Annotated in this window: 61 protein-coding genes, 1 tRNA gene and 1 pseudogene (2 of these 63 running past the window's edge); 37 read left to right on the top strand and 26 right to left on the bottom strand. The window is 60.3% G+C overall.

All coding sequences use genetic code 11. From position 1 onward, the window contains the following. The 13 genes from HQL44_12215 to HQL44_12155 form a co-directional block, all read left to right on the top strand. Positions 1-529, top strand: the 3' portion of a protein-coding gene (locus tag HQL44_12215; protein ID MBF0269344.1) for a hypothetical protein. The gene continues 41 nt to the left of window position 1, outside the view; the window shows 529 of its 570 coding nt (coding positions 42-570); the start codon falls outside the window, past its left edge; its stop codon occupies positions 527-529. A gap of 1 nt (position 530) precedes the next feature. After that, a complete protein-coding gene (locus HQL44_12210) occupies positions 531-2,414 on the top strand; it encodes a hypothetical protein (protein MBF0269343.1) in 1,884 nt (627 codons plus the stop codon). After that, on the top strand, positions 2,414-2,932 hold the full coding sequence (locus HQL44_12205) for a hypothetical protein (GenBank protein ID MBF0269342.1): 519 nt from the start codon (positions 2,414-2,416) through the stop codon (positions 2,930-2,932). The genes HQL44_12210 and HQL44_12205 overlap by 1 nt, the downstream gene beginning before the upstream one ends. Positions 2,933-2,944: 12 nt before the next feature. Beyond that, positions 2,945-4,558, top strand: a complete 1,614-nt coding sequence (locus HQL44_12200; protein MBF0269341.1) for a hypothetical protein — start codon at positions 2,945-2,947, stop codon at positions 4,556-4,558. Positions 4,559-4,563: 5 nt separating this feature from the next. After that, positions 4,564-4,776 (top strand): hypothetical protein, encoded by a 213-nt coding sequence (locus HQL44_12195; protein ID MBF0269340.1) that lies wholly within the window; start codon positions 4,564-4,566, stop codon positions 4,774-4,776. Beyond that, positions 4,776-5,003, top strand: coding sequence for a hypothetical protein (locus HQL44_12190; GenBank protein ID MBF0269339.1), 228 nt, complete (start codon positions 4,776-4,778; stop codon positions 5,001-5,003). The genes HQL44_12195 and HQL44_12190 overlap by 1 nt, the downstream gene beginning before the upstream one ends. Before the next feature lie 77 nt (positions 5,004-5,080). Continuing rightward, on the top strand, positions 5,081-5,251 hold the full coding sequence (locus tag HQL44_12185; GenBank protein ID MBF0269338.1) for a hypothetical protein: 171 nt from the start codon (positions 5,081-5,083) through the stop codon (positions 5,249-5,251). After that, positions 5,248-5,466: a hypothetical protein gene (locus HQL44_12180; protein ID MBF0269337.1), complete on the top strand. Its 219-nt coding sequence runs from the start codon at positions 5,248-5,250 to the stop codon at positions 5,464-5,466. Before HQL44_12185 ends, HQL44_12180 begins: the two co-directional genes overlap by 4 nt. Before the next feature lie 174 nt (positions 5,467-5,640). Beyond that, positions 5,641-5,952, top strand: a complete 312-nt coding sequence (locus HQL44_12175; GenBank protein MBF0269336.1) for a hypothetical protein — start codon at positions 5,641-5,643, stop codon at positions 5,950-5,952. Next, positions 5,949-7,439, top strand: coding sequence for a phage terminase large subunit (terL, locus tag HQL44_12170; GenBank protein ID MBF0269335.1), 1,491 nt, complete (start codon positions 5,949-5,951; stop codon positions 7,437-7,439). Before HQL44_12175 ends, terL begins: the two co-directional genes overlap by 4 nt. Positions 7,440-7,448: 9 nt before the next feature. Next, positions 7,449-7,739, top strand: coding sequence for a hypothetical protein (locus tag HQL44_12165; protein ID MBF0269334.1), 291 nt, complete (start codon positions 7,449-7,451; stop codon positions 7,737-7,739). Next, on the top strand, positions 7,736-8,161 hold the full coding sequence (locus HQL44_12160) for a cell wall hydrolase (GenBank protein ID MBF0269333.1): 426 nt from the start codon (positions 7,736-7,738) through the stop codon (positions 8,159-8,161). Before HQL44_12165 ends, HQL44_12160 begins: the two co-directional genes overlap by 4 nt. A gap of 11 nt (positions 8,162-8,172) precedes the next feature. After that, on the top strand, positions 8,173-8,919 hold the full coding sequence (locus HQL44_12155; protein ID MBF0269332.1) for a M23 family metallopeptidase: 747 nt from the start codon (positions 8,173-8,175) through the stop codon (positions 8,917-8,919). Positions 8,920-8,935: 16 nt separating this feature from the next. On the opposite strand, the gene HQL44_12150 is transcribed toward HQL44_12155, so the two are convergent. From HQL44_12150 to HQL44_12140, 3 genes are all read right to left on the bottom strand, one after another. Continuing rightward, positions 8,936-9,424 (bottom strand): hypothetical protein, encoded by a 489-nt coding sequence (locus tag HQL44_12150; protein MBF0269331.1) that lies wholly within the window; start codon positions 9,422-9,424, stop codon positions 8,936-8,938. 178 nt (positions 9,425-9,602) lie between these two features. After that, on the bottom strand, positions 9,603-9,764 hold the full coding sequence (locus HQL44_12145) for a hypothetical protein (protein ID MBF0269330.1): 162 nt from the start codon (positions 9,762-9,764) through the stop codon (positions 9,603-9,605). Positions 9,765-9,934: 170 nt separating this feature from the next. Further along, complete coding sequence (locus HQL44_12140) at positions 9,935-10,423, bottom strand: hypothetical protein (protein ID MBF0269329.1); 489 nt, start codon at positions 10,421-10,423, stop codon at positions 9,935-9,937. A gap of 167 nt (positions 10,424-10,590) precedes the next feature. Between HQL44_12140 and HQL44_12135 the strand changes: the two genes are divergently transcribed. Then, positions 10,591-10,665, top strand: a tRNA-Val gene (locus tag HQL44_12135). A 170-nt stretch (positions 10,666-10,835) separates the two neighbouring features. Further along, positions 10,836-13,301, top strand: a complete 2,466-nt coding sequence (locus tag HQL44_12130) for an EAL domain-containing protein (GenBank protein MBF0269328.1) — start codon at positions 10,836-10,838, stop codon at positions 13,299-13,301. On the opposite strand, the gene HQL44_12125 is transcribed toward HQL44_12130, so the two are convergent. Together HQL44_12125 and HQL44_12120 are read right to left on the bottom strand one after the other, a co-directional pair. Then, positions 13,298-13,996 (bottom strand): RNA methyltransferase, encoded by a 699-nt coding sequence (locus HQL44_12125; GenBank protein ID MBF0269327.1) that lies wholly within the window; start codon positions 13,994-13,996, stop codon positions 13,298-13,300. The two genes, HQL44_12130 and HQL44_12125, sit on opposite strands and share 4 nt — an antisense overlap. Before the next feature lie 86 nt (positions 13,997-14,082). Next, the gene (locus tag HQL44_12120) at positions 14,083-15,687 is read right to left on the bottom strand and encodes a citramalate synthase (GenBank protein MBF0269326.1); all 1,605 of its coding nucleotides are present in this window, start codon (positions 15,685-15,687) and stop codon (positions 14,083-14,085) included. Between the two features lie 180 nt (positions 15,688-15,867). On the opposite strand from HQL44_12120, the gene HQL44_12115 reads away from it, so the two are divergent. Both HQL44_12115 and HQL44_12110 read left to right on the top strand, forming a co-directional pair. Next, complete coding sequence (locus tag HQL44_12115; GenBank protein MBF0269325.1) at positions 15,868-16,236, top strand: STAS/SEC14 domain-containing protein; 369 nt, start codon at positions 15,868-15,870, stop codon at positions 16,234-16,236. A 47-nt stretch (positions 16,237-16,283) separates the two neighbouring features. Beyond that, positions 16,284-16,820, top strand: a complete 537-nt coding sequence (locus HQL44_12110) for a hypothetical protein (GenBank protein ID MBF0269324.1) — start codon at positions 16,284-16,286, stop codon at positions 16,818-16,820. A 157-nt stretch (positions 16,821-16,977) separates the two neighbouring features. On the opposite strand, the gene HQL44_12105 is transcribed toward HQL44_12110, so the two are convergent. The 5 genes from HQL44_12105 to HQL44_12085 all read right to left on the bottom strand — a co-directional run bounded on the left by HQL44_12105 (position 16,978) and on the right by HQL44_12085 (position 20,504). Then, positions 16,978-17,823 carry a hypothetical protein gene (locus tag HQL44_12105; GenBank protein ID MBF0269323.1) on the bottom strand — a complete coding sequence of 282 codons (846 nt, stop codon included), beginning with the start codon at positions 17,821-17,823 and terminating at the stop codon, positions 16,978-16,980. Between the two features lie 197 nt (positions 17,824-18,020). Continuing rightward, entirely contained in the window at positions 18,021-18,323 is a 303-nt protein-coding gene (locus tag HQL44_12100) for a type II toxin-antitoxin system RelE/ParE family toxin (protein MBF0269322.1), read from the bottom strand. Further along, entirely contained in the window at positions 18,316-18,549 is a 234-nt protein-coding gene (locus HQL44_12095) for a type II toxin-antitoxin system ParD family antitoxin (GenBank protein ID MBF0269321.1), read from the bottom strand. Before HQL44_12095 ends, HQL44_12100 begins: the two co-directional genes overlap by 8 nt. Positions 18,550-18,677: 128 nt before the next feature. Then, positions 18,678-20,084, bottom strand: a complete 1,407-nt coding sequence (gene glnA / locus HQL44_12090) for a type I glutamate--ammonia ligase (GenBank protein MBF0269320.1) — start codon at positions 20,082-20,084, stop codon at positions 18,678-18,680. Positions 20,085-20,165: 81 nt separating this feature from the next. Next, a complete protein-coding gene (locus tag HQL44_12085; GenBank protein MBF0269319.1) occupies positions 20,166-20,504 on the bottom strand; it encodes a P-II family nitrogen regulator in 339 nt (112 codons plus the stop codon). 223 nt (positions 20,505-20,727) lie between these two features. Here HQL44_12085 and HQL44_12080 point away from each other — a divergent pair, with 223 nt between their 5' ends. Next, positions 20,728-21,897, top strand: a complete 1,170-nt coding sequence (locus HQL44_12080; protein ID MBF0269318.1) for an aminotransferase — start codon at positions 20,728-20,730, stop codon at positions 21,895-21,897. Further along, positions 21,891-22,175: a peptidoglycan-binding protein gene (locus tag HQL44_12075; protein ID MBF0269317.1), complete on the top strand. Its 285-nt coding sequence runs from the start codon at positions 21,891-21,893 to the stop codon at positions 22,173-22,175. Before HQL44_12080 ends, HQL44_12075 begins: the two co-directional genes overlap by 7 nt. Positions 22,176-22,228: 53 nt before the next feature. On the opposite strand, the gene HQL44_12070 is transcribed toward HQL44_12075, so the two are convergent. Together HQL44_12070 and HQL44_12065 are read right to left on the bottom strand one after the other, a co-directional pair. Next, the gene (locus HQL44_12070; GenBank protein ID MBF0269316.1) at positions 22,229-23,602 is read right to left on the bottom strand and encodes a CZB domain-containing protein; all 1,374 of its coding nucleotides are present in this window, start codon (positions 23,600-23,602) and stop codon (positions 22,229-22,231) included. Positions 23,603-23,634: 32 nt separating this feature from the next. Next, on the bottom strand, positions 23,635-23,937 hold the full coding sequence (locus HQL44_12065) for an STAS domain-containing protein (GenBank protein ID MBF0269315.1): 303 nt from the start codon (positions 23,935-23,937) through the stop codon (positions 23,635-23,637). Between the two features lie 196 nt (positions 23,938-24,133). On the opposite strand from HQL44_12065, the gene HQL44_12060 reads away from it, so the two are divergent. Together HQL44_12060 and HQL44_12055 are read left to right on the top strand one after the other, a co-directional pair. After that, entirely contained in the window at positions 24,134-24,538 is a 405-nt protein-coding gene (locus HQL44_12060) for a hemerythrin family protein (GenBank protein ID MBF0269314.1), read from the top strand. Between the two features lie 129 nt (positions 24,539-24,667). Then, positions 24,668-25,537 (top strand): MaoC family dehydratase N-terminal domain-containing protein, encoded by an 870-nt coding sequence (locus tag HQL44_12055; protein MBF0269313.1) that lies wholly within the window; start codon positions 24,668-24,670, stop codon positions 25,535-25,537. A gap of 6 nt (positions 25,538-25,543) precedes the next feature. Here HQL44_12055 and folD read toward each other — a convergent pair whose 3' ends face one another. Beyond that, on the bottom strand, positions 25,544-26,416 hold the full coding sequence (gene folD / locus HQL44_12050; protein MBF0269312.1) for a bifunctional methylenetetrahydrofolate dehydrogenase/methenyltetrahydrofolate cyclohydrolase FolD: 873 nt from the start codon (positions 26,414-26,416) through the stop codon (positions 25,544-25,546). A gap of 148 nt (positions 26,417-26,564) precedes the next feature. Here folD and HQL44_12045 point away from each other — a divergent pair, with 148 nt between their 5' ends. The 8 genes from HQL44_12045 to HQL44_12010 all read left to right on the top strand — a co-directional run bounded on the left by HQL44_12045 (position 26,565) and on the right by HQL44_12010 (position 34,569). Beyond that, a complete protein-coding gene (locus HQL44_12045; GenBank protein MBF0269311.1) occupies positions 26,565-27,554 on the top strand; it encodes a flippase-like domain-containing protein in 990 nt (329 codons plus the stop codon). Positions 27,555-27,558: 4 nt separating this feature from the next. Next, positions 27,559-29,052: a leucyl aminopeptidase gene (locus HQL44_12040; protein ID MBF0269310.1), complete on the top strand. Its 1,494-nt coding sequence runs from the start codon at positions 27,559-27,561 to the stop codon at positions 29,050-29,052. A gap of 2 nt (positions 29,053-29,054) precedes the next feature. Further along, entirely contained in the window at positions 29,055-29,504 is a 450-nt protein-coding gene (locus HQL44_12035; protein ID MBF0269309.1) for a DNA polymerase III subunit chi, read from the top strand. A 56-nt stretch (positions 29,505-29,560) separates the two neighbouring features. Further along, the gene (locus HQL44_12030) at positions 29,561-31,285 is read left to right on the top strand and encodes a hypothetical protein (GenBank protein ID MBF0269308.1); all 1,725 of its coding nucleotides are present in this window, start codon (positions 29,561-29,563) and stop codon (positions 31,283-31,285) included. Beyond that, entirely contained in the window at positions 31,285-32,214 is a 930-nt protein-coding gene (locus HQL44_12025; GenBank protein ID MBF0269307.1) for a hypothetical protein, read from the top strand. The genes HQL44_12030 and HQL44_12025 overlap by 1 nt, the downstream gene beginning before the upstream one ends. A gap of 36 nt (positions 32,215-32,250) precedes the next feature. Continuing rightward, complete coding sequence (locus HQL44_12020; GenBank protein ID MBF0269306.1) at positions 32,251-33,171, top strand: 4-hydroxybenzoate octaprenyltransferase; 921 nt, start codon at positions 32,251-32,253, stop codon at positions 33,169-33,171. Positions 33,172-33,233: 62 nt separating this feature from the next. Then, a complete protein-coding gene (locus HQL44_12015; protein MBF0269305.1) occupies positions 33,234-33,821 on the top strand; it encodes a methyltransferase in 588 nt (195 codons plus the stop codon). 43 nt (positions 33,822-33,864) lie between these two features. Then, the gene (locus HQL44_12010; GenBank protein ID MBF0269304.1) at positions 33,865-34,569 is read left to right on the top strand and encodes a DUF3800 domain-containing protein; all 705 of its coding nucleotides are present in this window, start codon (positions 33,865-33,867) and stop codon (positions 34,567-34,569) included. A 209-nt stretch (positions 34,570-34,778) separates the two neighbouring features. On the opposite strand, the gene HQL44_12005 is transcribed toward HQL44_12010, so the two are convergent. Beyond that, on the bottom strand, positions 34,779-35,837 hold the full coding sequence (locus tag HQL44_12005; protein MBF0269303.1) for a GGDEF domain-containing protein: 1,059 nt from the start codon (positions 35,835-35,837) through the stop codon (positions 34,779-34,781). 275 nt (positions 35,838-36,112) lie between these two features. On the opposite strand from HQL44_12005, the gene HQL44_12000 reads away from it, so the two are divergent. After that, complete coding sequence (locus HQL44_12000) at positions 36,113-37,318, top strand: GGDEF domain-containing protein (GenBank protein MBF0269302.1); 1,206 nt, start codon at positions 36,113-36,115, stop codon at positions 37,316-37,318. Positions 37,319-37,522: 204 nt separating this feature from the next. Here the strand turns inward: HQL44_12000 and HQL44_11995 are convergent, their stop codons facing one another. The 8 genes and pseudogenes from HQL44_11995 to HQL44_11960 form a co-directional block, all read right to left on the bottom strand. Beyond that, the gene (locus HQL44_11995) at positions 37,523-38,641 is read right to left on the bottom strand and encodes a glutamate 5-kinase (protein MBF0269301.1); all 1,119 of its coding nucleotides are present in this window, start codon (positions 38,639-38,641) and stop codon (positions 37,523-37,525) included. Next, positions 38,638-39,648, bottom strand: coding sequence for a GTPase ObgE (gene obgE, locus HQL44_11990; GenBank protein ID MBF0269300.1), 1,011 nt, complete (start codon positions 39,646-39,648; stop codon positions 38,638-38,640). The genes HQL44_11995 and obgE overlap by 4 nt, the downstream gene beginning before the upstream one ends. A gap of 76 nt (positions 39,649-39,724) precedes the next feature. Further along, entirely contained in the window at positions 39,725-39,982 is a 258-nt protein-coding gene (rpmA, locus tag HQL44_11985; protein MBF0269299.1) for a 50S ribosomal protein L27, read from the bottom strand. Between the two features lie 22 nt (positions 39,983-40,004). After that, complete coding sequence (rplU, locus tag HQL44_11980; GenBank protein MBF0269298.1) at positions 40,005-40,304, bottom strand: 50S ribosomal protein L21; 300 nt, start codon at positions 40,302-40,304, stop codon at positions 40,005-40,007. A gap of 81 nt (positions 40,305-40,385) precedes the next feature. Further along, complete coding sequence (locus HQL44_11975) at positions 40,386-40,907, bottom strand: metal-dependent hydrolase (GenBank protein MBF0269297.1); 522 nt, start codon at positions 40,905-40,907, stop codon at positions 40,386-40,388. Then, the gene (locus tag HQL44_11970) at positions 40,904-41,206 is read right to left on the bottom strand and encodes a type II toxin-antitoxin system RelE/ParE family toxin (protein ID MBF0269296.1); all 303 of its coding nucleotides are present in this window, start codon (positions 41,204-41,206) and stop codon (positions 40,904-40,906) included. The genes HQL44_11975 and HQL44_11970 overlap by 4 nt, the downstream gene beginning before the upstream one ends. After that, positions 41,203-41,472, bottom strand: a complete 270-nt coding sequence (locus tag HQL44_11965; protein ID MBF0269295.1) for a CopG family ribbon-helix-helix protein — start codon at positions 41,470-41,472, stop codon at positions 41,203-41,205. Before HQL44_11965 ends, HQL44_11970 begins: the two co-directional genes overlap by 4 nt. 120 nt (positions 41,473-41,592) lie before the next feature. Beyond that, positions 41,593-41,879: pseudogene (locus HQL44_11960) on the bottom strand (GIY-YIG nuclease family protein). Between the two features lie 86 nt (positions 41,880-41,965). Between HQL44_11960 and HQL44_11955 the strand changes: the two are divergent. Then, complete coding sequence (locus HQL44_11955; GenBank protein MBF0269294.1) at positions 41,966-42,709, top strand: hypothetical protein; 744 nt, start codon at positions 41,966-41,968, stop codon at positions 42,707-42,709. A gap of 49 nt (positions 42,710-42,758) precedes the next feature. On the opposite strand, the gene HQL44_11950 is transcribed toward HQL44_11955, so the two are convergent. Together HQL44_11950 and acnA are read right to left on the bottom strand one after the other, a co-directional pair. Further along, complete coding sequence (locus HQL44_11950; GenBank protein MBF0269293.1) at positions 42,759-42,959, bottom strand: toxin-antitoxin system, antitoxin component, Xre family protein; 201 nt, start codon at positions 42,957-42,959, stop codon at positions 42,759-42,761. Positions 42,960-43,092: 133 nt separating this feature from the next. Further along, the gene (gene acnA, locus HQL44_11945; GenBank protein MBF0269292.1) at positions 43,093-45,774 is read right to left on the bottom strand and encodes an aconitate hydratase AcnA; all 2,682 of its coding nucleotides are present in this window, start codon (positions 45,772-45,774) and stop codon (positions 43,093-43,095) included. Between the two features lie 251 nt (positions 45,775-46,025). On the opposite strand from acnA, the gene HQL44_11940 reads away from it, so the two are divergent. Continuing rightward, positions 46,026-46,328, top strand: a complete 303-nt coding sequence (locus tag HQL44_11940; GenBank protein ID MBF0269291.1) for an STAS domain-containing protein — start codon at positions 46,026-46,028, stop codon at positions 46,326-46,328. Positions 46,329-46,337: 9 nt separating this feature from the next. Continuing rightward, entirely contained in the window at positions 46,338-47,705 is a 1,368-nt protein-coding gene (locus HQL44_11935; GenBank protein ID MBF0269290.1) for a CZB domain-containing protein, read from the top strand. A 43-nt stretch (positions 47,706-47,748) separates the two neighbouring features. Here HQL44_11935 and HQL44_11930 read toward each other — a convergent pair whose 3' ends face one another. Next, positions 47,749-48,732 (bottom strand): GDP-mannose 4,6-dehydratase, encoded by a 984-nt coding sequence (locus tag HQL44_11930; GenBank protein ID MBF0269289.1) that lies wholly within the window; start codon positions 48,730-48,732, stop codon positions 47,749-47,751. Positions 48,733-48,867: 135 nt separating this feature from the next. On the opposite strand from HQL44_11930, the gene HQL44_11925 reads away from it, so the two are divergent. Next, positions 48,868-49,194 carry a putative addiction module antidote protein gene (locus tag HQL44_11925; protein ID MBF0269288.1) on the top strand — a complete coding sequence of 109 codons (327 nt, stop codon included), beginning with the start codon at positions 48,868-48,870 and terminating at the stop codon, positions 49,192-49,194. A gap of 4 nt (positions 49,195-49,198) precedes the next feature. Here HQL44_11925 and HQL44_11920 read toward each other — a convergent pair whose 3' ends face one another. Further along, positions 49,199-50,617, bottom strand: coding sequence for a hypothetical protein (locus HQL44_11920; GenBank protein ID MBF0269287.1), 1,419 nt, complete (start codon positions 50,615-50,617; stop codon positions 49,199-49,201). Positions 50,618-50,713: 96 nt separating this feature from the next. Between HQL44_11920 and HQL44_11915 the strand changes: the two genes are divergently transcribed. The 3 genes from HQL44_11915 to HQL44_11905 form a co-directional block, all read left to right on the top strand. Further along, a complete protein-coding gene (locus HQL44_11915; GenBank protein MBF0269286.1) occupies positions 50,714-50,911 on the top strand; it encodes a hypothetical protein in 198 nt (65 codons plus the stop codon). Between the two features lie 233 nt (positions 50,912-51,144). Next, a complete protein-coding gene (locus HQL44_11910) occupies positions 51,145-54,606 on the top strand; it encodes an indolepyruvate ferredoxin oxidoreductase family protein (protein MBF0269285.1) in 3,462 nt (1,153 codons plus the stop codon). Positions 54,607-54,663: 57 nt separating this feature from the next. Beyond that, positions 54,664-55,045, top strand: the 5' portion of a protein-coding gene (locus HQL44_11905; GenBank protein MBF0269284.1) for a hypothetical protein. Its footprint extends 71 nt past the window's final position; the window shows 382 of its 453 coding nt (coding positions 1-382); it begins with the start codon at positions 54,664-54,666; its stop codon lies beyond the right edge, outside the window.

The raw sequence follows: 55,045 nt of genomic DNA, 5'->3' as shown, positions 1-55,045 counted from the left end.
GAAAATCGGGGCTTCGGCCATCGCCTCGTTCGACGAGGGAACGGCGGAAGCCGAGGTGGCGGCCAATCTCTATCCATCCATCCGCGACGCGCTGTTGTCGTCGCATCCTTGGAACTTCGCGACGGGACAAACCTCGCTGGCCCGCTTGACGGCGACGCCGGTGGCTGACTACGACCACGCGTTCCAATTGCCGGGCGATTTCCTGCGCGCCCTGTCGGCAGGCGTTACCGGGCGCGGGCGCGGCCTTGATTACCGCATCGCCGAGAACCGGCTGCACAGCAACGCGCAAACCGTGGTTCTGACCTATGTCTTCAGGCCGCTCGAGGCGGATTTTCCGCCCTTCTTCGACGCGGCGCTGATCGCAAGGTTGTCAGCGGAATTCTGCGCGCCGATCACCGAAAGCACGGCCCGTGCCGAACTGTTGTTTCGATTGGCGGAAGATGAATTCAGGCGAGCCAAGCTGATCGATGGGCAACAAGACACGCCGTCATCGATCGATTCCTTTCCTCTGGTCGATGTGAGGTCGTGACATGCCCAACCTGAAAACGATCAAGACGAACTTCACTTCGGGCGAGATATCGCCGGGCCTTTTAGGGCGTGGCGATCTGCGCGCCTATGAAAACGGCGCCATGCGCCTGCGCAATGTGGTGGTGGCGCCGACCGGCGGGGCGTCGCGCCGCCCCGGCCTTGCCTATATCGACACGGCAGACGGCAAAGGACGGTTGGTGGGATTCGAATTCAACACCGAACAGGTCTATCTGCTGGTCTTCACGGATGGGCGGATGGATGTCTATCAGGACGGCGCTTGGGTGGCGGGGAAGGATGTGCCCTGGACCGAGGCGCAGTTGGCGCAACTGTCCTGGACGCAAAGCGCCGACACGCTTCTGGTGACCCATCCCGACGTGCAACCCAGGAAAATCACGCGCAGCTCGCACGTCGATTGGTCGGTCGCGGTCTGGAGCTTTACGGAAGAATCGAACCTGCTCCGCCAGCCCTATCATAAGTTCACGGCGCCCGAAGTGACGCTGACGCCTTCGGCGACCTCGGGGTCTATCACTCTAACGGCGTCGGCCAACTTGTTCGATGCCGCCCATGTAGGCCAGCGCTTTCGCATCAAAAGCAAGCAGGTGGCGATCACGGCGGTCTCGTCGCCCACTTCGGCCAGCGCCGAGACGAAGGAGGATCTTGAAGATACGAGTGCGACCGAGGATTGGGACGAAGCGGCCTTTTCCAGCCTGCGCGGCTGGCCTGTCTGTTGCTGCTTTCACCAAGACAGGCTGGTCATTGGCGGCTCGCGCGATTTGCCCAACCGCATGTGGCTGTCGAAAAGCTCGGAACTGTGGAACTTCGATCTGGGTGAGGGACTGGACGACGAAAGCATCGAATTCACCTTGCTGTCCGACCAGGTGAACGCCGTGCGGGCGGTGTTCTCGGGCCGCCATCTTCAGGTGCTGACCTCGGGCGCCGAATGGATGGTGACCGGATCGCCCCTAACTCCTGGCAAGATTCAGGTCAATCGCCAGACCCGCAACGGATCGATGGTTGATCGCCAGGTACCGCCGCGCGACGTCGATGGCGCCACCATTTTCGCGGGGCGCACCGGCAACGACCTGCGCGAGTTTCTGTATACGGATATCGAGCAGGCCTACACCTCGCACGATCTGGCCATGCTGGCCGGACATCTGTGCAACGGGCCGGTCGACATGGATTACGATCCGGCGATGCGACTTTTGTACGTCGTGATGAGCGACGGCTCGATAGCGGCGATCACCAACTACCGCGCCGAGCAGGTAACCGCCTGGTCGCTGCTGACCACGGATGGATTGTTCCATTCCGTCGCCGTGGTCGGCGACAGCGCCTATGTGCTGGTCGAGCGCCAAGGAGACTATCTGATCGAATGTTTCGATCCAACGCTCAACACCGACAGCGCGCTGCTGGGCGAGGGCGAGGAGCCGGGAGATATCTGGAGCGGTCTTGACCATCTTGAAGGGCGCACGGTCAGCGTGGTGGGCGACGGCCTGCCTGTGGGCAGCGCCGTGATCGAAGGCGGTTCGCTGCTGCTCGATCATCCTGCGACCACGGTCGAAGCGGGCCTGGCCTTCATGCATGAAATACAGCCCTTGCCGCCGGCGGGCCAGGTCAAGCCGGTGCGCCTGATCTCGGCCGCCTTTCGCCTGCAAGACACGCAAGCGCTGCGGGTGGATGTCGGCAAGGGCGCCCAGCCCATTCCCTTCAAGCATCTGGGCGTCGAAAGCGCCTTGGACGCGCCAGCGCAACCTTTCTCGGGCGAAGTGAAACTACGCGCCCTGGGCTGGCGGCGCAATTTAGCCGAACCATTGTGGGTCGTGCGTCAATCCGACCCGCTGCCCTCGACGGTTCTTTCCGTAACCACAGAAACGAAAGTGAGCGACTGATGTCTGGATTTGAACCCATCATGGCCGCCTTTGGCGGCAAGGCTGCATTTGCAAGCGCAATGACCGGCCTGGCGACTTCCGTCATCGGCGGCGTGGCCAGCAATGCCCAAGCCAAAAGCCAAGCCAGCTACCAGCAAGCGCTGCAAGCGCAGCAGCAAGCGCAGGCGCAAGCCCAGGCGCAAGCGCAACTGGCTGGCCTGCAAGCCTCGTATGACAACGAGGCGGACAGGCGACGACGCCAGTTAAAGGTTGAACTGGCCAGCCGCAAGGCCGCCTTCGGGGCATCCGGCCTGGAAACGGCTTCCAGCGGCTCGGCCAATGCCGTTTTGAAAGGCTTGGTGACGCAATCGGCCAGCGAGCAGGAGCAAGACGACAAGATGTACAAATTGAAGGCCGACGCCATTGGCCAGAATCTCAGCTTCGCCAACCAACGCAATCTGCTGGAGCAAAGCCGTCAGTTTTCCGGCTCTTCCAGCGGGCTGGGGCTGGCGGGCAATCTTCTCAAATCCATGCTGTGAAAGGAGCAGACCATGACCGAACATATCCAAATCAGCGCAGTTCAGCCGCGCGTCCAATATACGGCCGACGGTTCGCAGACCAGCTTTCCCTATCCCTTCCCCATCTTCGAAGCCTCCGACCTTGAAGTGTATCTTGATGGCGAACTGCAAGGGTCGGGCTTTGGCGTCAGCGGGGCGGGCGAAAGCGCCGGTGGGTCCGTCACTTTCGCAAGCGCGCCTGCGCAAGATGCGCAAGTAACCTTGCGGCGCAATGTCGCCATCGCCCGCGTTTCCGACTTTCAGGAAGGCGGCGCCTTGCGCGCTAAGGTATTGAACGACGAGTTGGATCGTTTGACGGCGGCGCTGCAGCAGGTGGCCAACTCGCTCGACCGCTCGCTGGTTCTGTCGCCGGTCGATCCGAGCGGAAGTTTGACCTTGCCGTCGCTGGCTGAACGGGCCGGCGCCTTTCTGGGTTTCGACCAAGATGGATTGCCGACGGCGCTCTCGGCTGCGGGTTTCAAAGGCGACAAGGGCGACAAAGGCGATCAGGGCGATCCCGGCACCGGAACGGGCGACATGCTGGCCGCCAACAATCTGTCGGACGTGGCGGATGCGCAGGCGGCCAGAGCCAATTTGGGTCTGGAGATCGGCGTGGATGTGCTGGCTCCGGACGGGGATGGTTCGGCCTTGACCGGCATTTCCACGGCGGATCAGACGGCGCGCGACCAGATTGCTCTAACCAATCTTCGCTTACTTTTGAACTCCAGCATTGCCTCGGGCGCTTTGGTTCAGGGCTATATGTGGGAATTTGCCAGCGATGAGTGGGGCGCCAGCAGCAGCGGCGAAACCTACATCGCGGTGGCGGGCGGGAATGTTGCGAATATCAGCGGCGGAACAGGCTCGACGATTGGCGACATGACCAACAATGGTGGCCTGGCGGCGCTGTTCGATGGAACAACTGTGTCTGGCCATGGTGCGGGAGCCATGTCGGCTGGCGTCGGAACCGGCAATGCTGGAAAGAATTGGGGAACGCCCAAGCTGGTGTCGAAAGCCACCATTTACGGCCCCAACAACTTGTATGTCGGCAACAACGACACGACGCTTGTAAAACTGCAAGGCTCGAACGATGGATCGACTTGGATCGATCTGGCGTCGGGAACCTGCCCCGCCTCGAATTCATCGGTCACCGACATAATCTATACGGGGGCGGGCAGTTATTCATACCATAGGTGCCTGTTCACGCCGACGAATGGCGGGGCCAGTGTTTACGTTGCCGAGATCGTCTTTTCCGAGATCATCTCCATCAGCAACGGCTATTACACAGGAGCGGCGATGACGCTGATTCCCGGCTCAAGCGTTTCCGCATCCAGCGCCCCCACTTACATGGACGCCTATTTCCTGTGGAAGGACGATAGCGGATCGGCGGTGCTGGGCACGGACCTGACGGTGGACCTGTCCAGGGACGGCGGCACGACCTGGACCGCGGCGACGCTTGCAAACCTTGCCAGCTTTGACGGCACCTATTCCATCGTCAAAGCCAGGGCCAATGTCGGGGCGCAGCCGTCTGGAACATCCATGAAATGCCGAATCTCAACCCTTAACGGAAAATCGCAGCGGGTTGGACCCACTGCCCTTTATGCGGAGTGACGACAATGAATCAATGGCTGATTGACCTGCTGGCGAAACATCCAGACGACGGAAATTGGGCGAAGCGGCGGCGCATGATGTATCTCGACCGCTGGTCGTCTTATGCCGTGGCGGCTGCGATGTACGACCGCGATGTGAAGGGCGACGCAACCGCCTTCAACGCCTATGTCGCCGATATCGAAGCGATCAAGGCGGCGGTGCCCAAGGAGGTGGGGTGATGGCCAGGCCAAGATCGTGGGCGCGCATTCGCACTCAGCGCGACAAACGCCTTAAGAAGGCGTTGGCCGTGCTTGAGCGCCATCGCACGCAGAAAGACTTCATGCTGGACACCACGATTTGCGACGCCAAGGCCAAGGAATGGGCCGACTATGCCCAGGATTTGCGCGACGTCACGCTGCAAACGGCGTCCAGCGCCATCATTTGGCCGGACGAGCCGGGCGAATAGCGCCTTACGCGTCCTGCCGATGTCCAGCCGGGATTCTCCCGGCTTTTTTTATTGTCTCGATGAAAGGAGATCGTCTCATGTTTACTTGGTTTCTCGAACGACTGAAGGAGCCTTCAAGCTGGGCCGGATTGTCCGCTCTGGCCTTGGCCCTGGGGGTCAGCGAGCTTGAATGGGCCGCCATCGGCAACGCGGGCGCCGCCGTCGCCGCAGCCGTCGCCGTGGTTCTCAAAGAGCGGGCGCGCGGATGATGGCGGGCATTTGGCAAGCCGTCTTGTCGCTGGCCGGTCATTTGCTGCATCTGCTGCCGCTGGCGGCGGCATGGCGGGCGGGCCAACTGTCGGCCAACGCCGAGCGGCTTGCCCAGGCGCTTGACCATGCAAAAGCAGCCCAGGCCATCGACGAAGAGGTGGCTCGCCTTGACGATCGCGCTCTTGGGCGCGAGTTGCTCCGGCGCGGGGAGTGAATGCGCGTGGGTCCAAAGGATCGCAGCCGATCCCAAGGACAGTCTCAGCCGCTCCTTGATGGAACAGATCGTCTCGCATAACCGCAAGGTCGAGACCTTCTGCCGCTAAGTATGATCCGCCTGCCCCTGACCGGGCGGGCGGATTTTCTTTTTGTCTTTGCAAAGGATGATCCGATGACTGACGAGCTGGACGGTTTGAAACGTTCGCTGACCAAGATGCTGCCCCAGCGCATCTCGCATGCCGCCGAACGCTACGGCGATTTCTCGGCCCTGGTTCCAGGCGACACCGCCAAGGATTTCGCCGCCCATCACGCCGCCTGCAAGGCGGCCCTTTCCCACATCGATCTCTTGGTCAAGCTGCTGCGCTGGGCCGCCGGAGAGGGCAAGGATGACGAAGCCGGGGATTTGGGCGAAGACGGATTGCTGGCCAGGGCCAGGGCGGCGCTTGGCCATGACGAAGACGACGATGGGGAGGACGCGCCATGACCAAGGCCAGCTTCCTCGAATTTGTTTGGATATGGAACGAGCATCAGGCGCAAGGAACGCCCGACCTTCACAAGCGCATCGCTGGTTGGCTGGAAGCCAGGCTGAAAAGCCGCGAGCGCGAATTGCTGCTGATGGCCTTTCGCGGCTCGGGCAAATCGACGCTGGTCGGCTTGTTCTGCGCTTGGCGTCTGGCCAGAAAGCCCGACACGCGCATCCTGGTGCTGGCCGCCGACTTGGCCCTGGCCCGCAAGATGGTGCGCAACGTCAAGCGCATCGTCGAGCGCCATCCGCTGACCAAGGGATTGAAGCCCAAGAACCGCGACCAATGGGCGGCCGATCAATTCACGGTCGCCAGAAAAAGCGAGCTGCGCGATCCCTCGATGCTGGCCAAGGGCATCGGCGCCAACGTGACCGGCTCTCGCGCCGATATCGTGATCTGCGACGACGTCGAAGTGCCCAACACATCGGACTCGGCGCCCAAACGGGCCGACCTGCGCCAGCGTCTGCTTGAGCTGGATTTCGTGCTGGTGCCCGGCGGGCTGCATGTCTATGTCGGCACGCCGCACAGCTATTACACCATCTATGCCGCCCAGCCGCGCATGGAGGCGGGCGAGACGCAGGCCTTTCTGCAGGGCTTCGTCCGCCTGGAATTGGCGGTGCTGGATCAGAAGGGCCGCTCGCGCTGGCCTGAGCGCTTTCCCTTGGATCGCATCGCCAGCTTGAAGCGGCGCACGGGGGCCAACAAGTTCGAAAGCCAGATGATGCTGCGCCCCGTCAACATCGCCGAGGGCAGACTCGATCCCGACCGGCTGCGTCTGTACGAAGACGAGTTGGTCTATAGCGAGGGCAATGGCGAGGCGTTGCTGAAGCTGGCGGGCAAGCGTCTGGTCTCGGCCTCTTGTTGGTGGGACCCGTCTTTCGGCGCACCCGACAAGGGCGACAGTTCCGTCATCGCCGCCTTGTTCACCGATGAGGACGGCGGCTACTGGCTGCATCGCATCGCCTATCTCAAGCACGATCCGGCTATGGCCAGCGAGACGGACGAAGCCACGCAACTGTGCCGCCAGGCCCTGGAATTCGCCGACGCCGCCTATCTGCCCGCCATTCATCTGGAAGGCAACGGCATCGGCAAATTCCTGCCCGGCCTGTTGCGCCGCGAGATCAAGCGAGCGGGCAGAAAGATCGCCGTGGTCGAGATGCAAAGCAAGAAGGCCAAGGACAGCCGCATCATCGACGCGTTCGACGCCGTGTTGGCCGCCGGGGCCTTGAACGCGCATCGACAAGTCTGGGCAACGCCCTTCGTCGCCGAAATGCGCGAATGGCGGGCGGGCGGCAAAAGCCGCGACGACGGGCTGGACGCGGTGGCCGGATGCCTGTTGTGCGAACCGGTGCGCCTGAACGGCGCATCTTTGGCGACACAAGAGAAGCAACGCGCCGATTGGCGCCAAGGCCTGCCTTTCAAGGCGGGCGACGATTTCGATTTATAGGAGGACAAGATGACGATGGATTTTCTGTGGTGGATCGGCGCGGTCGAATTGCCTGTTCTGGCTGGGCTGTTCTGGCTGATCTGGAAGACAAGGCGCGACCTGGAAGAAGCGATGGACCGCGAGCGCGAAACCGCGCACGAGGCATTCGCCAATCTGCGCGAGGCCCTAAGCGCTTACAAGTTGGAAGTGGCGAAGTCTTACGCTTCGATCGGCTATATCAAGGACATCGAGCGCAGGCTGACCGAGCATCTGGTGCGCATCGAAGCCAAGCTGGACGGCGTGAACGGCGGCCGCCCATGAGCGCGCCTTTCGATCCCATCGACATTCTGGCCCGCACCCTGTGGGGCGAAGCCAGGGGCGAGACGAAGGCGGGGCGCGAAGCGGTGGCTTCGGTGGTGTTGAACCGCATCGCCTACGCCAGACAGAAGGGCGGGCGCTACTGGTGGGGCAATGATGTCGTGTCGGTATGCCTGAAGCCCTGGCAATTCAGTTGCTGGAACGCCAACGATCCCAACCGCGCCAAGCTGGAGGCGGTCGGGGTCGGCAACAAAATCTTCGATCAGTGCCTGCGCATCGCCCGCCAGGCGGTGGACGGAGAGCTGGAGGATTCTGTCTCGGGGGCCACCCATTACCATGTCGACGGATTGTCGCCGCCCTGGGCCAAGAGCCGCGAGCCGGTGGCGAAAGTGGGACGGCATGTTTTCTACAAGGATATCGGATAAGGAGAATGAGAATGTCGAGATCAAGAGAAGAGCTTCAGGCACTGGTGGCCGACAAGCGCTATTGGACGGACAAGGCCTATTACGATTACGTCACGGACGAATTTCGCAAGTCTTATGATGGCGGCGGCGAAATGGCTGGCGGCCCAGGCCTTGTTCACGTGCAGGCCTATCAGCAGGTCAGGAACGGCCAAGTGGTCGATGTCGCCGAGCATCAGCGCGGCGCTGGCGGGTCGGGGCAGAACGCGCCGTCCGTCTCGAAAGCGGAATTGCCCAAAATGCAGCCACCCGTGGCCTATCCGAAGATTCGAGGAGATGATGGGATGGGTGACGGAGTATTTGGCGCCAACCGAGACGAAGGAGAAAAGAAACGGTCGCATAAAGGTGTCGATATCGTCGCCAAGCCGGGGGAACCCGTCTTCAGCCCAGTGGATGGCAAGGTGGAAGTGCGCAAGCCCGATCCGACCGGGCGGGTGAATAACGGCGAATGGATCGAACCCTACCCCGACGATGCTAAAAAGCGAGGCAAGCTAAAGGGTGTCGGCATCATCACCGAGGAAGGTCATCGTGTGCGGCTTTTGTATGTCGATCCCGATGCCGTCGATTTGAAACCGGGGCAAAAGGTTCGGGCCGGGCAGGCCATCGGCGAGGCGCAGGACTTGTCAACGGTCTATATAAAAAAGATGACCAATCACGTCCATGTCGATGTCCAAAAGGGTGGCGTCTTTATCGATCCAACCGGGAAAGTATCAAAATGGTAGTAGGATTGGCACGTTGTCAGTCTACATACCAAGCAGCCCAATCGACGACGCGCCAATCGATGCCATCCGGCTTTACCCAGTAACTTGTTGGGCAACCGCTTTTGGGGCAGAAAGAGGAGTAATGAGCGTCAAGATTCTGGACAACAACTTTCACGTCGTCCGGGCGGAGGCCGTCCGGCTTTTCCCAGTCTTCCTTGAGGATGTCCTTCCTGGTCAGGATTTTCACCGACAGAATCCGGTAGCGGAATTTTTCCTCCGGCTGGTCCTGGTAATGAAAATCGGGGTGCCCCGCCCTGGCGCACATCGCCTTGTCGATCCGGCTGGTGCAGGCCAGGAAGGTTTCGACCGCGCAGACGGGGCTTTTGGGGCGGTCGATGCAGTCGGAGGTGGCTGTCGTCGGCGTGATGACGCGGATTTGTTTGGGATTGACGTCTTCCCAGGCCGATGCCGACTTGGCAAGGGCGAGGCACAGCAAAGCGATCAGCGTCAGAGCGGTTAAGCGCATGTCCTTTACCCCAGGGACTTGGATGGTCGCTGGGGCAGCCTAGCACAGGCGGGGCAGGATTTCGACCCGGTGTCGAAAGTGGGACGGCATGATATTTACAAGGCGCTGGAGTGTGGAGAGATGGACAGTATGCGCCCCTGCCAAATCTCTGCTCGGACTGCTGGAAAAAGGGACTTCGTTAGCCGGCCTTTGCCGCGCGGGTATGGCGAAGAAACGCTTGGATGTCGTCTTCGCTGTAGCCGAGCAACCGACCGAGTGCGATGTCATCGTCCTCGGTCGGCTTGCGTTGATCTTGGAACAGCGCCTTTTTGAAGTCATGCGCGACCGCAATCCGCCACACTTCATTTGGAAGCGCATAGTAAAGGCAGCGGAAGGCAAGATTGTCGTCCGGAATGTCGAAGGTCTATCCCAATGGGATGACCAGCCATGTCCATATCGACGTCAAGAAAGATGGCGTTTTTATCGATCCAACCGGGAAAGTATCAAAATGGTAGTAGGATTGGCGCGCTGTCAGTCTACGTCCCAGGCAAACCAACTTACGACGCGCCAATCGATGCCATCTGGTTTGACATAGTATGTATACTTGCAGCCGCTTTTGGGGCAGAAAGAGGAGTAATGCTCGTCCAGATTCTGGACGACCACTTCCACATCGTCCGGGCGGAGGCCGTCCGGCTTTTCCCAATGCCATTTGGGGATGTCCTTCTTGGTCAGGACCTTGACCGACAAGATCCGGTAGCGGAATTTTTCCTCCGGCTGGTCCTGGTAATGAAAATCGGGGTGCCCCGCCCTGGCGCACATCGCCTTGTCGATCCGGCTGGTGCAGGCCAGGAAGGTTTCGACCGCGCAGACGGGGCTTTTGGGGCGGTCGATGCAGTCGGAGGTGGCTGTCGTCGGCGTGATGACGCGGATTTGTTTGGGATTGACGTCTTCCCAGGCCGATGCCGACTTGGCAAGGGCGAGGCACAGCAAAGCGATCAGCGTCAGAACGGTTAAGCGCATGTCCTTTACCCCAGGGACTTGGATGGTCGCCGGGACAGCCTAGCACAGGCGGGGCAGGGGCGCTTCCCTCCTCCTGCTGCAGCCGGTCAGAAACCCCTTGCCAAGCGGCCATCATGCGGTTAAAAGGCCCCTTCGCGGGACCGCCAGCCGGTTCCTTTTGCGAATCAGGGCGCTTAGCTCAGCGGTAGAGCACTTCCTTGACATGGAAGGGGTCACAAGTTCGATCCTTGTAGCGCCCACCATTTTACACTTTGGCCAAGGTTATAATACCTAGCCAATTTGTAGACCTGTACGGTCAGAAAACGGTCAACAAAATCCACAGAGTCAGTTAGGGTAGGTCCAAACCTGTAACTTTTCCAGCTCCTAGCAGGCATGCATGGGGCAGAACCTGTGCTGTTTTGGGCGACAACCGATGAGCCAGTCCCGCAACGACGCGAACGCCGCAGGCACTTGGGGTCTTCGCTTGGTCGAATTGGTCAGCGATCTGATTGCCATCGTGCAGGATGGCAGGCTGGTTTACGCCAACGTCTCGGGCGCTCGTTTGCTGGGTTTCGACGGCCCTGCCCCCCTGATCGGCAGGCAGGTCGCAGAGCTGGCCCATCCCGATTATGCCGAACTGATGACCGAGGAAGGGTTGGGCCTGTTGGCCGACGAACAGGGGTCGGTCACCATCAAGCTGATGCGCCCGGGCGGCGGCGAACTGGATGTCGATCTGACCGTGCGCAAGCTGGGCGACGTAACCGGCGGCTTCATGATGGAAGCCAGGGACATCACGCAAAGCAAGCGCTCGGCCGAGGCGCTGCGCGAGCGCGAGGCCAAGCTGGCGGGCATTCTGGATGCGGTGATCGAAGCCATCATCACCATTTCCACCGACGGGCGCATCCAATCCTTCAACACCGCGGCCTGCCGCATCTTCGGCTACATGCCCGAGGAAATCATCGGCCAGCCGGTGTCGCGTCTGATGCCGGAACCCTACGCCACCGAACATGCCGCCTACATGCAGCGTTACGCCAAGGGCGGCAAGACCTGGATCATGAATGTCAGCCGCGAACTGCCGGGGCGCCGACGCGACGGCACGGTCTTTCCCATTGAAATTCACGTCACCGAACTGCGCCAGAGCAAGGAACAGCTGTTCATCGGCGTCATCCGCGACATTTCGGACCGCGTGAAGGCCGAAGAACGCTTGCGCCTGTCGGCCGCTGTGTTCGAAACGGCCGCCGAAGGCATCATGGTGACCGACGACGATTTCAATGTGACGGTCGTCAACAGCGCCGTCAGTTCGATCACCGGCTTTTCGGCCGACGAGATCGTGGGCCAGAAGCCGCCTTTCCTAAGCTCGCCCTTCCAAGACGAACGTTTCTACCTGCTCTTGTGGGAATCCCTGATGCGCAGCGGCGTCTGGGAAGGCGAACTGTGGGACAAGAAGAAATCGGGCGAACGCTACGCCCAGCGCCTGTCGATCTCGTCGATCAAGGACGAGCAGGGCATGGCCTTGCAATATGTGATGGTGTTCAGCGACATCACGCGTAGGCGCTTGGACGAGGAACGCATTCTCTACCAAGCCACGCACGACATGCTGACCGAACTGCCCAATCGCATGCTGTTCCTGGAGCGCCTGAGCCTGGCGGTCGAAAGCGCGCACGACCGCAGCCGCCGGGGCGCCTTGCTCTTCTTGGATCTCGACGGATTCAAGCTGGTCAACGACACGCTGGGCCATGACATCGGCGATTTTCTGCTGCGCGAAGCCAGCCGGCGGCTGGTGCATGTCTCGCGCGACACCGACACGCTGGCCCGCCTGGGCGGCGACGAATTCGCCGTGCTGATGCCCGACATCGCGTCCGAGCAGGAAGTGATCAGCCAGGCCGAAACCATCATCGAGGCGATGCGCGTTCCCTTCGATCTGGAAGGCTACGAGGCCTTCGTCACCTCGAACATCGGCATCACCTTGTTTCCCGACGCTTCCGACAGTCCGCAAGCGCTGCTGAAGAACGCCACGGCGGCCAAGACCAAGGCCAAGGAACAGGCCAAGGCCAATTACGCCTTCTTCACGCCTGACATCACCGACGCCTTCAACGAGCGCCTAGCCATCAAGACCAATCTGGTCAAGGCGCTGGATCGCGGCGAATTCCACCTGCTTTATCAGCCCAAGCTGGACATGTCGTCTGGCATGATCCATGGCGTCGAAGCCTTGCTGCGCTGGCGCAATCCCTGGCTGGGCTTCGTCTCGCCGGTGCGTTTCGTCCCCGTGCTGGAAGAGACCGGCCTGATCGTCGAAGTGGGCGAATGGGTCATCGAAACCGCCTGCCGCCAGCAGCGCGCCTGGGCCGATGCGGGCTTTAAGGACATGAAGATCGCGGTCAATCTGTCGGCCAGACAAATTCGCCCCGGCCTGGCCGAAATGGTGGAAGGCATCTTGAAGAAGACCGGCGCTTGCCCGACCTGTATCGAGATCGAGATCACCGAAAGCCTGATCATGGGCGATGCCGATCTGGCTTCGCAGTTGCTGAAGGATCTGGCCGCCATGGGCATCCCGCTGGCCATGGACGATTTCGGAACCGGCTATTCCTCGCTCAGCTATCTTAAGCGCTTCCCGCTCGACACCATCAAGATCGATCGCTCCTTCGTCAAAGACCTGATCGCCGACAGCGACGACGCCGAAATCGTGCGCACCATCATCACCATGGGCCATTCGCTGCGCAGGCGCATCGTGGCCGAAGGCGTTGAAACCACCGAGCAGCTTTCGGTGCTGAACGATCTGGAATGCGATGAAATCCAGGGCTATCTGGTCAGCCCGCCGGTGGCCCCGGAACGGATCGTGGAAATGCTGCTCGCCCCGCCCGGCCCTGGTCTTTTGAAATCCATCGGCGCCGCCGTTTAAGGCTTGACCCCGTTTCTCGGGACGCGCACCAATTCGGCCACCACGCCGTGCAGGGTGCGCACTTCCTGCTCGGTCATGCCGGCTCGCTGGAAGATGTTGCGGATGTTGCGCACCATGGTCGGGCGCTTGTCGGCCACGCGCAGGAAGCCGCATTCGTCCAGTTCGCGTTCCAGATGCAGGAAGAAATTTTCCAGCTCTTGTTTGCTGGCCGGTTTCGCGTCGCCCGAAGCCAAGCGGCTGTCCGGCGTCTCGTCGCCCGCCTGGAACCATTCATAGCCGATCAGCAGCACCGATTGCGCCAGATTGAGCGAGGCGAAGGCGGGGTTCAGCGGCACCGAGATCAGGGCGTCGGCCAGGGCCAGATCGTCATTCTCAAGGCCGGTGCGTTCAGGTCCGAACAGAAAGCCCACGCGTTCGCCCTTGCCATGCGCCTCGCGGGCTTCCAGCGCCGCTGCCCTCGGGGTGACGATGCGCTTGGTCATGCGCCTAGTTCGGCCCGTGGTGGCGTAAACGCGGTTGAGATCAGCGATCGCCTCGCTGGTGGAGGCGCAGATGCGCGCCGCCGCTAAAATTTCGTCCGCCCCCGACGAGGCGCGGCGCGACAATTCATTGGGCCATTTCGGCTTGGGATTGACGATGCGCAAATCGTGCAGCCCACAATTGGCCATCGCCCTGGCGGTGGTGCCGATATTCATCGCCAATTGCGGCGACACGAGAATGACGGCGGGGGCCAGCGGATCGGGGGCGGCCTGTAGGGACGAATCGGTGCCCGAGGCCTTGCTCACGGTTGGGCGCCGTCGCGCAGCAATTTATAGGTGATGCTGTCGGAAAGCGCATCGAACGAGGCGTCGACCACGTTGGTGGAGACGCCCACCGTCGACCAGCGCCGCCCGCTTTTGTCGGTGCTTTCGATCATGACGCGGGTGACCGCGTCGGTGCCGTCGCCGGGGCCGGCCCCTGGCGTGAAGATGCGCACCTTGTAATCGACCAGCTTCAAATCTTCCAGATAACCCGTGTAGGGGCGCAGCAACTTGCGCAGCGCCGCATCCAGCGCATTGACCGGGCCATTGCCCTCCGCCACTTCCATCGCGTCTTCGTGGCGCACCTGGCCCTTGACCGTGGCCTCGCTGACCAGGGCGAAGCTGCCGTCGCCTTGCCATTCGCGCCTTGTGATGACGCGAAAGCTTTTTAGATCGAAGAAGGTCGGCACCTGGCCGAAGAAGCGGCGCACCAGCAATTCCAGGCTGGCTTCCGCGCCGTCATAGGCATAGCCGTCATGCTCGCGCTGCTTGACCTCTTCTAGCATGCGCGACACTTTGGGGTCGCGGCTGTCGACATCGACCCCCAGGTCGCGCAGCGTGGCCAGAATGTTCGAACGCCCGGCCTGATTCGACACCACGACATGGCGGTGATTGCCCACCAGTTCCGGCGAGATGTGCTCGTAGCAGCGCGGATCCTTCTCGACCGCCGAGACATGCAGCCCGCCCTTGTGCGCGAAGGCGCTGGCCCCCACATAGGGCGCTCGCCTGTCGGGAGCGCGGTTGAGGCGCTCGTCCAGCACCCGGCTGACATGTTTCAGCTTGGTCATGTCCGAGGGCGTGATGTTGGTTTCATAGCCCATCTTCAGCACCAGATTGGCGGCGATGCTGATGAGATTGGCGTTGCCGCAGCGCTCGCCCAGCCCGTTCAGCGTGCCCTGCACCTGGCGCGCCCCGGCCCGTACCGCGGCCAGCGAATTAGCCACCGCATTGTCGCTGTCATTGTGGCAATGAATGCCCAGATGCGTGCCCGGCACGCGGGCCGTGACCTTGGTTACGATCTCTTCGATCTCGTGCGGCAACGCGCCGCCGTTGGTGTCGCACAGCACCACCCAGCGTGCCCCCGCCTTATAGGCGGCCTCGATGCAAGACAGCGCGTAATCGGGATTGGCCTTGAAGCCGTCGAAGAAATGTTCGGCGTCGAAGATCGCTTCATCCACGCGGGTCTTGGCGTAGGCGATCGATTCCGAAATCATGCGGATGTTTTCGGCCAGCTCGATGCCCAGCGCCACCTCGACCTGGAAATCCCAGCTTTTGCCGACCATGGTGACGGCCCTGACGCCGGGCGCGAACAGGGCCTGAAAGCCGGGATCGTTCTCGGCCGAGCGGCCCTGGCGCCTTGTCATGCCGAACGAGGTGAAGCGGGCGCGCGACAGGGCGGGCAGATTGGAAAAGAAGGAATCGTCGGTTGGATTGGCCCCCGGCCAGCCGCCCTCGATGTAATCGATGCCCAAACGGTCAAGCTCGGCGGCGATGGCCAGCTTGTCGGCCACCGAGAAATCGACGCCCTGGGTTTGCGCGCCGTCGCGCAGGGTGCTGTCGTACAGATAGACGCGCTTGTCGGACATGACTGAAAAACCTGCTTCTTTTGCCAAAATCGGGCGTGAACCGGGGCGTCAGAATGCCCCAACTGGGCCGAATGCTCAAGGCTGTGCTTGGCATGCGGTTTTTGCAACTCCCCCGAATGTCGAAATTATGATATTGTTAACCATTGTGGAGGTGGGCCTCTTGCGACCCGGAGGGTCGGCATGCTCGAAATTCAACCCGAAAGCCGGGGCGATTTTTTAAGCGTTTGCGCCATCGGCAAACTGACCGACAGGGACTACCGCAAGTTCGGACCCCAACTGGATCGGCTGGTGGCCGAACATGGGCGCGTGCGCGCCCTGATCGACATGACCGAATTCGAAGGCTGGACGGCCAAGGCCGCCTGGATGGATTTCATCTTAGGCATTCGCCATTGGAACGATTTCGAACGCTGCGCCCTGATCGGCGACCGTTCCTGGGAGCGCGCCTCGGCCGCCGCCATCAACGCGCTTAGCGAGTCCAACATCCGCTTCTTTACCGCCAACCAGCGCCGCGAAGCCTGGGTCTGGACGCACGAAAACAATAAGGCATAATGCCGGTGCGTTTGAATTGACGGCGAGCAAAGAGGCGACAGAGGCGCATGGGTGAAGAGAAGCCGCCGGAGCTGGTTTCCGGATTCAATTGGACCGCGGGTCTGCTGTCTTTCGCTGTCAGCGCTTTCTTTGCGGGCGGCGGATTCATTTTTGCGGCGAAATTCCTGCCAGATACCGAGGCGGCGTTTGTGGGCGTGATTGGCCTTGTCTTCGGCTTGTTCTTCACTTTGCTGGCGCTGCCCTATGTGCGCATCATCTGGGTGGCGCTGGTCAAGCCCGTTATCCTGCGCATCGGCGATGAAGGGCTTTACTACGCGGTTGCCAGCGACGATACGATTCCCTGGGACAAGGTGATCGCCGTGGTCAAGTCGAAGAACAAGCACACGACATCGTTCAATGTCTATGTCGATCCCGCCTTGCCCGTCAGGCCGACCCTGCTGGCTAGGCTGCTGGGTGCTGCGGACCAGAATGTGATGGCGATCGCCAGCAATGTCGTGAGGGCCAACGAAGACGATGTGCATCTGGCGCTGGAGCGCCATCTGCCCGAAGAAAAGCGCCGGAACATGCCCTATTGGGTGGCGTAGGGGGATTTCTCGGAAGTAGGGGCGGGCGGCCAAGTCCATTCCTTCTCATCCCACTCGGACTCAGGCGTGGGAATCAGACACTCGTTTTCTGCTGCGGCAAAAGCCGCGTCCCAGCCTTGGCGTGGCGGGTATTTTGGTCTTGGCGCTTCTTGCTGTGTCATGGGGATTGGTCCAGTTCCGCCAGCCAGCGCAGATAGGAAGCGGCAGTGCTGACGGTCAGAACGGCAAGCGAAAGAGGCGGTTGTACAGGCTCTTCCTCGCCCTGGCCGTGACGATAGTAGTGAACCCCGTCCACCCAATCGGAAAAACCGGCCAGCATTTTTATGGTCGCATGCGAGGCGGTTTTGTCGGCAGACAATTGGGCTTTCACGACAGGTTCAAGATGCTGCTTGATTTCTGCGCCGCCTAACCGCTGCGCCGGAAACATCAGCTTGAAAAGAATCTCGACCGCTTCGAATGCCGAGCGCATGGCGTTTTTGCCATCTGGCGGAATTTTGTCAAGTTCGGCATAGGCCTTTTCGAACTCGGTCAACACGCCGTTGTAGCGGCTGCTGCCAAGTCCTTTGATTGTTGAAGCCTTGTTGTGTTCGAATTCCGCGTCGACGGCAGGGTGAACGCCGCCTTGGTCATCGACGATATAGCCGACGTTTTCTTCCTGAAAGATGCTGCCAATCTCTTTAATCCACTTTGCGTGAACCCTCTTATTCCCACCTGATTCCAAAATCTGATTTGCAACGATAGTAACTAAGTTCAGCAAGTCGACGAGTTCTAAAGATTCAAAAAATGCGTCATAATTGTACCCGCCAAACGCTCTTGGGTAGCTCGGAAGACGCAGGCCAAGTTTGCCTTGCAAGCGAGTAGAAATGTTATTGATCTCGCGCAGGCCTAATTCAGCAAATAGAACGTACATTCGCCTCCGAATTTTTGGGTTGTCATTTGTCGGCTGGCCGCGTTTGAGATAGACGTGACCATAGAGTTGACCGAGGGGTGGCGTGTCGTTCATGGGAATTCCAGGGCGATTGCAAGCCGTACAACTATAGCGGCACGTCCGCCTGACTGCCAACATTCAAAGATTACGTCATGCCCGGACTTGATCCGGGCATCCATGGATTGCCGGGTCAAGCCCGGCAATGACGAAAACGTAGATGGCGTCCCCCCCCGAAGCAAAACCCCCGCCGATGTGCGGGGCTTGCATTTGCACTACCCCTCATTCGCTATATGCCGCTTGGCGTCCATCGCATCATGCAGGATGCGTACGATGAATACGCCGCCAAGTTCTGTCAGATAGAAAACCAAGTGCCGGGCATGGTGGTGGCAATGAAGTCCTTCGTGTAGGTCAGGCACAGCGTGGCCCAGGCTGGGATTGTCAGCCAGGCTTTGCAGGCAATCGCTTAAGGAATTGAAATAGGCGTCGGCCTGGACTTCGCCAAAGGCCTGGAAGGAATAGACGTAGATTCCATCAAGGTCATCGGCGGCCTTGTTGGAAAGAACATACTCACCCATGCTTCAACCGCGTCTTGGCGGCCTTCATCACATCGCCCGCTTTCTTGGGGCTGCGCCCGCTCTGCAAACCTTCGGCAATCGCGGCCTTCAATTCCTGATGGCGCCGCTGGTCGTGGCGGATGAGGTCGCGGATATAGTCGCTGGCATTTGCATAAACACCGCCTTTAACTTGGGTTTCCACCCAGTCGCGCATGGGGTCGGGCAGGGATACGTTCATCGTCGCCATGAGGGCCTCCGTTTTGGGCATTATGGCAGATTTTGGCAATGATTGCCATTCCGTTCAAATCCCCCCAAAGCAAAACCCCCGGCTTTCGCCGGGGGTTCGCATTTTTCCGATACGCGATCCGAAGAAAATCAGACCGAGTAGTACATCTGGAATTCGACCGGATGCGGGGTGTGCTCGAACTTGTAGACTTCCTCGTACTTAAGCTCGATATAGCTCTCGATGAAGTCGGCCGAGAACACTTCGCCCTTGGTCAGGAAGGCGTGGTCGGCGCGCAGGGCTTCCAGGGCCTCGCGCAAGCTGCCGCAAACCGTGGGAACGTTCTTCAGTTCCTCGGGCGGCAGGTCGTACAGGTTCTTGTCCATCGGATCGCCGGGGTGGATCTTGTTCTCGATGCCATCCAGGCCCGCCATCAGCATGGCCGAGAAAGCGAGATAGGGGTTCGCACCCGGATCGGGGAAGCGAACTTCAACGCGCTTGGCCTTGGGGTTGGTGGCGTAGGGGATGCGGCAAGAAGCCGAACGGTTGCGGGCCGAATAGGCCAGCAGCACCGGGGCTTCGAAGCCGGGGATCAGGCGCTTGTAGCTGTTGGTCAGCGGGTTGGTGAAGGCGTTGATGGCCTTGGCGTGCTTGATGATGCCGCCGATATAGTACAGCGCCTTTTCCGACAGATCGGCATAGCCCGAACCGGCGAACAGCGGCTTGCCGTCCTTCCAGATTGACTGATGGCAATGCATGCCCGAACCGTTGTCGCCGAACAGGGGCTTGGGCATGAAGGTCGCCGTCTTGCCGTAGCTATGGGCCACGTTATGGACGACGTACTTGTAGATCTGCATGAAATCGGCCTGCTGGAGCATGGGGCCGAACTTGCAGCCCAACTCGTCCTGGCAGCTCGCCACTTCGTGATGGTGCTTTTCGATTTCCAGGCCCATCTCACCCATGACGGTCAGCATCTCGGCGCGCAGGTCGACATGGCTGTCAACGGGAGCGACGGGGAAGTAGCCGCCCTTGACGCCGGGGCGGTGGCCCCAGTTGCCTTCGGCGAATTCCTTGCCCGACGACCACGAGCCTTCGTCTGACTCGAGATGATAGAAGGCATGGTTGATGCCCGAGCCGAAGCGCACATCGTCGAAGACGAAGAATTCGGCTTCGGGGCCGAAATAGACGGTGTCGCCGACGCCCGACGACTTGACATAAGCCTCGGCGCGCTTGGCGATCGAACGCGGATCGCGGTCATAAAGCTGGCCGGTGGCGGGTTCCACGATGTCGCAGAAAATGATCAGGTGCGGCTGGGCGGCGAACGGGTCCATGACGGCCGTGCTGCAATCAGGCATCAGGATCATGTCGGACTCGTTGATCGACTTCCAGCCGGCGATCGAGGAACCATCGAACATGATGCCTTCGGTCAGCATGGCTTCGTCGACGGTGTTGACGTGCTGGGCGGTGTGCTGCCACTTGCCGCGGGGGTCGGTGAAGCGGAAATCGACGTACTTGACGTCTTTTTCCTTGATCATCTCCAGAACTTTCTTTGCGGACATGTCTGTCTTCCTGTTGGGATGGGGTTAACGGATGAGGTGAACGGACGGGCCTGGCGTTTCGGCCCAGGACAAGGCAGGACGCTAGATGGCGTCGTTGCCCCGCTCGCCGGTGCGGATGCGGATGGCTTCCTCGACCGGGCTGATGAATATCTTGCCGTCGCCGATGCGGCCCGTATGCGCGGCCTGTTGAATGGCCTCGACGGCGCGCTCGATGAGATTGTCCTCGATCACCAGTTCGATCTTCACCTTGGGCAGGAAATCGACCACATATTCGGCGCCCCGATACAGTTCGGTATGGCCCTTCTGGCGGCCGAAGCCCTTGGCTTCGGTGACGGTAATTCCTTGCAGGCCGATCTCGTGAAGGGCTTCCTTCACTTCGTCGAGCTTGAAGGGCTTGATGATGGCTTCGATTTTCTTCATGGACGTCTTCGCTGGCATGAGAGAAACGAATGGGTGACCGCCCTCTTGAGGGACGCCAACCTCTAGCACGGTTTGTGCCAGACCGGAAACCGGAAAAATCCCCATAAAAGGCGGGGAATGGGCAAGTCGCTGCCCAAGCTTGGGGCAACCTGCCCAAACATAGGGCAGATTTGGAAATCTTGGGGTCTGTGTTAAGGTTTGCGCTCCAAAGAAGGAGGGTCGGGTGAAGCCGGGCAACAGCATTCTTTCCAGTTATGGAACGACCATTTTCGAGACCATGTCGCGCCTTGCCGCCCAGCATCAGGCGGTCAATCTGGGCCAAGGCTTTCCGGAAGGGCTGGAATGCCGCGAGGTGATCGAGGCCTGTGCTGCCGCCGTTCTGAAAGGCCCGCACCAATATCCCTCGATGATGGGCACGCCGGACCTGCGCCAGGCCATCGCCCTCCATGCCAAGCGCTTCTACGATCTGGATGTCGATTGGCAAAGCGAGGTGATGGTGACCTCGGGGGCCACCGAAGCCCTGGCCGATTGCCTTTTGGGGCTGATCGAGCCGGGCGACGAAGTGGTGCTGATCGAACCCTTGTATGACAGCTATCTGCCGATCATCAGAAGGGCGGGCGGCATTCCCAAGCTGGTGCGGCTAAGCCCTCCCTTGTGGGAACTGCCGCGAGAAGAACTGGCGAAGGCCTTTTCCGACAAGACCAAGCTGATCCTTTTGAACACGCCGATGAATCCGGCGGCCCGCGTTTTCGACCTGGGCGAATTGCAGTTCATCGCCGACCTTGTCATCAAGCATGACGCCTACGCGGTCTGCGACGAAGTGTATGAGCATCTGATTTACGATGGTCTTCTCCATGTGCCGCTGATCACCTTGCCCGGCATGCGCGAGCGCTGCGCCCGCATCGGCTCGGCTGGCAAGATCTTCTCGCTGACCGGCTGGAAGATCGGCTGGGTGGTGGCGGCGCCCAAACTGCTGCAGCCCATCGTGAAGGCGCATCAGTTCGTCACCTTCACCACGCCGCCGATGCTGCAAGACGCCGTCGCCTTCGGACTCTCGCTTCCCGATTCCTTCTTCGCCAAATTGAAGACCGATTTGGCGGCCAGGCGCGACAAGTTGAAGGCCGGATTGCAGCGCATCGGGTTCAAAACGTTGGAGGCCAAGGGCAGTTATTTCCTGTCTGCCGATTTCAGGCCGCTGGGCTACAAGGGCGCCGACGCCGATTTCTGCCGCTACATCACCGAACAGGCCAAGGTGACGGCGATCCCGGTCAGCGCCTTTTATCAGGACGATCCGCCCGACCATTTCGCCCGCTTCTGCTTTGCCAAGAAGGACGAGGCGATCGATGAGGCGCTGGCCCGCCTGCAGCGCTTTTTCGGAGAAAGGGAATGCTGAGGCTCAAGCCCGCTGTTCTGGCCCTGGCGATCCTTCTTGCCTCTGCGCCCGTTTGGGCGCAAGCGACGTCGCCCGCCGGCGAGAACCGTCAGTTCGTGCAGACCGTCCAAGAGATGCTGGCCAAAACCGGGTATATGGCGCCCAGCGAGGCCGATGGACGGCTGGGGGCCAAGACCCGCGACGCCATTCGCCGCTTCCAGAAGGACAGCGGCGTCAAGGAGGACGGGCGGCTGACCCCGGAACTGTTCGAGCGCCTTGCCAAGAAGGCGCGCGATTAGGCTTGCAGGACTCGAGGGGCGTAATCTCGCCCCTTGCCTGCTTGCAAGAAAAACTATAGCTGCGTCAATTCGTCAAGCAGACGCTGCACTTCCTGCGACGGCTTCTCGATCTTCGCGATCGTGTCGACGGCGGCTTCGAAATTGCCGTCATTGAACAGCCTGGCCGCCTCGATGCCGTATTTATGGACTTCGGCGTGCGGGGCGACGATGGCCTTGAAGGCGGGGTGGTTCTTGAAACGGTCGTCGGTGACGGCGTCGTACCATTTGCCCAGACGGCAGGAATGATGGTCGGCCAGTTCGTTGGGGTTGAGCTTGGTGCGCCCCACCAGCATTTCGGCCAGCCGCCTGCGCCAGATCATATGGTCGGACTTGGCCAGATGCGCCACCTTGTTGCGGATCTCCAGCGCCGCCAGATCGACCAGCATTTCCGTCAACAGCACGCCGCCCTTTTCCGACACGTCCAGCAGTGCGCTGATTGCTTCCGAATCCTTGCTCGACGTCTCGGCGATGCCTTCCAGACTTTGCGCGATCTCGCCCGCCGCCGAACGCTGCTGCACCAGATGGTTGGAAATGTCTTGCATCAGGGCGGTCACGTCCTTGATCTCGCGTTCGGCCTCTTGCATCTTGCCGACGGTGGCCAGCACCACCCGCTCGCCTTCCTCGACGCGCCCGGTCCCTTCGTTCATGGCCGAAAGAATGCTGTCGGTTTCCTCGTTCAGGCTGGCGATGCGCTTCCTTATGTCGTGGGTGGCGCTGGTCGTCTGGTTGGCCAACGTCTTCACTTCATGGGCCACGACGGCGAACCCCTTGCCTGCTTCGCCCGCCCGGGCCGCCTCGATGGTGGCGTTCAGGGCCAGGATGTTGGTTTGCCTGGCGATGTGGTCGATTTGGTCGACGATGGAACTGATGCGTCCCGAGGCCTCGGCCAAGCGCGAAACGCCCACCGACGCCTTTTGCACAGTCTCGACGATGGCGCGCACGGATGAAACGGCGTGCTCGGCCTCTTTCGCCCCTTCGATGGTGATGGTTTGCACGCTTTCGGCATTGGTGGCGGCCAGCTCCGACGTGCGGCTGATCGCCTGCACGGCGGTAACCAGTTCCTCGGTCGAAGCGGAAATGGCGGTGGTGCGGTTGGTCATCTCGCGCACGCTGCGCATGGTTTCCACGGCGCGCATCACAACTTCGTTCATCAGCACCGACATGCCGACCGTCTGCTTCAAGGATTTCAGGCCGCGCCCTTCCAAGACACCCGCCAACTCGACCAGCTTGGACAGCAACCGGTCCTCGGCGTTGGGCACCGACTGGTAGGCGCCCTTGATCAGGTTGTCGATGGCGGCAATGGCGCCGTCCACGGCGCTTTCGCCTTGCTGTTGGGTCGGTGACGATTGTTGGGTGGGCAACGCTCCCTTTTGAGCGAACAGCGCCATGAAAACCTCCTCAAGCAGCGTTTCTTAAGCTGTCATTCCATCGTGAAAATTTTGGCCAGCTTGGCGATCTGCACCATATGTTCAACCTGGCCCTGGGGCTTTCGCAGCACCACGCTTTTGCTTCTGGCCTCGGCGGCGTCCTTGACGATCAGGAGCATGCCGACGCCGAAGCTGTCGATGAATTCCAGCCGGTTCAGGTCGAAGATGGCGCGCTGGTAGACATTCTTGGTCACGTCCTGCAGGACGGTTCTGAATTGCTTGTGGTCCTTAAAGGTCATACGGCCGGAAAGCGTGAAGATCAGATCGCCGCCGATGGCTTGAGACGTGCATTCCATAACAACCCCTCGGCGCCGCCAATTGGCGCCATCCACAAGTCAGATTGCGAGCAGAATAGGCACTCACCTTGATGTTGGTCAAACTTATTTAATACAAATCAGCGAGGTGAAATATGATCGCAAGATAAATCCACCCCAGGGGTTGCCAAGCCAGGGGGGGGAGGTAAGTATTGGATAAAAGAGAAAGGATTTACGCATGCCCATTCATTGGCGGGACGCCATGTCGGTCGGCAACGAGATGATCGACGAGGACCATAAGAAACTGTTTCTTTTGGTGAATCTGTACGAGGGAGCCATCGCCAAGCACAATCTGTTCGAATTGAAGGTCGCCTTTCAGGGGCTGATGGAATACACGGCCCAGCATTTCGAACGCGAAGAAAAGTTGCAGGCCGCGATTTGTATGCCGGGGGCCTCGGGCCACCGCCAGGAGCATCGCGAACTGGTCAGCCGCCTGGAAAATTTCAACAGGACCCTGAACGACGCCAGCCAGCCCCGCATTTCAATCGAAGTGGCCAGCAAATTCCTGCATGATTGGATCGTCAGCCATGTCTTGAAATCGGACATGAAAATGCGCCCCTTGCTGACTGGCGCTCCCCGGTAAAGTCTTAAATTGTTGAACTCTAATAATTATAGCATTATCAATAGATAATGATGAATCTTAGACACGTCTTGACATGATGGGACGTAAACGGTTATTACGATTGGAGTAAACGATATAGGATTCAGGGGCATGGACGCTGCTCTGGCTGACCGCGCCGCCGCTCCCGACCACCAGGAATGGGTCGGACGCAGGGAAGAAGCCGTGGATCTGGTCACGTCGGGGCCGGTGATGGCGCTGGCCGCCCTGCTCGATTACGAAACAACCCCCTGGGCGTCCGGCACGCTGCCGCCGCTGGCTCATTGGTTCTACGCCCTGGCCCGCACGCCTCAAGCCCAGCTCGATCAAGATGGCCATGAAAAGCGGGGTGGATTCTTGCCGCCCATCGACCTGCCCCGGCGCATGTGGGCGGGCGGCCAGCTTTCCTTCCTGCATCCGGTACGTTTCGGCACGATATTTCGCCGCTCGTCGAAAATCGCAAGCGTCGAGTCCAAGCAGGGCCGTTCGGGCCCGCTGGTTTTCGTGACGGTCGAACATCGCTATGAAGACAGCAAGGGCCTTGCCATCCAGGAGCGCCAGGATCTGGTGTACCGCGCCGCCCCTGGCGCGGCTGCCGCCAAAACCGTCACCTTGCACGCGCCGCCCTCGCGCGAGGCGGATTGGGAGCGCGCAGTCAAGCCGGACCCGGTGATGCTGTTTCGTTATTCGGCGCTGACCTACAACGCGCATCGCATTCATTACGACCGCGATTTTTGCACCCAGCACGAAGGCTATCCCGGTCTGGTCGTGCACGGACCCTTGATCGCCACCCTGCTGGCCGATCTATACGTGCGCAACAATCCGGCGGCCCGGGTGATCGACTTTGCCTATCGCGCCCAGTTGCCCCTGTTCGACGCCGCCGCCTTCACCTTGCGCGGCAAGGCGACGACGGACGGGGCCGAATTATGGGCGCTGACACCCGAAGGCCAAGTCGCCATGTCGGCGCAATTGAAGGCGGGCTGATAAGCCCTACTGCTTCCACTGCATTTTCGCAGCCTTCAGCGTATTGAACAGAAGGCAGGCGATGGTCATGGGACCCACGCCGCCCGGAACCGGCGTGATCGCCTTCGCGACGCCCATCGCCTCTTTGGTGGCGACGTCGCCCACCAGCTTCGTTTTGCCGCCCTCGGCCGGAATGCGGTTGACGCCGACATCGATCACCACGGCACCCGGCTTGATCCAGTCGCCCTTCACCATTTCCGGCCGCCCGACGGCCGCCACCAGAATGTCGGCGCGCTGGCAGACTTGCGGCAAATCCTTGGTTTTCGAATGCGCAATCGTCACCGTGCAGCTTTCGGCCAGTAACAAAGCCGCCATCGGTTTGCCCACGATGTTCGAGCGTCCGATCACCACCGCTTCCAGTCCGGCCAAGCTGCCCAGGCGATCCTTCAGCAGCATCATGCAGCCGGTCGGCGTGCAGGCGACCAGCGCGTCTTGTCCGGTGGCCAAACGCCCGGCGTTGATGACGTGAAAGCCATCGACATCCTTGTCAGGCGAGATGGCGTTGATCACGGCCTGCTCGTCGATCTGCTTGGGCAGGGGCAACTGCACCAGAATGCCGTTGACGCCGTCGTCGCGGTTCAGGCTTTCGACCAGCGCCAAAAGATCGGTCTGGCTGGTTTCGGCGGGCAGGACATGGTGGATTGAAGACATGCCCACCGCCTTGGTCTTCTCGACCTTGTTGCGCACATACACTTGGCTGGCCGGGTCTTCGCCCACGATCACCACCGCAAGGCCTGGGGTTTTGCCCGTCTTCTCCTTGAGCTGGGCCACGTCGGCCGCCACCTGGGAAAGCAGTTTTTCGGCGAAAGCCTTGCCGTCGATAAGCTGGGTCTCGGTCATGGATGGTCCCCGGTAAGAGAAAAGTGGCGAAAATTAGTCCTTTCGGCGCAAAAAAACCAGCCCTGCTTGGCTATGGGGCGGGTTGCGCCCAGGACATAAGACGGGTAAACAAAGGAACGCCCCCTCCTTTTGCTGCAAGGCTCCCGGAATGTCCAAGAAAAGCCTGATCTACGCGCTGAAATTCGCGTTGTCGGCTGCGCTGGTCGCCTATCTTTTAGGCAAAGTCGATCTGGCCCATTCCTGGGAAAGGGCCAAGAACGTCGATGCCTTGTGGCTGTTGGGGGCTGCTTTCCTGTTTCTTATGCAGATCGTCCTGGGGGCTTTGCGCTGGCGGGCGGTCAGCCGGGCCATTTCGCAGGAATTGTCGGTTGCCTGCATGTTCAGGCTTTACTACATCAGCACCTTTTTTGGCTTGGTCCTGCCGGGCGCCGTCGGATCGGACGCCGTGCGCATCTGGATGGCTCACAAGTCGGGCCTGAAGCTGGGCGGCGCCATCAATGGCGTGATGCTGGAACGCATCGTCACCGTGCTGGCCTTGCTGCTGCTGGTGGTGGCGACCCAACCTTTCTTGCTGTCTCGCATTTCCGATCAGGGATTGGGCTGGATATTCCCCCTGATGTCGCTGGCCGCCGTGGCGGGCATCGTGCTGATCATGGTGCTGGACCGTTTGCCCGGCCATCTGGACAAGTGGCGTCTGGTGCGCGGCCTTGCCCAATTGGCCCAGGACACCCGCAAGCTCTTCTTGAAACCGGTCCACGCTTTCCCGGTAATGTTCCTGGCCATCTTCGGCCATATCAACTATTCGCTGGTCGTTTACGCGCTGGCCCAGGGGCTTGATATCAACGTCAGCGTCATCGATTGCTTGGTGCTGGTGCCGCCGGTCATGCTGGTCATGACGCTGCCGATCTCGATTGCCGGTTGGGGCGTGCGTGAAACCGCCATGGTCACCGCCTTCGCATTCATCGGCGTGCCTGCCGCCGCCTCGCTGGTGCTGTCGATCCTGCTGGGATTGCTGGGCACCGCGATGTCGCTGCCGGGCGGATTGGTCTGGTTCCTGTCGCCCGACCGTCAGGCAGCGCGCGACGCCGCCACCGCGCCGATTGAAGAACCGTCTCCCGATCCCGACGCCACGAGGTAACATTATGAAGATCGTTTTCGCCAAGCCCGCCATGCCGCAAAAAGGCGTTCTGATCGTGGGCGTTCTCGAGGGCCGCAAGAAGCTGCCCACCGCGATGGCCATCGACGCCAAGACCAAGGGCGCGCTTAAGAAGCTGTTCGACGTCGCCCGTTTCGAAGGGCGCAAGGATCAGGTGGCGAGCCTGATGGCGCCGCCCGGCCTGAAGCTGGCCCGCGTGATCGCCATCGGTTTGGGCAAGGCGTCCGAGATCGATGAAAAGCGGCTTGAGGCGTTCGGCGCCAAGGCGGCGACGGAAGCCCTGGCCTCGGGCGAGGCCGAGGCGGCGCTGGCGGTCGACGCCATTCCCGGCTGCAAGATCATTGAGGCCAGCATGGCGGCCCACATGGCCCTGGGGGCCAATCTGAAATCCTGGCGCTTTGATCGTTATTTCACCACCGAGAAGCCCGACGACAAGCCCAAGCTGAAGCTGTTCACGCTGCTATGTCTGGACGTCGCCGGGGCCAAAAAGGCTTTCCTGCCTTTGAATGCCGTCGCCGAGGGCGTGCGTCTGACCCGCGAGTTGCAAAGCGAACCGGCCAACATCATCCATCCCGAAAGCATGGCGGCGCGCGCTCGCGAATTGATCCGCCTGGGCGTCAAGGTCGAGATTCTGGGCGAGGCCCAGATGAAGCGGCTGGGCATGAACGCGCTGTTGGGCGTGGGGCAGGGCAGCATCCGGGAATCGAAACTGGTGGTGATGCGCTGGACCGGGGCCAGAAACAAGCAGGCCGCGCCGGTCGCCATCGTCGGCAAGGGCGTTACCTTCGATTCGGGCGGCATCTCCATCAAGCCCGCGGGCGGCATGGAAGAAATGAAGTGGGACATGTCGGGCGCCGCCGTCGTTTACGGCCTGATGAAGGCCTTGGCCGGGCGCAAGGCCAGGGTCAATGTGGTGGGCGTGGCTGGCTTGGTCGAGAACATGCCGTCGGGCACTGCGCAGCGCCCGGGCGACGTGGTGCGCTCGATGTCGGGTCAGACCATCGAAGTGATCAATACCGACGCCGAAGGCCGCCTGGTGCTGGCCGATGCGCTGTGGTACTGCCAGAACCGCTTCAAGCCGACGGCGATGATCGATCTGGCCACCCTGACCGGCGCCATTCTGGTCGCCCTTGGTTCCGAATATGCGGGCCTGTTTTCCAACGACGACAAGCTGTGCGAGCGCTTGACGTCGGCGGGCGAGTCGGTGGGCGAGCCGCTTTGGCGCCTGCCGATGGGCGAGGCCTACGACAAGATGATCAAGTCGGACATCGCCGACATGAAGAATATCGGCGACGGCAAGGCGGGCAGCATCACCGCCGCCCAATTCCTGAAGCGCTTTGTGAACAATGTGCCTTGGGCGCATCTGGACATCGCGGGCACCGCCTGGGCCAAGAAGGATCTGGCCACCGTGCCCAAGGGGGCCGCCGCCTTCGGCGTGCGCCTGCTTGACCGGTTCTTGCAAGAAAACTACGAGCGTTGAAGATGGTGCGCGCGGGCTTTTACCACCTGACGCGCAGCACCTTGGATCAGGCCTTGCCTAAATTGCTGGAACGCGTGCTGGCGGCGGGGCACCGCTGCGTGGTGCTGTGCGCCAGCGCCGAGCGCGTATCGGCCCTGGATGCCAGCTTGTGGACCCATGATCCCGATTCCTGGCTGCCGCACGGACAGGCCAAAAGCGGCGAAGCCGAACGCCAGCCAATCTGGCTGACCGCCCAAGACGAAAACCCCAATGGAGCGGACGTGCTGGTTCTGGTCGACGGCATGACATCTGATCGTATGACCACTTACGCCCGCTGCCTTGATCTGTTCGACGGCCAGGACGAAGAAGCCGTCGCCATGGCCCGCCAACGCTACAAGGCGGCCAAGGAGGCCGGTTGCGAGATGGAGTACTGGCAACAAGACGAGAAAGCGGGTTGGAAACGGGTCCAATAATGGACGGTTAAGACCTGACGCGCTAAACTCCTCGCAACCAAGAATGTGGGGAACGGATGGCAGGCAGAGAAAGTTTCGAGGTGCAGGTTCTGCAAGGCAAGCGCTGGACCTTGCAAACCGTTTGCGAAACGCAGACCTCGGCCACGCGCGAGGCGCAAGCCGCCATCAAGGCCAAGCGCGAATACGACGCCGTGCGCGTCATGCGCATGTGGATGCGCTCGGACGGCCTTGAAGGGGAAAAACAGGTCTTCTTTCAAGAACAGGAAGGCGGGCCGATCACCGCCACCATCGTCAATATCGACGAAGCGCCCTGGTGCGCTTCCCTAGACGATGTTTACGGCCGCGAAAGCAGGCGCATGCTGGGCCGCTTGTTGCGCAAGTACCTGGATACGGTTTTCCTGACTCCAACCGAGCTGCTTTACAATTACCGCGCCCTGCGGCGCATCGAAGAGGCCGACACTTTGCTGCCCAGCGGCACCGACAAGGTGGCCAATCTGCAAGTGAAGGCCAAGGGCGCGCCGCCCGACCTGGACGCCAAGCTGCGCCGCGAGGAATTGTACCGGCTGGTCGATCAGGTCATCTCGCGCGCCCGCCAATGGTCCGACGATTACCGGGTGCCCGCCTTCGACGGCGAGGACCTGGAACAGCTGGAAAGCAAGATCAAAGAGCTTTCGCCCCAGCAAGACGAGCGCCAGTCGATGCTGATGGCGTCGCTGTGCCTGTATCTGGCCCAGGGGCGCAGTTGGGACGCCAAGCTGGAGAAGATACTCGATCTTTTAAAGCCCGGCTTGCCGGAACATCTGCAAGACGTGCTGGATGAAATCCTGGCCGAGGTGCTGGATGGCGCCAGCGTCATTCAAGACCTGTTGGGCGCGCAGCCCGGATTGGGGGCGGCGTTGGTCGCCATCATCCGTCTGGCCTCGGGCAAGATGGCAGTGTCCGGACGACCGCCGCCTGGCCTGCTGGGCCGTCTGGATTCGCTGTTTTCCAAAACCGTGATGCCCGCCTGCCGTGCCGTTCTTTATGATCGCGTGAAACGCCAGTTGGCCACCGGCCGACGTCTGTCGCCCGAAGGCGAGGACGAAGCCCAGGCCTTCGCGGCGCTGGTGGTGGCGCTGCACGACGGCACGGGCGGTTTTCCCGAGGGAATGCCGATGCTGGACGCGCTGATGGACCGCGCGGGGCGCGTCTATGCCGAACCCGACATGCCGCCCGAGCCGAAGAAAACCATCGACGCCATGGTGCGCCTGATCGCCGAAATGCGGGCGCGCATCCGCTTCCTGACCAATCTGGCCGTGACCTCATTCGGCCAGAAAAATCTCGACGTGCTGGTCAACCGCCTGGGCAATGCCGTCCTGGGACTGAAGGGGCTTGAGGAAGTCACTTTTCCGCGCGGCAATCAGGCGCATCGCCTGGGCGACGGCACGCAGATTCAAAAGGAAATATTGGAAAGCGCGTTGCCGCAACCGATCAAAAGCAAGCTGTGCGCCAAGATCGACGAACTGCTGGCCGATTACATTCGCCGCGAAGGCATCGTCGAAAAGCTCGATCATGCAAGCGATCCCTTGAAGGCGCGGGCCGAGCGGCTGGTGCAGTTCTGCGCTTCGGGCCTGCTGCTGGAAGGCAAGGCGCTGTCCATCGCCCGCGAACGCACGCAAGCCCTGTTGCGCCAGCCCGATTTCGTGGCCAAGTTCGTCGAGGGCGTGCCGGACCCCAAGGACGCCGAGCATCAGCTCAGGCAGTTCCATTTGCTGCTTGCCAAGGCGGGCTTCAAACAATAATGCGCAACCTCGCCAAAGCGCTGCCGCTTTGCTTGGCGCTGACTTTCGCGACATTCCAGGCGTGGGGGCAAGCCAAACAGGCGGAAATCCTGGTGCCCAAGGACAAGATCCTCGAAGTTTGCGGCACCCAGAAATACGATTCCGTGCTGACCGAATTCGACGGCCTCAAAGTGCGCTTCTTTTGCGATCCCTACATGCCGCCGTTGTTGCTGAACGCGCCGGGATCGACCGCCGACAAAAAGATCGAGCGGGCGAAGCCAGGTCCTGCGATCAGCGAGACGCTGCCCGAATGTCCGCCCACCGACCAGGCCTATGGGCTTTGCGAGATGAACCGGCTTGAGCGCGAATTGCGCAGCAAGATGCTTTCGGTCATGGAAAAGAAATCGGTCGAGCGAACGCGCGCCGCCGAGGAGCGTGCCATCCTCGCCGAGACGCAGAAGAAACTGCCGCCGCCGCCGCCGCCCTGCACGCCCTTGAAGGATGTCGGCATCTTCCAAGGATCGGTAGCCGACATTCTGGGCGCTGGCGGGCAATTGCAGCGCATCATCCCCATTCCCGGCGATGTCCGACTGGTTTTCCAGATCAGGCGCACGGCGCTGTTCGGCCCGATGGCCAGGGTCAAGGAAGGCGAGCTGGTGGCCATCGACGCCGTCGCCAGCCGCTCGCAATACGCGGTGCCCATTCTGCCCAGTGTGACGGTGACCAAGGAGCAGGCGGGCAATCTGTGCCTGACCGGCAATCCGCAGAACGACAGCGGGGCGACCTCGATTGTCGTCATCCTCAAGAATTCGACGCAGGCCAAGCCCAAGACCGGCTTGCAGGTTCCGTCCTTGCCGCCCAGCGAGGATATCGAGTTCGACGGCAGCGGCCCTCTGACCTTGCCTCAACTGTCGCCCAGCGGCCCCACGCCGATTGTGCCCGGGAAATAGCAGATTGAGCTTGCGCCCCAGCCCGGATTGCGAAGAATGAGCGCCATGGAACGAAGTTTGGCGGGCGATATCCCGATGGGAAACTGGGTGGACCGGCGCTTGCCGTCGGGTCTTCGCCCCTATGCGCGCCTGATGCGTCTGGATCGCCCCATCGGCACCTGGCTGTTGCTGTTGCCCGGTTGGTGGGGCGTGGCCCTGGCCGCCGACGGCTGGCCCGACTTGAAGCTGATCATTCTGTTCGGCCTGGGCGCCATGGTCATGCGGGGTGCTGGCTGCACCTTCAACGATTGGGCGGATCGCGACTTCGACGGTCTGGTCGAACGCACGCGCACACGCCCCATTCCGTCGGGCGCCGTCACGCCCAATCAGGCGCTGCTGTTCCTGGTTCTCGAACTAGCCGTCGGGCTGGTGATCTTGCTGCAATTCAACCTGTTCGCCATTCTGGTGGGGGCGGCCTCGCTGCTGCTGGTTTTTCCCTATCCCTACATGAAGCGCATCACCTATTGGCCGCAGGCCTGGCTGGGCCTGACCTTCAATTGGGGGGCGCTGCTGGGCTTTGCCGCCGCCAGCGGCTTGTTGGCTTGGCCAGCACTGATCTTGTATGCGGCGGGCCTGTTCTGGACCCTGGGTTACGACACCATCTACGCCCATCAAGACAAGGAAGACGATGCGCTGATCGGCGTGAAATCCACCGCGCTGCGCCTGGGCGCCAACACCAAGCCCTGGCTCTTGCTTTTCTTCGCCCTGGCCGTGGCGCTGATCGGCTGCGCTGGCTGGCTGGCGCAACTGGCTTGGCCCTTCTATCTGTTCTTGGCGGCGGCTTGGCTGCAAAGTTTGTGGCAGGTCAGCGATCTTGAAAGCGACGATTCCGCCGACTGTTTGTCCAAGTTCAAATCGAACCGCTATTTCGGCTGGCTGGTGCTGGCGGGCATAGTGGCCGGGAAGGTTCTGGCTTGAGCGATCCCAAAGCCTTCGTCCTGGCCAATACGCAATTGTCGCCAACGCCCTTGCTGCCAGAGATGAAACTGCATCTGGCCAGCCAAGTGACGCCGCTTTGGGAAGCCACCGAAGCCACGCTTGAAAAGGAAGGCTTGCCGCCGCCCTATTGGGCCTTCGCCTGGGTGGGCGGGCAGGCGGTGGCGCGCTATCTTTTGGACCATCCGGATTCTTGTCGCGGCCTGCGCGTGCTGGATTTCGCCGCCGGTTCCGGCGTGTCGGGCGTGGCCGCCGCCATGGCGGGCGCTCTGTCCGTCGAAGCCGCCGAGATCGACGCCTTCGCGGGTGCGGCCATCGATCTCAACGCCAAGGCCAACGGCGTCGCGGTGACGGTTCGCTTGGACGATCTGGTGGGGTGCGCCAATCGCTGGGATGTGGTTCTGGCGGGCGACGTCTGCTACGAACGCCCCATGGCCGAACGCGTCTTCGCTTGGCTGCTGAATTTGTCCAAGCAAGGCGTGCGCGTCATTCTGGGTGATCCGGGGCGCAACTATCTGCCCAAGTCGGGCCTGCGCGAAGTGGCGCGCTATGACGTGCCGACCACCAAGGACATCGAAGACAAGGACATGCGCACGGCGGTGGTCTACGAGGTGGATGAAATGCCGTCATGATTGCGATGCTGTTCAATTGCGCAATTCTGGGCCTTCTCACAACATGAGAGATATCTACGCGGACGAATCCAGCCAGACGAAGCACAGATTTCTTGTGCTCGGCGCGATCACCGCCAGAACGGAGAATGTTTCGCGGATCGTAGACGTCATCCGCGCGTCAAGGCTCCCCTCTCTTCCCCATGGAGAGATGAAGTGGACCAAGGTTTCCAGGGGCAAGCTCGAGACCTACAGGGCTGTGGTCGACTCGTTTTTTACCATGTCTGATGCCGATATGATGCATTTCCATGCCCTTGTCATTGACACGGCCCGTCTTGACCATGGCCGGTTCAATCAAGGAGACAGAGAAATCGGCTTTTCGAAAATGGTTTTCCAGTTGCTCAATAAGCACGCGCGCCTTTATCCCGAACGGCTGTACGCCTATCTTGACAAACGAACGACGAGGCAATCTCTGGATGAGCTTCGGATGATTCTCAACAGAAACGCCGCCAAAAAATTGGCCCGCCCCGATTATCCCTTTCGGCGTGTGGTGTTCAGAGACTCGAAGGAAAGCGATCTGCTTCAGTTGAATGATGTGCTACTTGGCGCGGTTGCATGGATCAAGAATGGACATGGGAGTCTTCCCGGCGCCTCGGAAGCAAAAAACGCTTTGGCCAGCCATGTATTGAGTAAATCCGGTCTGACATCACTTGATGCCGATTCGCCGCGAGGCAAACGTCGATTCACGGTCTGGAATTTCAGGCTTAGTTGAAAAGGGATCCTGTGGCCCTAGGCTCTCGCCACCGCCTTGGGCGGTCCTCCTACCGTAGGTAGGAGTTTCGGGCCACAGGAGATGTGCACATTATATGCGAATTGACGCGTTGATTGTCAATGTCTCCGGAAAAATGTGGTTGTTTCAAATGGATGCCAAGGGCATAGCCGGGGCAAACGTCACGGCAATGGACTCCCTTTCCCCACCCCCTAAGGCTTCAACTCCAACGAGGCATGTTCCAGATCGGTCTGGCTCATCACCCGGTTGCGGCCCGAGCGCTTGGCCAGGTAAAGCGCCTCGTCGGCCCGTTGGATCAACTGGCTTAGCGGCTCGCCCAGCACATATTCCGCCACGCCGATCGAAAGCGTGATCTGGCCCAGGCTTTGACCGGTGCGCTTGTTGGTCACCTGTTTGTTGGCCACGTTGTTGCGGATGTTCTCGCCGGCGGCCAGGGCGCTTTTCAATTCGGTTTTGGGGAAGATGACCGAGAATTCCTCGCCGCCATAGCGGGCGGCCGTGTCCTGGCCCTTGACGCTGTCGACCAGGGTGCGGGCCACCAGCTTCAGCACTTGATCGCCCATCTGATGGCCGTAGGTGTCGTTGAACTTCTTGAAGAAGTCGATGTCGATCATGGCCAGGCAAAGCGGCTCGCCGGTTTCCATGATCTGCATGGCGGATTCGCGCAGCGCGATGTCGAACAGCTTGCGGTTGGCGATGCCGGTCAGCGCGTCGGTCATCGCCTCGCGCTTGACTTCATCCAGATTGACGCGCAGCTGCTTGATCTCCTTGGACGAGGTCTCCAGCTTGACCTCAAGCTCCTGATTGGCCTCGGCGATCGAGCGCGTTTCGGTCATCACCGTCTTCAGCATGTCCCGGATGTCGCCCAGCTTGTCCTTGTCTTGCAAAGTGTCCGAGAAGCTCTTCAGCGTTTCGCCGTAACTGTTCGCCCCCTGAACCGCGTTGCCCAGCACGCCCATCATCTGGCCCAGCATGACTTCGATGCGCTGGGTCGCCTTGTGCAGGGCTTGGCTTTCGTTCTCATGGCCGAAGAATTTCTGGCGAAGGTCCATCAGCACCTTCTCGTCGAAATCCATCTTGTTGCTGATCAGGATGTCGACGGCGCGACGAAGGTCGGGGTAATTGCCCGAAACATAGGTGTACCAGATCGCGAAATTGCCCGGGTGCGGCGGCACCTGGTGCGACTTCATCAACTCCACCGCCTGTCCGGCATAGGACATGGCTTGCTCGAATTTCTCGGGATACTCCATGGTCCCGACACCCCCATATTATTCACCCGGGGACACTATAATGACGCTTGGGCAGAAGAAAAGAGTTATCGTTTCATAATTTTCAAGGCATCAGCGCCTCGGCGGGGTTGCGGCACAGGGAAGGAAGCCGGGTGGTGGAAATGGCTGGACAAAATCATCCGCAAGGAGCGGGATGTTGACCGCCGTCAAGACCAACGCGCTGGTTTCCAAGTTAAAAATAGTCTAGTCTGAGGGGAATGGGCGATCAACCTGATAACAAGACACCGGAAAACGGGATGCGGGATAATAGGCATCGAAACAGCAAACAGGGGGTGGGCGGGTTGCAAGCGCTTAAGTCGGCGGCGCTGCAATATGCGCGCACGCAGTTGCCCGACGTGCTGTTCGCTCAGGGACATTCGACCTATCTGACCCGCCATCGGGTGGAAGCGATCTTGTTGCGCACCCGCATGGTGGCGGGCGCTTTCTCGGTCCTGACCTTGTTGTGGATCGCGCTTGACGCCATCACCTTGCCCTGGCCGGAATGGGGGTATCTGGCGGTCATCCGTTTGATCGCCTCGGTGGTGTTCGCCTTCGTGGCCCTGCCGCCCAGGCGCGAATGGAACCTCGCGGGCGCGTTGGCGGTGCTGGCCCTTATCCTGTCCATCCCGCTCAGTTTTTTTCTGGCGGCGCAATTCGTCTTCCAAGGCGTCGAGCTGACGGGATTGGCGCTGATCAACGCCAGGCTTTACGACGCCCTGCCTTTCATCGTGCTGGCCGGTCTTTCCGTCTATCCGCTTGTGGTGTCGGAAGGGCTGCTGTTCGCCTTGGTGGTTCTGGGACTGGCGGCGCTGGGGCCGGTGGTGGCCGGGCGTTTTGACTGGACGCGTGAACTGACCACGCTGTGGGTTCTGGCGGTCATCCTGGGCATCTATGCCTTCGCCGGAATGATTCAGCTGCATTACATGATCGCCCTTCTGAAACGCGCCAGCCACGACACGCTGACCGGCGCCTTCACAAGACGCAGCGGCATGGAACTGCTGGACAGCCAGTTCAAGGACAGTCTTGATCGCGGTCTGCCCATGACCCTGGCCTTCTTCGACATCGACAATTTCAAAAGCGTCAACGACGTGCACGGCCATGACGAAGGCGACCGCGTGCTGCGCGTGGCGTCGCAAAAGCTGGGGCGTTTGCTGCGCCAGGGCGATTCCGTCATCCGCTGGGGCGGCGAGGAGTTTCTGGTGGTGATGATGGGGGCCGACCCGCAAGGTGCGCGCATAGCGCTTCAGCGCGTCATGCAGGAATGGTTGGGCGACCGGCCCGGCGGCGACGGTCCGGTGACGGCCAGCATCGGCGTGGCGGAACGCATCCGCGACGGCGTGCAGGACTGGCCGCAACTGGTGGAACTGGCCGATCAGCGCATGTACAAGTCGAAAAGCACCGGCAAGGCGCGTTGCACCTTCTCGGACGACGACGTGATGCTGCCGGGGTCGGAGCGCAGCTAAACAAGACCCTTCGACGTTGGAAGTGGAATTTGTCGGATGTTTCAATCCGTCATGGCCGGGCTTGACCCGGCCATCCACGATTTTCTTACATAAGCATCAGAAGGCAAGGCGTGGATGCCCGGCTCAAGGCCGGGCATGACGATATGTTTACTGGCCTCTGAAGGATTGGCAAATCCACATGAAACGGCGAGGAACCCTAAATAACTATTCCACCACCAGATCGTCGCGGTGGACCAGTTCTTCCTTGCCCCGATAGCCAAGAATGGCCTCGATCTCGCCGCTTTGGCGCCCGGCAATCCGCTTGGCTTCGTCGGCGCCGTAAGCCACCAGCCCGCGTCCCAGCACATGCCCCTTCTTGTCGGCGAAGGCCACGCAATCGCCCTTCTGGAACTGTCCATCGACCTGCACCACGCCGGCCGGCAGCAAGGACCGCCCCTTGGACAGGGCCGCCACCGCGCCGTCGTCCAACACCAGCGTGCCCGAAACCGACAATGCGCCCGCGATCCAGCTTTTGCGGGCCTGCCTGGGTTCCGATTGCGGAATGAACCAAGTGCAGCGTCCGCCGTTCTCAAGCCTGGACAAGGGATTGAGCGCATCGCCCAACCCGATCGCCATCTTGCAGCCTGCCCCCATGGCGATCTTGGCCGCGATCAGCTTGGTAACCATGCCGCCCGAACCGACGCTTGATCCCACGCTGCCCGCCATGGATTCGATCTTGGGGGTGATTTCGCGGATTTCCGCCAGGAATTCGGCGTCCGGCTGCTTGCGCGGATCATTGGTGTAAAGCCCATCGATGTCCGAAAACAGCACCAGCACGTCAGCACCCGTCATTTCGGCCACGCGCGCCGCCAAGCGGTCGTTGTCGCCAAAGCGGATTTCCTGGGTGGCCACGGTGTCGTTTTCGTTGATGACCGGCACGGCGCCCTGGGCCAGCAGGGTGATCAGCGTATTGCGGGCGTTGAGGTAGCGGTTGCGGTTCTCGCTGTCTTCCAGCGTCAGCAACACCTGGGCCGCCACGATATTGTGCCTGGCCAGCGCTTCTTGATAGGCGTGGGCCAAACGGATCTGTCCGGCGGCGGCGGCGGCCTGTTTTTCATCAAGGCGCAAGGGACCGGGCTTCAAGCCCAGGGGCCGCCTGCCGACCGCGATGGCGCCCGACGTCACCACGATGACGTCAGCACCCTTTTGCCGAAGGGCCGCAATGTCGTCGGCCAGGGTTTCCAGCCATTTGCGCCGCACATGGCCGCTATTCTCGTCGACCAGCAGCGACGAGCCGATTTTCACCACCACGCGTTTCGCAGCGCGCAAGGGGTTGGCCTTCATTTTTCCGAACCCTTCCCCTTGGCCTTCTGAATGGTCTGGTCCAAGATGCGCAGCACGTCCTTCACGCCTTCGCTTGAGACGCCGGAAATGGGATGGACGGCGCGCCTTGTCGCCTTCTTCAACTGGGCCTGTTTGGCGGCGATCTCTTCGGGAGTCAGGGCGTCGATCTTGTTGAGCGCCGTGATCTCGATTTTCTTGTCCAACCCGTTGCCATAGGCCTTCAGCTCGCGCCTGACCGTGCGCCAACTGGCGGCTACGTCTTCCTCGGTGGCGTCGACCAGATGCAAAAGCACCCGGCAGCGTTCGACATGGCCCAGGAAACGGTCGCCCAGCCCGGCCCCTTCGTGAGCGCCTTCGATCAGGCCGGGAATGTCGGCGATCACGAATTCGCGCTCATCGACATAGGCCACGCCCAGATTGGGATGCAAGGTGGTGAAGGGATAGGCGGCGATCTTGGGTCTGGCATGGGTGACGGCGGCCAGGAAGGTGGATTTGCCCGCATTGGGCAGACCCACCAGCCCCACGTCGGCGATCAATTTCAGGCGCAGCCAGACCCACATTTCCTTGCCCGGCCAGCCGTCGTCGGCGCGCCTGGGCGCTTGATTGGTCGAGCTTTTGAAATGCATGTTGCCGAACCCGCCGTCGCCTCCTTGCAGCAACAGCACGCGCTGGCCGTCCTCGGTGACGTCGGCCAGCACCTCTTCCTTGTCCTCGGTCAGGATCTGCGTGCCGATCGGCACCGCGATTTCCAGCCCGTCGCCGTCGGCCCCGGTGCGGTTGCGGCCCATGCCGTGATGGCCCTTCTCGGCCTTGAAATGCTGGCGATAGCGAAAATCGATCAGGGTGTTGAGGTTCTGGTGGCCGACGAAGGTGATGTCGCCGCCCTTGCCGCCGTTGCCGCCATCGGGTCCGCCGAATTCGATGAAGCGCTCGCGCCGAAACGAGCAGGCGCCAGCGCCGCCGTCGCCGCTTTGCAGATAGATCTTGCACTCGTCTAGGAATTTCATGGCGACAGTCTATTTCCAGAAAGCAAAAAGGGGAAGGCGGCGCCTTCCCCTTCGCAGAACTATAAGGCGTTCGCTGTTACTCGGCGCTCTCGACCGACACGAAAGTGCGGCCCTTGATGCCGGTGGCGAAACCCACCTTGCCGTTGATCAGCGCGAACAAGGTGTGATCCTTGCCGATGCCGACATTGGCGCCCGGATGGAACTGGGTGCCGCGCTGGCGAACCAGGATATTGCCGGCCAGAACCGCCTGACCGCCGAAACGCTTGACGCCCAGGCGCTGGGCGTTCGAATCGCGGCCGTTGCGTGAGCTGCCGCCTGCCTTTTTATGTGCCATCTCTAAATCCTCCGAAAGGCGCTTAGGCCTTGATGCCGGTGATCTTGATCGTCGTCAGATCCTGGCGATGACCGTTCTTGCGGCGCGAGCTTTTGCGCCTGCGCTTCTTGAAGACGATCAGCTTGGGTCCGCGCGTCTGCTCGACGATCTCGGCCGAAACCGAAGCGCCCGCCAGCAACGGCCTGCCCACCTTGCCGCCCGCCATCAAAACCTGATCCAGCGTAAGGACCGTACCCGGCTCGCCAACCAGCTTTTCCACGGTGATGATGTCGTTTTCGGCGACCCGGTACTGCTTGCCGCCCGTCTTGACCACTGCGAACATGACCCACCTGTCAAAATAAGTATGCGCGGCAAACCCTGTTCGCCACGAGAGGGCGGAACATAGTCTTGGGTTTCGCCCTTGTCAACGGGATTCCACGGCCCTCAAGACCTCTTTAAAGGCCTTTCCGGCCTTGGCCAGATCGCCCGTTTCGGCCCCCGCGGCGGCCAGCCCGGCCCCCAACGCGCCGATCAGGGCGATCTCGGCCAAACTGCCGGTGCGAACCAAGCGCAATCCGTAGGCCTGCTTGCTGGGCCAAGCCAGGGGAATGCCCGACAAGGTCAGGCTGTCGGCCAGCAGATGCGACAGATATCCCACTGCCAGGGGGGCGGCCAGATGGCCGGGGCCGAACAGAGCCAGAATAAGGGCGAAGGCCGCCACGGCCAGCAGGGAATGGGTGACGCCCCGATGCCCGATCAGGGCGGCCAAGGGGATGGAAATCAGGGCCATGCGCCTGCCCGCCCAGGATTGGGGATGGTCGATGTCGGGCAGCAACGATCCCAGGGCGGCCAGCCCCAGGGCGGCGGGTTCGGCGGGCTGGCCGCTGGCGTAAGCCACGCCCGCCCACAGGCTGGCGCCGATCACCACATGCGACACGGCCATCATGAGGGGGCGTCCTCGTCCATTCTGTCTTGGGCGGCGTGGAAGACGCGCAAAATCTGAACCTCGTCTTGCACGATTTCGTAGACGACGATCCAGGGCCACCCGCTTAAGACCAGCTCTCGCGTCAAGGGGTCGCGGCCTGGGCGGCCTCGCAGCGGCATGGCGTCAAGCTGGCTGGTCCTTTGGACTATTTCCGCAGCGACCCGCTGGGCGGCTCTTGGATCGTCCAGCGCTATAAAATGATGGAGGGCTTCCAGATCCGTGGCGGCAGGTTCCGTCCAGATGATCCGATATTTCTTCATCCGACCTTGGGCGGGGGCAATTCATGATCCGTGCCCCAGGAGAGTAGCCATGCCCGCATTTCTTCATGAGGAATGGTGCGGCCTGCTCGAGCGGCTTGGCGCCCCTCATCGACGGCGGCCAGATAGTCGCTTTCGGATTTGACGAAACCACCGATGGCCTCGCTGGCCAACCACGACTTGCTGCGTCTTGTGGCCTTGGCCAATTGCTCCAGCTTCTCGTTGACTTCGACGGAAACCCGAACGGTCACAGGGACGGTGGCGGACATGCGATGCTCCTTGATGCAGGTGTACACAATAGCATCAAAAGTGCGTGGGCGGAAGGACCATCTCGAAAAAGCAGCCCCCCTCTACCGTCATGGCCGGGCTTGACCCGGCCATCCACGAACTTAAGACAATCGACCATATAAATCGTCCCAGGCCGGTTTAGAATCCAAAATCAGCCGGACTTTCCAGGCGCGCGGCCAATGCTTCATGTTCTTTTCACGTTGAAGGGCCGTCTGGATGTCGTCGTGGCGTTCGGCATAGACAAGGCGCGTTAAGTCATGCTTTTTGCAAAGCCGTCGGCCATGCCTTCGCGATGTTCCCAAGCCCTGCGCGGCAGATTGCTCGTGACACCGACATAAGGCGTCCCGTTCGGGCTGCTGGTCATGATGTAGACATATCCGCCTTGCATATGCTAATCGTAGAATGATTCGCCGTCTTGTCGCAACCAGCGCGTAGATGGCCGGGTCAAACCCGGCCATGACGGGAGAGAGGATAGTGAGCACCCCTATTAAAGAATTTGGAGATGTCGCTCAGGGATTAGCCAAAAATCCCTTGGGTATCATAGCCTTGTTCATTGTCCTGATTTACGGATTTGCCTGCCTTGTGGTTGGTGCCTCAAGCTATCTTCAGGCAGCAGAGAGAATGCCAATCATTTGGTTCATGGTCCTCTTCCCGGCTGTTGTGCTGGGGGTCTTTGCGTGGCTTGTAAGCACTCATCACAGAAAACTTTACGCGCCTTCCGATTTCAAAAACGAGGCGCATTTTCTTGAAGCGCAAAGGCCCGAGCTTGAGCGGTTAGAATTTGCTCGGCCTGGAACAAATGGCTCAACGGATAAAACCCCCTCTTCATCGACGCCAGAAGACTGGTCGGAGACAAGAAATGCAGTTTACGTATCATCTCGAGGTTATTTTATAAGTTATGTTCTCGAACCATCAAAAAGTGATGGGCAGGAATATGACATTTTTATTTATCTTATCAGGCATAAGAGCGGTGATTACTCAGACATTGAAAAGGCGGAGTTCTTCTTTGGCCATTATTGGGGAAATAAAATTTACGTCGCCTCTCGTGTGGGAGAGCTCATTGGAGTGAGAACGTCCGCTTACGGACCATTTTTGGCGCTGTGCCGAGTAACTTTTAAGGATGGCACATCGACAATGCTAAATAAGTATATTGATTTCGAAATGGGATTTGCCGTGAAGAGCTATTTCGAGAAGCATCGGCAGGATGTATTTCGATAACGGACTTCATTGTGGATGGCCGGGTCAAGCCCGGCCATGACGCAAATCACTAAACTGAATCGTAAACGTCGTCTTCCGGGTTGTTCCAGACGCTGTCGAAGGATTTGGCGCTGGCTTTGACGGCGGCACGGGAAAGCTGCCGGTCCTGGTCGCGCGAGCGGATGAAATCGACGAAATCCTCGACCTCGGCCAACCGGTCGGCGGGCAGGGCCTCGATTTTCTCGATCAATGCCTGGGTGCTTGGCGACATCTCAATTTTCCTTGGTCAACCGTTAAGACTATAACTACATCGGCCCCCATTGTCATGCCCCCCAAAGAAAATCCCCGGAGGCGGGCGGGCCTCCGGGGATCCCCGGCGCGTCACTTGGGCAGGTTTTAAGGCTCTACACCAAAGTGCGCAGCACGAAGGGAAGTATCCCTCCGTGTCGGAAATAGGAAACTTCGTCGCCGGTATCGATGCGCAAGATGGCTTGGAATTCCTGCGTCGATCCGTCGGCGCGGGTGACGGCGACGGTGACGTCCTGCTTGGGCGTAATGCCAGCCTTGATGCCGGTGATGGCGAAAATTTCGCTGCCGTCCAGTTTCAGGCTCTTGCGGTCCTGGCCCGGCTTGAACTGCAAGGGCAACACGCCCATGCCGACCAAGTTCGAGCGGTGGATGCGCTCGAAACTTTCGGCCAGCACGGCCTTCACGCCCAACAGATTGGTGCCTTTGGCCGCCCAGTCGCGGCTTGATCCGGTGCCGTATTCCTTGCCCGCCACCACGATCAGCGGCACGCCCAGCGCTTTGTATTTCATGGCGGCGTCGTAAATGAACATCTCTTCGCCCGAGGGCATGAAGCGGGTCACGCCGCCTTCGGTGCCGGGCGCCATCTCGTTCTTGATGCGCACATTGGCGAAGGTGCCGCGCATCATCACGTCATGGCTGCCCCTTCTGGCGCCATAGGAATTGAAATCCTTCTGCTCGACGCCGCGCAGGTTCAGATACTGGCCGGCGGGCGTCGCTTTCTTGATGTTGCCAGCCGGGCTGATATGGTCGGTGGTGATGGAATCGCCCAGGATGGCCAGCGGACGGGCCTTGGCGATGTCGGCGAATCCCTTGGGCGGCTCTTTGTCCATGCCCACGAAATAGGGCGGATTCTGGATATAGGTGGATGCGTCGTCCCAGGCGTAGGTTTGGCTGGTCGCGGCATGAATGGCCTGCCAATCCTTGGTGCCTTTGAACACGTCGGCATAGCGTCGGCGATAGCCTTCGGCGGATACTGCGCCTTCGATAGCTTGGCGAATCTCCGCGCCCGAGGGCCAGATGTCCTTCAAGAACACCGGCTGTCCTTTGGTGTCCAGGCCCAAAGGCTCGCAAGTCAGATCGATATTCATGGTGCCCGCGATGGCGTAGGCCACCACCAGGGGCGGGCTGGTCAGGTAATTGGCCTTCACATGCGGGCTGATGCGGCCTTCGAAATTGCGATTGCCCGACAGCACGGCGGCCACCACCAGATTGTTGGCGTCCACCGCCTCGGCGATGGGCGCGTCCAGGGGGCCTGAATTGCCGATGCAGGTGGTGCAGCCGAAACCCGCGATGTTGAAGCCCAGCGCGTCAAGGTGGCGTTGCAAGCCGGCCACTTCAAGATAATCGGCCACTACTTGCGACCCAGGCGCCAGCGACGTTTTGACCCAGGGCTTTCTGGACAGACCCTTCAACACGGCCTTCTTGGCCAGCAGGCCCGCCGCCATCAGCACATTGGGATTCGAGGTGTTGGTGCAAGAAGTAATTGCGGCGATCACCACGTCGCCATGTCCGATCTTTCCCCGCCCGTCCGACAAGGCGGCCTTCGCCTCCACCTTGGCCTGGGGGGCGATCAGGGGCAGCGCTTCGGCAAAACCCTGCTTGGCCTTGGACAGGGCCACGCGGTCTTGCGGGCGCTTGGGTCCGGCCAGCGAGGGTTCTACGGCGCCAAGATCCAGCTCCATCACGTCGGTAAACAGGGGATCGGCGGTGGTCTGGTCGCGCCACAGGCCCTGCGCTTTGGCATAGGCTTCGACGAGGCGCACGCGATGCGGATCGCGCGCCGTCAGGGTCAGATAGCGGATGGTCTCGGCATCGATGGGAAAGAAGCCGCAGGTGGCCCCGTATTCCGGGGCCATGTTGGCGATGGTCAGCCGGTCGGCCAGCCCCAGCGCATCGAGGCCGGGGCCGAAGAATTCGACGAATTTGCCGACCACGCCCTGCTTTCTCAGCATCTGCGTGATGGTCAGCACCAGATCGGTGGCGGTCAGCCCTTCCTTGAGTGCGCCGGTCAGCTTGAAACCCACCACCTCGGGGATCAGCATCGACACCGGCTGGCCCAGCATGGCCGCCTCGGCTTCGATGCCGCCTACACCCCAGCCCAGCACCGCCATGCCGTTGACCATGGTGGTGTGCGAATCGGTGCCGACCAGCGTATCGGGATAAACGACCTTGCGGCCCTGCTCGTCCTTGCCCAGCCAAGCCAGTTGCGCCAGATATTCGCAATTCACCTGGTGGCAAATGCCGGTACCCGGCGGCACGACGCGGAAATTGTCGAAGGCCTGCTGGCCCCAGCGCAGGAAAGCGTAGCGTTCGGCGTTGCGTTCGAACTCCAGCGCCGTGTTTTGCATCAGCGCGTTTTTGGTCGCGTAGAAATCGACCATCACGGAGTGGTCGATCACCAGATCGACCGGCACCAGCGGGTTGATCTTCTTGGGGTCGCCGCCCAGCTTGGCCATGGCGTCGCGCATGGCGGCCAGATCGACCACCGCCGGAACGCCGGTGAAATCTTGCATCAAGACGCGGGCCGGACGAAAGGCGATCTCGCGCTCGGTTTTGCCACGGTTGGCCTGCCAGTCGGCCAGCGCCTTCACGTCCTCTACCGTGACCGTGCGCCCATCTTCGAAGCGCAGCAGGTTCTCCAGCAACACTTTGATCGAGAAGGGCAGGCGCAAGACATCGCCCAATCCCGCTTCGTTCAGGCTGAAATAGTCGTAGCTCTCGCCCTCGACGGACAGGGAGCGGCGGGCTTTCATCGTGTCTTGACCGCAGATGGGCATCGGTTGGCCTCCAGAGCGCCGTCATGATCACATAGGTGGAGTTTGGAAGAAACACAAGCCAACCCGTTTGTCTAGCTGGCAAGACCCGACGGAGTGGGGCTATAACCACCCATATCCACAAGGATCATGTGGCGAAAATATGAAAAATCGTTTGAAAATAAATGATTTGCTTGCCAGTTGCGTTATATTCCACTTTATTCATGAACTATCATGAGCGATTCTCGCTTGAGCCGGTTCCTCCAGGAGGCTGAATGGACTATTCCGAGCAGAAGTTGGGCAGCGATTTGGTCTATGCGCTGAAAGGCCGGATGACTTTTTCCGATCACAAGATCTTTCGTGAAATCTTGAAAAAGACCAACGCGGACGAATACCGTCGCCTCGTCATCGATCTGTCCGCTTTGGACTTCATCGATTCCTTTGGCGTCGGCATGCTCTTGATCGTTAAGGACGCCGTCGAGCATCGCGACCGCGAAGTCGTGTTGCGCCGCCCGGCAGGCCAGGTCGATCATATGGTTCAGATCGCCAAGCTCTCCAAGCTGTTCACCATCGAATAGGGTGCTTCCATGGCATTGTTTTCCAATTCCGCAGCCCTGCCATCAAATGCAGCAAGCGCCGCAGCGCCCGCCAATGACGCGACCGACATTGATCTCGTGGTTGAACAGATCGTCAAGGGCGCCTTTCTGACGCTGCTGGAGAATGGCGGCGAAGGGTTGGGCAAGCTGGCAGGGCTGGTACGACATCTGGAAAGCAAGGACGGCAAGGCGCTGGTCGATACGGTGCAGGTGGCGGTTTGCATGAACGACGTGGTGACCCGCGCCGTCGAGACCATGCGCAGCGTGCGCGACCTGTCCAAGCGCACCACCACCATTTCCAGCGCCACCGAGGAATTGGTGGCGGGCGTGCTGGCGATCAGCCGCACCTCGGAACTGGTGGCGGGCAATGCCGAACGCGTGAAGGGATTGACGATGGAAGGGGCAAGCGAGGCGCAACACGCGGCTCAAGCGGTGCATGCCATCGTCGAGACGGTCAACGAGGCGTCGCAAAGCGTCGAGCGCTTGGCCGATGCCTCGGCCCGCATCGGCTCGATCATCGATCAGATCGAAATGATCGCCAAGCAAACCAACATCCTGGCGCTGAACGCCACCATCGAAGCCGCCAGGGCGGGTGATGCGGGCAAGGGATTCGCCGTGGTGGCCCATGAGGTGAAGACGCTGGCCAATCAGACGGCGTCGGCCACCTTGGACATCAGGAAGCGCATACAGACCCTGAAAGAGGAATCGGACGCCATCACCACCGCCATGAGTTCAAGCAGCCAGCGCGTGCTGGAAGGCGAGCAGGTGGTGCTGTCGACCGTCGGCAAGATGCAAGAGGTCGAGAAGGAAATCAAAGACGTCACCAGCATGATGCAAGACATTGCCAGCAATCTGGGCCAGCAGCGCATCGCTGCGGCCGAGATCGCCAAGAATCTCGACGAGATTTCCTCGATCTCGAACAAGGATTCGGAAGCCATCACGGCCCTGCTGGAAGTGTCGGGCAAGGGCAACGAGAAGCTGGATTCCATGCTGGCCGAAATGGCCAAGTTGGAAACCGGCAACAAGGTCGTGCATCTGGCCAAGAACGACCACATGATCTGGCGGCGCAAGCTGGCCGAGATGGTGGCCGGAAGGCTCAAGCTGAACGCCAACGAACTGTCCAGCCACCAAACCTGCCGGTTGGGCAAATGGTACGAAGGCGTCGCCGACGCCAAGGTCAGGAATCACCCGGCCTACCGCGCCATGCTGGAGCCGCATGCCGAAGTGCACAAGCACGGCATCGAGGCGGTGCGCAAATACAATGCGGGCGATTTCGAGGGTGCCATCGACGAGATCGCCAAGATCGAAACGCCGTCGGGCGAGGTGCAGCGCTGCTTGGATGAATTGGCGAAGCTGTAGGACTTGATGGTCTGACGACCGGGCGGGCGGCCGTCCGCTGGCGTCAGACTTTGTAAAAGCCGCGATACCAGTCGATGAATTTGGGAATGCCCTCGTCGATGGTGGTCTTGGGCTGATAGCCGCAGTCCTTCTGAATGGCGTCGATGTCGGCATAGGTTTCGCGCACATCGCCCGGCTGCATGGGCAGGAAATCGATGGCCGCCGTTTTGCCCAGCGCCTGCTCGATCAATTGAATGAAGCGCATCAGGGGTTCGGAATTGTTGTTGCCGATATTGTAGACATTGTAGGGCGCCTCGCCTTCAAGCCCTTGCTGCGGCGGGCGGTCGAGAACGGCGATGGTGCCCGCCACGATGTCGTCGATATAGGTGAAGTCGCGGCGCATGTCGCCATTGTTGAAAACCGGGATCGGCCTGTCTTCCAAGATCGCCTTGGCGAAGATGCAGGCCGCCATGTCGGGGCGGCCCCAGGGGCCGTACACCGTGAAATAGCGAAGCCCCGTGGTGGGCAGGCGGTAGAGATGGCTGTAGGTGTGCGCCATCAGCTCGTTGGCCTTCTTGGTGGCGGCGTACATCGAAATGGGATTGTCGACCCGGTCTTCGGTCGAGAAAGGCATTTTCTTGTTGCCGCCATAGACCGAGGATGAACTGGCATAGACCAGATGCTTGAGCTTGGGCTGGGCGCGGCAGCATTCCAGCACGACCAGGAACCCTTCTACATTGGAATGGGTGTAGGCGTAAGGATTGACCAGCGAATAGCGCACACCCGCCTGCGCCGCCAGATTGACCACCCGGTCGATGTCGGGGCGCGACTTGAACAAAGCCTGCATGGCTTCGCGGTCGGCGATGTCCAGCTTATGGAAGGCGTAGTTCTTGTTGCCGGTCAGCGTATCGATGCGAGCCTGCTTCAAGCTGACGTCGTAATAGGAATCGAGGTTGTCGACGCCGATGACGCTGTCGCCCCGGGCCAAAAGCGCCCGCGACAAGGTCGATCCGATGAATCCGGCGCCGCCGGTGATGAGAACAGTCATGGCCTATCCCAAAATGCCCGCCCTCTATAACCGACGAGCGCCTTGCGCGAAAGGGGGGAAGTTGAGGGGATGCGGATAGAGGGGGTAGGAGAAGGGGGACTTGCCCATTTGTAGCTTTTAAGTTACATTCTTGCCATGCCAAGGAAAATCAAAGCCGCAACTTCCCACCATGACCAAGAAGTCGGCGAGATGCGCGTCGATCACGGTCTGGCGGTGGAATATCTGAAGGCGGCGTTGGAATCTTTGAACAACCCGGAGGATCGCGCCGCCGGATTGCTGGCGCTGCGCACGGTGGCCGAGGCCCACGGCGGCTTGGGCGCGGTGGCGGCAGAAGCGGGGGTCAGCCGGGAATCGCTGTATCGATCCTTGTCGGCCAAAGGAAATCCGAATCTGAAAACCCTGCTTGCCGTGCTGAATGTGCTGGGCATGCGCCTGTCGGTGACGCAGGCGGAAGTGGGTTAGACTCTCACAAATAAGCCGACGCCTGCCCCAGTCGCTTTAATGCGTGGATGGACGGGGGCGAATCATTGACCTGATTGTGTCGGTGTGGATGAACTGTAAGTTCAGCGTGGATTTTTTCGATGATTTCAAGGGGGATGGTCCGATTGGGACAAGGAATTTCATTGCTCAGAATTTGATGCCTCTTGGCGTTGATAGCGTTTCCAGATTCACCTGGTCTGTAGGGCTTGAAAATATAATCTAATAAAAATGAGCCAATGTGCTTAGTGCCAAGATATGTCAAATTTTGCTTTCCAAGCAACTCCCCGGCTTGATGAAGCATGCCGTCCTTAGCGTGGATACTTTTGTCATGCGGCGGAAAATAATCAGGCCACTTCATTCGCGTTGCTACCACCATTTCAATGGCCATCAATGTCAGAGTATCGAGACCATCTTTGCTGCTATGTCGAGCCAAAAAAATCTCATTGAGCGCCTGCTCCTGTTGGCGCAATGAAAATCCAAAAGCCTGTGCAAAATCGGCAAAGAAGATGAACCGATTCGTTATATCGGCTTCAGGCTCGAGATACTTGTCGGCAAGATAATCCACGTACTGAATGGCAGACGGTTTGGGTAGACGGAATCGCCAGTCGATCATGCGCCTCAGATAGCCGTCAGCATTGATGTCATGCCCGTAAACAACTTTCAAAACGCTACTGAGCTGTTCGTCATCGACAGCAAGAACGAAGACAAGGCCTTGAACGCTGAAAAAGTGTTTGATTGTTTCTAGGATTTGAACAGCATATGTCGGGCGGCAGCGGTCGAGATCGTCAATAAACACGACGATCTTGCGGGAGGTGCCTCCCTGATTCTTTCCAATCAATTTTTGAACAATTTTCTCAAGCTCACTTCTGAACTTGCTCATTCCCGTTCGTGCGCCTGCTTGCGCGCTAAGTCCTGCTTCAGCCCATTTACCCAGTGCTTCTGTGGCGTTGGTATTGGTAAAATCAGCAATCTCTTTGATGGCTTCATCTCCGATAAGGTGCTTCGCCGTAGCTTTCACCGCGATTGGGGCGACGTGCCGCAGAGCTGCCTTTGTCCATTCTGCAACTGTCGCTACCCGCTTTTTGTTTGGGCCAGACAAGCGTAGAAATTCTTCGTTTATTACATCCATGAAGGCAAACAATGGTTCTTGCGAAAAATCTGTTTCCCAGGCGTTGAAGTAAATGCTCTCAAGATCGTATTGGCCCTTGAGGTGGCACATCCAGCGCCGGATAAAATGCGTTTTGCCGGTGCCATATCCGGAATAGAGGCCGATGACGAATGGTTGGTGGACGCCAAGCAAAATGGGGGTTAGAAATTCTGCGTCTTTCTTCCGTTCAAGTTTATCGTCACCCCAGGGGTCTTTTTCATCTGGAGGCGGGGCTTCGTGCTTGATCGGATTTGACATGGGACTCAACATGTTACGGTTGCATATGCCTGATATTATCACTTCTGGCAAATGTATCAACTCGACAAAACCCTCCAATTTCGCAACGATGAAGTCATGAAAACTACCGCCCCGACCTTGCCAACTGTCGACGATCAGGAGACCGAATTGCTTCGAGCCGCCATCGAGAGGGCACGCGAATCGGTCAAGCGTGGCCGCGTGGTCTCGCACGAGCGGGTCCGCGACTGGCTGAAGGCGCTGTCCGAAGGAAGAGAAGTTCCCTGCCCAGCCCCTTCGTCAAACAAGGCGCATTAAGCAGGCCACCCGCTCTGTGATGGCTCCTAACATATTGCACCGCAACAAAAATCCCCGGTAATTTTATTCCCAAAGGCCTGATCGGCGGCGCAAGGGGCGTGCGCGGGCGTCAAGTTGCGGGAACGGTCCTGTCTTTTTGCGCCCGCCCGCCCGCTGGGCATAGACAAGGCCCCGCCTCGCCCCCATAACGTAACGTAAGGTAAAGACAGAAAAAGCCGCCGGGAGGCTGCGCCGTGCATATCGCCAACGTCACCTTAGAGGACAAATATACCCAGGAACGGGGCCGGGTTTTTTTGACCGGCACCCAAGCCCTGGTGCGCCTGCCCATGATGCAGCGGGCCAGGGATTTGGCCCAGGGCCTCAACACCGCAGGTTTCATCTCGGGCTATCGCGGCTCGCCCTTGGGCGGTTTCGACAAGGAATTGTGGTCGGCCAAGAAATTTCTGAAATCCCAGCACATTCATTTCCAGCCCGGCGTCAACGAGGATCTGGCCGCCACCGCTTGCTGGGGCACGCAGCAGGTCAATCTGTTCGAAGGCGCCAAATATGACGGCGTGTTCGCCATCTGGTACGGCAAGGGGCCGGGCGTCGATCGCTCGGGCGACGTCTTCAAGCATGGCAACAATGCGGGCACCAGCCAGCATGGCGGCGTGCTGGCGCTGGCGGGCGACGACCATGCCGCCAAATCCTCGACCGCCGCCCATCAATCCGATTACGCCTTCATGGACGCCATGATTCCGGTGCTGCATCCGGCGGGCGTGCAGGAGATTCTGGATTACGGCCTGTTCGGCATCGCCATGTCGCGCTTTGCCGGTCTATGGGTGGCGATGAAGACCATCGCCGAAACGGTGGACAGTTCGGCCTCGGTGCAGATCGATCCCTTGCGCCTGTCATTCGTCATCCCCGATTTCGACATGCCGCCGGGCGGGCTGCATATCCGCTGGCCCGACAAGGTGCTGGACCAAGAATCGCGCCTCATGCGTTATAAGCTGGACGCGGCGCTGGCCTTCGCGCGGGCCAATCGGATCGATCGTACCGTCATCGACTGCAAGGAACCCAGGCTGGGCATCGTCGCCACCGGCAAGGCCTATCTGGATGTGCGCCAAGCACTTGACGATCTGGGCATCGACGACCAGCTTGCCTCTGAAATCGGCCTTCGTCTTTACAAGGTGGGGATGGTCTGGCCGTTGGAGCGCGAGGGCATTCGCCATTTCGCAGAAGGGCTGGAAGAGATTCTGGTCGTCGAGGAAAAGCGGCCCCTGATCGAAAATCAGCTAAAGGAGCAGCTTTACAATTGGCGCGAGGATGTGCGTCCGCGCGTGATCGGCAAATACGACGAGGAAGGAAAATGGCTGCTGGCCTCGAACGGCGAATTGTCGCCCGCCGAGATCGCCAAGGTGATCGCCGCCCGCATCGACCGCTTCATGACCAGCCCCGTCATCAAGGAGCGCCTGGACTGGCTGAAGGCCAAGGAAGACAGCCTTAGCCATCCCACGCACCAAATGGCCCGCCTGCCTTATTTCTGCTCGGGCTGTCCGCACAACACCTCGACCCGGGTGCCGGAAGGATCGCGCGCGCTGGCGGGCATCGGCTGCCATTACATGGCGACCTGGATGGACCGCAAGACCGAAACCTTCACCCAGATGGGCGGCGAGGGTGCTACCTGGATCGGCCAGGCGCCCTTTACAGAAACCAAGCATGTTTTTCAGAATCTGGGCGACGGCACCTATTTCCATTCCGGCATTCTGGCCCTGCGCGCCGCGATTTCGGCGGGCGTCAACATCACCTACAAAATTCTTTACAACGACGCGGTGGCGATGACCGGCGGACAGCCGCTCGACGGCCAGATGAGCGTGCCGCAATTGGCCAGGCAGGTTGAGGCCGAAGGGGTGGCGCGCATCGCCATCGTCAGCGACGAGCCGCACAAATATCCGATCGGCGAAAGTTTTCCGCCGGGTACAAGTTTTCATCATCGCGACTATCTGGATCAGGTGCAGCGCGAGTTGCGCGACTGGCCGGGGGTCAGCGTTCTGATCTACGACCAGACCTGCGCGGCCGAAAAGCGCAGGCGCAGGAAGCGCGGCAAATTGGCCGATCCCGAACAACGTTTGGTGATCAACGAGCGCATCTGCGAGGGCTGCGGCGATTGCGGCGAGATATCGAACTGCGTTTCCGTGGTTCCGGTCGAGACCGAATATGGGCGCAAGCGGGCCATCGACCAATCTTCCTGCAACAAGGATTATTCCTGCGTCAAAGGCTTCTGCCCCAGCTTCGTTTCGGTGATCGGGGCCAGGCCCAGGAAGCGAGCGCCCTTGGCAGGCAAGGTCGCCTTTGCCGATTTGCCGGACCCTGAATTGCCCAAGCTGGGGGGCGAGCCTTACGGCATCGTGATCACCGGCATCGGCGGCACCGGCGTGGTGACGGTGGGAGCGTTGCTGGGCATGGCGGCGCATCTGGAAGGGCTTGGCGTTTCGGTGCTGGACATGCTGGGCATGGCCCAGAAGAACGGCGCGGTGCTGACCCATGTCCGCCTAGCCCCTTCGCAAGACGAGATCCATGCGGTGCGCATCGGCGCTTGCAACGCGCATTTGCTGTTGGGTTGCGACATGGTGGTGGCGGCGGGGCCGGACGCTGTTTCCAAATTGCGCCTGGGCCATGCCAGCGCCGTGGTCAACGACCATACGGCGATGACCGCCGATTTCACGCGCAAGCCCGATCTGGATTTCCCTGCCGAGGGCCTCAAGATGGCCATCATCGACGCGGTGGGGCGCGAACAAGCTAGCTTCGTCGACGCCAGCCGCTTGGCCGCCAGCCTGCTGGGCGACGCCCTGGCCACCAATCTGTTCATGGTGGGCTTTGCTTGGCAGAAGGGATTGATCCCTTTGTCGCATGCGTCGCTGGAACAGGCCATTTCGCTGAACGGCGCCATGGTCGAGTTCAACAAGCAGGCCTTCTTGTGGGGGCGCCGCGCCGCCTTCGACCTTGACGCCGTGGCCCAACTGGCCGCTCCGCCCGAAACGTTGGGCGAAGACCGGCATTTGTCGCAAACGCTTGATCAGCGGATCGCCAGACGCAAGGCTAGGCTGGCCGACTATCAAGATCAGGCTTATGCCGAGCGCTATGCGAGGCGCGTGGCGAAAATCCGCCACCTGGAATCCGTGACCGTGCCGGGCAGCGATGCCCTGGCTTGGGCGGCGGCCGATAGCCTGTTCAAGCTGATGGCGATCAAGGACGAATATGAAGTGGCGCGCCTGATGGTCGATCCCCAATTCCTGAAAGAAATACAGTCGCAGTTCGAAGGCCCCTATCGCTTGAAATTCCATCTGGCCCCCCCGGTACTGGCGGCGATCGACGACGCCAGCGGCAGGCCCAGGAAATCGGTTTGGGGGGGCTGGATGATGCCCGTCTTCAAGCTGCTGGCGGGCGTGAAGGGGATTCGCAACAGTTGGCTTGATCCGTTTCGCTATGCCCGGGAGCGGCGCATGAACTTGCGCTTGTTGACCGAGTACGAGCAACTGCTGGACGGAATGGCCGACCGATTGTCGGCGCAGACGCTGGATGTTTGCGTCGAGCTGGCCGCCCTGCCGATGTCGGTGCGCGGCTATGGACCGGTGAAAGAGGCGGCCGCCAAACGCGCCGATCAGCAGCGGCAAGAACTTCTGGCTCGTCTGGACGCGATGGAAAAGGCGGCTTAACCGAATTCTAACGAGGTCAGGCGATAGTCAGGCGTGGTTGGGAAGGTGGAGGGGACGATGAAGCGGATCATGGGCGCGGTAGCTGCGCTGCTGATGGGAAGTCTTGCGGCCAGGGCCGATGTCTTTCCTGATCGGCCCTATTACGGCATGCAGATCGATTATAAGATCGACGGCATCGTTCCCACCGGCTTTGACGACCGCGAAACGCCCAGAACGGTCACCCGCTTGCTGGAAGGTTTGTTGATCGCGAACAAGGTGCGGATTTCCGGCCAGGCCTATTCGGTCGAGGAAAAGGCGGAGCTGACGGTGACCGTTTCCGCCGGGCGCGACATGAAGAAAGACAGTTTCACCATCAAGCCGAATCCGGGGCGCCAGGATTTCGCCTTCGAAATCGATGTGCCCGAAAAAGCGCGCGGCTCGCACATTTCGGTGCTGATCA

It is taken from the genome of Alphaproteobacteria bacterium (assembly GCA_015231795.1).
In the GTDB taxonomy this organism is placed as follows: Bacteria; Pseudomonadota; Alphaproteobacteria; order Rhodospirillales; family WMHbin7; genus WMHbin7.
This window is presented reverse-complemented; position numbering and strand designations above follow the sequence as displayed.

Coding starts and splice junctions, on each gene's coding strand:
- HQL44_12210 (MBF0269343.1), top strand. CDS start 531: ATGCCCAACCTGAAAACGATCAAGACGAACTTCACTTCGGGCGAGATA.
- HQL44_12205 (MBF0269342.1), top strand. CDS start 2,414: ATGTCTGGATTTGAACCCATCATGGCCGCCTTTGGCGGCAAGGCTGCA.
- HQL44_12200 (MBF0269341.1), top strand. CDS start 2,945: ATGACCGAACATATCCAAATCAGCGCAGTTCAGCCGCGCGTCCAATAT.
- HQL44_12195 (MBF0269340.1), top strand. CDS start 4,564: ATGAATCAATGGCTGATTGACCTGCTGGCGAAACATCCAGACGACGGA.
- HQL44_12190 (MBF0269339.1), top strand. CDS start 4,776: ATGGCCAGGCCAAGATCGTGGGCGCGCATTCGCACTCAGCGCGACAAA.
- HQL44_12185 (MBF0269338.1), top strand. CDS start 5,081: ATGTTTACTTGGTTTCTCGAACGACTGAAGGAGCCTTCAAGCTGGGCC.
- HQL44_12180 (MBF0269337.1), top strand. CDS start 5,248: ATGATGGCGGGCATTTGGCAAGCCGTCTTGTCGCTGGCCGGTCATTTG.
- HQL44_12175 (MBF0269336.1), top strand. CDS start 5,641: ATGACTGACGAGCTGGACGGTTTGAAACGTTCGCTGACCAAGATGCTG.
- terL (MBF0269335.1), top strand. CDS start 5,949: ATGACCAAGGCCAGCTTCCTCGAATTTGTTTGGATATGGAACGAGCAT.
- HQL44_12165 (MBF0269334.1), top strand. CDS start 7,449: ATGACGATGGATTTTCTGTGGTGGATCGGCGCGGTCGAATTGCCTGTT.
- HQL44_12160 (MBF0269333.1), top strand. CDS start 7,736: ATGAGCGCGCCTTTCGATCCCATCGACATTCTGGCCCGCACCCTGTGG.
- HQL44_12155 (MBF0269332.1), top strand. CDS start 8,173: ATGTCGAGATCAAGAGAAGAGCTTCAGGCACTGGTGGCCGACAAGCGC.
- HQL44_12150 (MBF0269331.1), bottom strand. CDS start 9,424: ATGCGCTTAACCGCTCTGACGCTGATCGCTTTGCTGTGCCTCGCCCTT.
- HQL44_12140 (MBF0269329.1), bottom strand. CDS start 10,423: ATGCGCTTAACCGTTCTGACGCTGATCGCTTTGCTGTGCCTCGCCCTT.
- HQL44_12130 (MBF0269328.1), top strand. CDS start 10,836: ATGAGCCAGTCCCGCAACGACGCGAACGCCGCAGGCACTTGGGGTCTT.
- HQL44_12125 (MBF0269327.1), bottom strand. CDS start 13,996: ATGAATATCGGCACCACCGCCAGGGCGATGGCCAATTGTGGGCTGCAC.
- HQL44_12120 (MBF0269326.1), bottom strand. CDS start 15,687: ATGTCCGACAAGCGCGTCTATCTGTACGACAGCACCCTGCGCGACGGC.
- HQL44_12115 (MBF0269325.1), top strand. CDS start 15,868: ATGCTCGAAATTCAACCCGAAAGCCGGGGCGATTTTTTAAGCGTTTGC.
- HQL44_12110 (MBF0269324.1), top strand. CDS start 16,284: ATGGGTGAAGAGAAGCCGCCGGAGCTGGTTTCCGGATTCAATTGGACC.
- HQL44_12105 (MBF0269323.1), bottom strand. CDS start 17,823: ATGAACGACACGCCACCCCTCGGTCAACTCTATGGTCACGTCTATCTC.
- HQL44_12100 (MBF0269322.1), bottom strand. CDS start 18,323: ATGGGTGAGTATGTTCTTTCCAACAAGGCCGCCGATGACCTTGATGGA.
- HQL44_12095 (MBF0269321.1), bottom strand. CDS start 18,549: ATGGCGACGATGAACGTATCCCTGCCCGACCCCATGCGCGACTGGGTG.
- glnA (MBF0269320.1), bottom strand. CDS start 20,084: ATGTCCGCAAAGAAAGTTCTGGAGATGATCAAGGAAAAAGACGTCAAG.
- HQL44_12085 (MBF0269319.1), bottom strand. CDS start 20,504: ATGAAGAAAATCGAAGCCATCATCAAGCCCTTCAAGCTCGACGAAGTG.
- HQL44_12075 (MBF0269317.1), top strand. CDS start 21,891: ATGCTGAGGCTCAAGCCCGCTGTTCTGGCCCTGGCGATCCTTCTTGCC.
- HQL44_12070 (MBF0269316.1), bottom strand. CDS start 23,602: ATGGCGCTGTTCGCTCAAAAGGGAGCGTTGCCCACCCAACAATCGTCA.
- HQL44_12065 (MBF0269315.1), bottom strand. CDS start 23,937: ATGGAATGCACGTCTCAAGCCATCGGCGGCGATCTGATCTTCACGCTT.
- HQL44_12060 (MBF0269314.1), top strand. CDS start 24,134: ATGCCCATTCATTGGCGGGACGCCATGTCGGTCGGCAACGAGATGATC.
- HQL44_12055 (MBF0269313.1), top strand. CDS start 24,668: ATGGACGCTGCTCTGGCTGACCGCGCCGCCGCTCCCGACCACCAGGAA.
- folD (MBF0269312.1), bottom strand. CDS start 26,416: ATGACCGAGACCCAGCTTATCGACGGCAAGGCTTTCGCCGAAAAACTG.
- HQL44_12045 (MBF0269311.1), top strand. CDS start 26,565: ATGTCCAAGAAAAGCCTGATCTACGCGCTGAAATTCGCGTTGTCGGCT.
- HQL44_12040 (MBF0269310.1), top strand. CDS start 27,559: ATGAAGATCGTTTTCGCCAAGCCCGCCATGCCGCAAAAAGGCGTTCTG.
- HQL44_12035 (MBF0269309.1), top strand. CDS start 29,055: ATGGTGCGCGCGGGCTTTTACCACCTGACGCGCAGCACCTTGGATCAG.
- HQL44_12030 (MBF0269308.1), top strand. CDS start 29,561: ATGGCAGGCAGAGAAAGTTTCGAGGTGCAGGTTCTGCAAGGCAAGCGC.
- HQL44_12025 (MBF0269307.1), top strand. CDS start 31,285: ATGCGCAACCTCGCCAAAGCGCTGCCGCTTTGCTTGGCGCTGACTTTC.
- HQL44_12020 (MBF0269306.1), top strand. CDS start 32,251: ATGAGCGCCATGGAACGAAGTTTGGCGGGCGATATCCCGATGGGAAAC.
- HQL44_12015 (MBF0269305.1), top strand. CDS start 33,234: ATGAAACTGCATCTGGCCAGCCAAGTGACGCCGCTTTGGGAAGCCACC.
- HQL44_12010 (MBF0269304.1), top strand. CDS start 33,865: ATGAGAGATATCTACGCGGACGAATCCAGCCAGACGAAGCACAGATTT.
- HQL44_12005 (MBF0269303.1), bottom strand. CDS start 35,837: ATGGAGTATCCCGAGAAATTCGAGCAAGCCATGTCCTATGCCGGACAG.
- HQL44_12000 (MBF0269302.1), top strand. CDS start 36,113: ATGCGGGATAATAGGCATCGAAACAGCAAACAGGGGGTGGGCGGGTTG.
- HQL44_11995 (MBF0269301.1), bottom strand. CDS start 38,641: ATGAAGGCCAACCCCTTGCGCGCTGCGAAACGCGTGGTGGTGAAAATC.
- obgE (MBF0269300.1), bottom strand. CDS start 39,648: ATGAAATTCCTAGACGAGTGCAAGATCTATCTGCAAAGCGGCGACGGC.
- rpmA (MBF0269299.1), bottom strand. CDS start 39,982: ATGGCACATAAAAAGGCAGGCGGCAGCTCACGCAACGGCCGCGATTCG.
- rplU (MBF0269298.1), bottom strand. CDS start 40,304: ATGTTCGCAGTGGTCAAGACGGGCGGCAAGCAGTACCGGGTCGCCGAA.
- HQL44_11975 (MBF0269297.1), bottom strand. CDS start 40,907: ATGATGGCCGTGTCGCATGTGGTGATCGGCGCCAGCCTGTGGGCGGGC.
- HQL44_11970 (MBF0269296.1), bottom strand. CDS start 41,206: ATGAAGAAATATCGGATCATCTGGACGGAACCTGCCGCCACGGATCTG.
- HQL44_11965 (MBF0269295.1), bottom strand. CDS start 41,472: ATGTCCGCCACCGTCCCTGTGACCGTTCGGGTTTCCGTCGAAGTCAAC.
- HQL44_11950 (MBF0269293.1), bottom strand. CDS start 42,959: ATGTCGCCAAGCACCCAGGCATTGATCGAGAAAATCGAGGCCCTGCCC.
- acnA (MBF0269292.1), bottom strand. CDS start 45,774: ATGCCCATCTGCGGTCAAGACACGATGAAAGCCCGCCGCTCCCTGTCC.
- HQL44_11940 (MBF0269291.1), top strand. CDS start 46,026: ATGGACTATTCCGAGCAGAAGTTGGGCAGCGATTTGGTCTATGCGCTG.
- HQL44_11935 (MBF0269290.1), top strand. CDS start 46,338: ATGGCATTGTTTTCCAATTCCGCAGCCCTGCCATCAAATGCAGCAAGC.
- HQL44_11930 (MBF0269289.1), bottom strand. CDS start 48,732: ATGACTGTTCTCATCACCGGCGGCGCCGGATTCATCGGATCGACCTTG.
- HQL44_11925 (MBF0269288.1), top strand. CDS start 48,868: ATGCCAAGGAAAATCAAAGCCGCAACTTCCCACCATGACCAAGAAGTC.
- HQL44_11920 (MBF0269287.1), bottom strand. CDS start 50,617: ATGTCAAATCCGATCAAGCACGAAGCCCCGCCTCCAGATGAAAAAGAC.
- HQL44_11915 (MBF0269286.1), top strand. CDS start 50,714: ATGAAAACTACCGCCCCGACCTTGCCAACTGTCGACGATCAGGAGACC.